Below are 54,300 nucleotides of genomic sequence, written 5' to 3'. Positions count from 1 at the left end.
GGCGAGGTCGACTACGTCCCGCCGACCGAGGTCGACTACATGGACGTCTCGCCGCGCCAGATGGTGTCGGTCGCGACGGCCATGATCCCCTTCCTCGAGCACGACGACGCCAACCGTGCCCTCATGGGCGCGAACATGATGCGTCAGGCGGTGCCGCTGATTAAGTCCGAGGCCCCGCTCGTCGGTACCGGCATGGAGTACCGCTGTGCCACCGACGCCGGTGACGTGCCGAAGGCCGACAAGGACGGTGTCGTCCAGGAGGTCTCGGCCGACTACATCACCGTTGCCAACGACGACGGCACGTACACCACGTACCGGATGGCCAAGTTCTCCCGCTCGAACCAGGGCACCTCGGTCAACCAGAAGGTCGTCGTCTCCGAGGGCGACCGGGTCATCGAGGGCCAGGTCCTCGCCGACGGTCCGGCCACCGAGAACGGTGAGATGGCGCTCGGCAAGAACCTGCTCGTGGCGTTCATGCCGTGGGAGGGTCACAACTACGAGGACGCGATCATCCTGTCGCAGCGCCTCGTGCAGGACGACGTCCTCTCCTCGATCCACATCGAGGAGCACGAGGTCGACGCCCGTGACACCAAGCTCGGCCCGGAGGAGATCACCCGGGACATCCCGAACGTCTCCGAGGAGGTCCTCGCCGACCTCGACGAGCGCGGCATCATCCGTATCGGTGCCGAGGTCGTCGCCGGCGACATCCTCGTCGGCAAGGTCACGCCCAAGGGTGAGACCGAGCTGACCCCCGAGGAGCGTCTGCTCCGCGCGATCTTCGGTGAGAAGGCGCGTGAGGTCCGTGACACCTCGCTGAAGGTGCCGCACGGCGAGACCGGCAAGGTCATCGGCGTCCGCGTCTTCGACCGCGAGGAGGGCGACGAGCTTCCCCCGGGCGTGAACCAGCTGGTCCGCGTCTACGTCGCCCAGAAGCGCAAGATCACCGACGGTGACAAGCTCGCCGGCCGTCACGGCAACAAGGGTGTCATCTCCAAGATCCTTCCGATCGAGGACATGCCGTTCCTCGAGGACGGAACGCCGGTCGACATCATCCTCAACCCGCTGGGTGTCCCGTCCCGAATGAACCCGGGACAGGTCCTGGAGATCCACCTCGGCTGGCTCGCCAGCCGCGGCTGGGACGTCTCCGGCCTCGCGGACGACTGGGCGCAGCGCCTGCAGGCCATCGGCGCCGACCAGGTCGCCCCGGGCACCAACGTCGCCACCCCCGTCTTCGACGGTGCGCGTGAGGACGAGCTCGCGGGTCTGCTGCAGCACACGATCCCGAACCGCGACGGCGAGCGCATGGTGCTCCCCTCCGGCAAGGCGCGTCTGTTCGACGGCCGCTCCGGCGAGCCGTTCCCGGACCCGATCTCGGTCGGGTACATGTACATCCTCAAGCTCCACCACCTGGTCGACGACAAGCTGCACGCCCGGTCGACCGGTCCGTACTCGATGATCACCCAGCAGCCGCTGGGTGGTAAGGCCCAGTTCGGTGGCCAGCGCTTCGGTGAGATGGAGGTGTGGGCGCTGGAGGCGTACGGCGCCGCGTACGCCCTCCAGGAGCTGCTGACGATCAAGTCCGACGACGTGACCGGCCGCGTGAAGGTCTACGAGGCCATCGTCAAGGGCGAGAACATCCCTGAGCCCGGCATCCCCGAGTCCTTCAAGGTGCTCATCAAGGAGATGCAGTCCCTGTGCCTCAACGTGGAGGTGCTGTCCTCGGACGGCATGTCCATCGAGATGCGCGACACCGACGAGGACGTCTTCCGCGCAGCGGAGGAGCTCGGTATCGACCTGTCCCGGCGCGAGCCGAGCAGCGTCGAAGAGGTCTGACGGGAGTCCGGTACGGGGACTCGGTGCAATCCACTGAGTCCCCGGCCGGCCCCAGGACCCCCGTTTCAGACCCCAAGACTTACAACCCTGAGAGGGATTGACGCATAGTGCTCGACGTCAACTTCTTCGATGAGCTCCGGATCGGTCTGGCCACCGCTGACGACATCCGTCAGTGGAGCCACGGCGAGGTCAAGAAGCCTGAGACCATCAACTACCGCACGCTCAAGCCCGAGAAGGACGGACTCTTCTGCGAGAAGATCTTCGGTCCGACCCGGGACTGGGAGTGCTACTGCGGCAAGTACAAGCGTGTCCGCTTCAAGGGCATCATCTGTGAGCGGTGTGGCGTCGAGGTCACCCGCGCCAAGGTGCGCCGTGAGCGGATGGGCCACATCGAGCTCGCCGCCCCCGTCACCCACATCTGGTACTTCAAGGGCGTCCCGTCGCGCCTCGGATACCTGCTGGACCTCGCGCCGAAGGACCTCGAGAAGGTCATCTACTTCGCCGCGTACATGATCACGTTCGTGGACGACGAGCGCCGGACGCGTGACCTGCCCTCGCTGGAGGCGCACGTCTCCGTCGAGCGTCAGCAGATCGAGAACCGTCGCGACTCCGACCTCGAGGCCCGCGCCAAGAAGCTCGAGACCGACCTGGCCGAGCTCGAGGCCGAGGGTGCCAAGGCCGACGTGCGCCGCAAGGTGCGCGAGGGTGCCGAGCGTGAGATGAAGCAGCTGCGCGACCGTGCGCAGCGCGAGATCGACCGTCTCGACGAGGTCTGGAACCGCTTCAAGAACCTCAAGGTCCAGGACCTGGAGGGCGACGAGCTCCTCTACCGCGAGCTGCGTGACCGCTTCGGCACGTACTTCGACGGTTCGATGGGTGCCGCCGCGCTGCAGAAGCGCCTGGAGTCCTTCGACCTGGACGAGGAGGCCGAGCGCCTCCGCGAGATCATCCGTACCGGCAAGGGCCAGAAGAAGACCCGTGCGCTCAAGCGCCTCAAGGTCGTCTCCGCGTTCCTGCAGACCGCGAACAGCCCCAAGGGCATGGTTCTCGACTGCGTGCCGGTGATCCCGCCGGACCTGCGTCCGATGGTGCAGCTGGACGGTGGCCGCTTCGCGACCTCCGACCTGAACGACCTGTACCGCCGTGTGATCAACCGCAACAACCGTCTGAAGCGTCTGCTCGACCTCGGTGCCCCCGAGATCATCGTGAACAACGAGAAGCGGATGCTCCAGGAGGCGGTCGACGCCCTCTTCGACAACGGCCGTCGTGGTCGCCCGGTCACGGGCCCCGGCAACCGTCCGCTGAAGTCCCTCAGCGACATGCTGAAGGGCAAGCAGGGTCGATTCCGTCAGAACCTGCTCGGTAAGCGTGTGGACTACTCCGCGCGTTCCGTCATCGTCGTCGGTCCGCAGCTGAAGCTGCACCAGTGTGGTCTGCCGAAGGCCATGGCGCTGGAGCTCTTCAAGCCGTTCGTGATGAAGCGCCTGGTCGACCTGAACCACGCGCAGAACATCAAGAGCGCCAAGCGGATGGTCGAGCGCGGCCGCACGGTCGTGTACGACGTCCTCGAAGAGGTCATCGCCGAGCACCCGGTTCTGCTGAACCGTGCGCCCACGCTGCACCGCCTCGGCATCCAGGCCTTCGAGCCGCAGCTGGTCGAGGGCAAGGCCATCCAGATCCACCCGCTCGTCTGTACCGCGTTCAACGCGGACTTCGACGGTGACCAGATGGCCGTCCACCTGCCGCTCTCCGCGGAGGCGCAGGCCGAGGCCCGCATCCTGATGCTGTCCTCGAACAACATCCTCAAGCCGGCCGACGGCCGTCCGGTCACGATGCCGACCCAGGACATGGTCCTCGGTCTGTTCTTCCTGACCACCGACGGTGAGCTGCGCGACACCAAGGGCGAGGGCCGCGCGTTCGGCTCCACCGCGGAGGCCACCATGGCCTTCGACGCCGGCGAGCTCGCGCTGCAGTCGTCCGTCGACATCCGCTTCCCGATCGGCACCGTTCCGCCGCGCGGCTGGGTTCCCCCGGTCGCGGAGGAGGGCGAGCCGGAGTGGCAGCAGGGTGACTCGTTCCGTCTGCGGACGTCCCTTGGCCGCGCGCTCTTCAACGAGCTGCTGCCCGAGGACTACCCCTTCGTCGACTACTCGGTCGGCAAGAAGCAGCTCTCCGAGATCGTCAACGACCTCGCCGAGCGCTACCCCAAGGTCATCGTGGCGGCGACGCTCGACAACCTGAAGGCGGCGGGCTTCTACTGGGCGACCCGTTCCGGCGTCACCGTGGCCATCTCCGACGTCGTCGTTCCCGAGGCGAAGAAGGCCATCGTCGCGGGCTACGAGGCGCAGGACGAGAAGGTCCAGAAGCAGTACGAGCGCGGTCTCATCACCAAGGAAGAGCGCACTCAGGAGCTCATCGCGATCTGGACCAAGGCGACCAACGAGGTTGCCGAGGCCATGAACGAGAACTTCCCCAAGACGAACCCCATCTTCATGATGGTTGACTCGGGTGCCCGAGGAAACATGATGCAGATGCGGCAGATCGCCGGTATGCGTGGTCTGGTGTCGAACGCCAAGAACGAGACGATCCCGCGTCCCATCAAGGCGTCCTTCCGTGAGGGCCTCACCGTCCTCGAGTACTTCATCTCGACGCACGGTGCCCGTAAGGGTCTGGCCGACACCGCCCTGCGTACCGCCGACTCGGGTTACCTGACCCGTCGTCTGGTGGACGTCTCGCAGGACGTGATCATCCGCGAGGAGGACTGCGGCACCGAGCGCGGTCTGAAGCTGAAGATCGCCGAGCGGGGCGCCGACGGCGTCCTGCGGAAGACGGACGACGTCGAGACCTCCGTGTACGCGCGGATGCTCGCCGAGGACGTCGTCGTGGACGGCAAGGTCATCGCGCCGGCCAACGTCGACCTGGGTGACGTCCTGATCGACGCCCTCGTGGGCGCCGGTGTGGAGGAGGTCAAGACCCGCTCGGTCCTGACCTGTGAGTCCGCGGTCGGCACCTGTGCCTTCTGCTACGGCCGTTCGCTGGCCACCGGCAAGCTGGTCGACATCGGTGAGGCCGTCGGCATCATCGCGGCCCAGTCCATCGGTGAGCCCGGTACCCAGCTGACGATGCGTACCTTCCACACCGGTGGTGTGGCCGGTGACGACATCACCCAGGGTCTGCCCCGTGTCGTCGAGCTCTTCGAGGCTCGTCAGCCCAAGGGTGTCGCCCCGATCTCGGAGGCGGCCGGCCGCGTCCGTATCGAGGAGACCGAGAAGACCAAGAAGATCGTCGTCACCCCGGACGACGGCAGCGACGAGACGGCGTTCCCGATCTCGAAGCGTGCCCGTCTGCTGGTGGGCGAGGGCGACCACGTCGAGGTGGGCCAGAAGCTCACCGTGGGTGCCACCAACCCGCACGACGTGCTGCGGATCCTCGGTCAGCGCGCGGTCCAGGTCCACCTGGTCGGCGAGGTCCAGAAGGTCTACAACTCGCAGGGTGTGTCGATCCACGACAAGCACATCGAGATCATCATCCGGCAGATGCTGCGCCGCGTGACGATCATCGAGTCCGGCGACGCGGAGCTGCTGCCGGGCGAGCTCGTCGAGCGCTCGAAGTTCGAGACCGAGAACCGTCGTGTGGTCACCGAGGGCGGTCACCCCGCCTCCGGCCGTCCGCAGCTGATGGGTATCACCAAGGCCTCGCTGGCGACGGAGTCCTGGCTGTCGGCCGCCTCCTTCCAGGAGACGACCCGAGTCCTGACGGATGCGGCGATCAACGCCAAGTCCGACAGCCTCATCGGCCTCAAGGAGAACGTCATCATCGGTAAGCTCATCCCGGCCGGTACGGGTCTGTCCCGCTACCGCAACATCCGGGTCGAGCCGACCGAGGAGGCCAAGGCCGCGATGTACTCGGCCGTCGGCTACGACGACATCGACTACTCGCCGTTCGGCACGGGCTCCGGCCAGGCCGTTCCGCTGGAGGACTACGACTACGGTCCGTACAACCAGTAAGCGAGTCGCTTGAAGTACCGCAGGGCGGTCACTCCGTTTCGTACGGGGTGGCCGCCCTGCGGCGTTCCTGGAGGGCGGCGGGCTACCGGCCCGCCAGTTCCCAGACCGCGAGCATCAGGCCGGCGCTCGCGGTGAGCGCGGCGATGCTGGTCAGCGGCCAGCGGGAGCGTTCCAGGGCGTCCAGCCTGGCCTCGTGGTCGGCGAGCTGTTTGTCGGTCTGGTCGCTGCGCTGGACGAGCAGGGCCAGCGAGCCGTCGACGCGGGCGAAGCCGGCCTCCAGCGTGCCGCGCAGCCGTTCCAGTTCGAGTGCCACCGCCACCGGGTCGTTCGGATCAGGCTCGGTCATCGGCCGCCGCCGGGGTGGTGCGCAGCCAGGACGGCAGCATGTTCTGTACGGCGGGCAGCGCCATCACCCGGGTCAGGGCTCCGGCCACGGCCAGCGCGCCGGCGACCCAGGGGAGGGTCGCCGGGAGGCCGGCGGCGTCGACGACCGCGGGGAGTACGACGGCGATGCCGACGGCGGTCTGCAGGACGGTGCGCGCGGTGCGCTTGGCGGCATCGGACATGGGGGTTCTCCTTGCGTGCTGTACGGGACTCAACCGCTGTACGGGACCTTGAGCGCGTTCCAGGACATGACGCCCGGCCAGCCGTCGGCGTCGGAGCCGCCGAAGCCGAGCTTGCGCTGCCACTTCGCGTAGCTGCGCCGGTCCGCCTCGCCCCAGCGGGGGGAGGGGCCGACGGCGTACGCGGAGCAGCCCTCGGCGACCAGCCGGCGGCCCATCGCGGTGACGATCGGGGAGCTGGGGTTGTTCTTGAAGAACGAGGTGCCGGGGAAGGGCTGGTAGCGGGGGGCGGCCGGCTTCGGCTTCTGCGGGGCCGGGGGCTGCTTGGCCGGGGAGGCGGCGAGCCGCTTCTGGACCCGGTCGCGCATGCCCGGCATCGCGAAGCCGCGCGGGTCGCTCTTCCAGTCCGACCATTCGAGGTGGCCGATGACGGACTTGGCGCCCCAGCCGTGGGCGCGGCAGAGCGCGGCGGACGTCCGCTCGATGGCGTCGAGCTGGGCGGCCGGCCAGGGGTCGCCGCCGTTGCCGAGGTTGATGCACTCGAAGCCGTAGAAGCGGGAGTTGCCGTCGACGGCGCCGGGGCTGCCCTGGTGGTGGCGGGGGGTGGGCGGACGGGTTCCGTAGGTCTCGGTGATCACGGCCTGGAGGACCGAGGGGTCGCCGCCGCCCGCGTGGTTGGCGCGGCCGTTGGCGACGAGGTGGACCGTGCCGTCCTTGGCGATTACGCCGTGGCAGAGCGGGCCCGGCAGCCCGGTGTAGCCGTTGTAGCAGAGCTCGACGGACGAGGCGGTGCCGCTGGAGACGGTGTGGTGGATCATCACGCCGACGACCGGCCCCCAGGCGCCGGCCTGGTTGCGGTGGTGGGTGCGCCAGCCGTCGTGCTCGACGACCTTGACGCCTTCGGCGCGGAGCGCGGCGACGAGCCGGTCCGCGGAGAGGGGAGTGGCCATGGTGACCTCCGGGCTTGCGGGCATGAAAAAAGCCCGCGCGGGGGCGGGCGTACAGGTGGGGTGGGGCTTCGGCGCTACGGGGCCGTGGCGGGAGCGGGTTCCGGGGTCGGGGTCGGGATCGGTTCCGGGGTCGGCGCAGGCTCCGGCTCGGGCTCGGGCTCGGGCTGCGGCGTCGGCGCCCAGGTCGCGCAGAGCGCGGCGTAGGCGGCCCGGCGGGACTCGAAGTCGGCGAGGGCCGCGGCGACGGCCTGCTCGACGGAGGTCGGGTCGGGGACCACGGGGACGCCGTCCTCGGCGTGGACGATGGTCAGGCCGGCGCCGCGCAGGACGACGTCGGCCGTGGACTTCTCGGTGAGTTCGGCGGTGACGTACACCGACGGGTACTGCCCGGTGACCGGGTCGATCTCCAGGGTGTAGCTGAGGCTGTTGTCGTAGACGCGGACATTGAGGGTGTGGCCGCCCTCGGTGACGACGGCGCGGCCGGCGTAGTCGATGGCCACGCCCCAGGGCTGGGTGGGGTCGGTGTTCATGGGGTACTCCTCGTACTCGTCGTCCTGCGGGGAGGGCGGGTCAGGTCTGGGCGCCGTGGATGAGGACCGCCTGGGCGTAGACCGTGCCGCCGGCGGCCATGGCCTGGATCTCGATGTTCATCGTCTGGCCGAACCTGGTCTTCATGTCGCCGGGCAGCAGGCCGAGGTGGTCGTAGGTGGTGCCCGCGGTCACCGTGGGACCGAACTGGACGTTGTCGACGAGCACCCGCACCTGCCCGGTGGCGCCCGACGAGGCCGCCGTGTTGACGACGAGTCGCATCTTCGGCTGCCAGACGGGGTTGGAGGAGCGGGCGACGGTCGTGAACGCGGCGGCGGTGGTGGAGGGCCACTTGACCGGATCGGTGGGCAGCGGCGGCATGAGCTGCAGCCAGGGCCGGGCCAGACCGCCGGTCAGGATGTCGTCCGCGAAGATCTCGTGGTTGTAGCCGTCGAAGATCCGGAACAGCGGCCGGGTGATGGTGACGCTGCCGGTCTGCGTGGCGGGGCGGAACTCGTTGACCGGGGGACGCGTGTTGACGGCGGTGGACAGCGCCTTGAGCCGGCGTTCCATCTGGTTGAGCCGGTCGATGATGTCCTCGGGCAGCTGGGGCATCAGGCCTCCTCAAGGTAGAGCTCGGCGGTGTCGGGACGGCCGCGCTCCGGGGGAGTGACCTTGACGCCGATGATGCGGTAGCGGGCGTCCAGGCCCTGCGCGAACCACTCGTCGTGGATCCGGATGCGGGCGATGCGCCCGATGAGGGCCGGCGGGACCATCCCGCCCAGGTGGATGGTGATCGCCGGGATCACCACGGCGCCGCGGGCCTGGGCGAGTTCGGCCGCGGCCAGCGACTCCAGGGTGAGCGTGTCGGTGATCTCGTTGTGGTCCGAGGACAGGTCGATCAGCGGCCAGCCGTCGACGAGGAGCGAGGTGTCGTACTGCTCCTTGCCGTAGAGCGGGCGCGACTCGGCGGCCGCATTGGCGTTCACGGACGCGCCGCGGGCCACCGCGGTGGTGCCGCCTCGGGTCGCGTCGTACGGGAAGGAGTACGACAGGATGACGCCGGGCCGGTCGAAGAGCAGGTCGGTGGCGCCGTTGACGATCTTCGGTTCGCCGAGGCGTAGCTGGCGGACCCGCTGCCCGCTGATCGGGTCGCGGTAGACCAGGATCTGGTGCTCGAAGCCGTCCTGCATGGCGGCGATCTGGTTGAGCGCGTCCAGGTAGACCGTCTCGTCGCCCTTGCGCCACGAGACGGTGCGCATGACCTTGGGCGGCTCGTCGCCGAACGTGATCCCGAGGCGCTTGGGTTCCTGGTTCGCAGGGGCGCCCGGGTAGCTCTGGACGTCGAGCTCGCTCCACAGCCGGCGCGCGATCTCCAGCTGGTAGGCCGGGGTGTCGTACGTGATGTCCGTACGGATGCGCCGGCGGCCCGCGTACGAGTCGAAGGTGGCGGCCTGGATGCCGAGGGTCAGCACGCCGCGGCCGCTGGACTGCAGGGTGGTGGTCCACACGATGCCGCCCCACCACAGGTCGCCGCCGCGCTCCAGATACACCGAGGTGCGGCCCTCCCGTACCTGCTTGACGCGCTCGGCGATGGCCTTGTTGGGGATCGGGATGGTGCCGGAGAGGGAGCCGGCCTTGCCGATGTAGTCGTCGAAGGAGACGTCCCGCAGGGGCAGGATGTCCAGGGTCTGGTCGGTCAGCAGGTCACAGAAGATCGCCCGGTAGGGCGTGTCGAGGCTCATCGGGCTCCCCTCAGAGGACGTAGGTGGCGGAGACGCGGACGTTGCGGCCGGCCATGAGCACGCCGGTGGGGGACCAGGTCCGCAGGTTGACCTGCCCGTTGGTCCAGATGTTGGCGCCGCCGTTGGCGAAGCCGTCGCAGGCGGAGACCTCCATGTCGAAGGCCGGCCGCCAGCCCGCGGGCAGGGTGCACAGCTGCTCGTCGTCGATGTTGCCGGCGCTGTTGGCGGTGATGGTCGCGCCGCTGCGGGTGACGGAGAGGAGCAGCGAGACGATGCCGCGGGTGCGGCGCGCGTTGAAGGAGACCAGGCTCCAGCCGGGCAGCATGGTGACGCCGCCGGTGAGGGTCTCCACCTCGACCGGCGGCTGGTAGTTCGCCCACGCGGTGCCGTTCCAGCGCTGGAGCACCCCGCTGTTCTCCCGGAACTGGCCCGGGTAGCCGCCGGTGGACAGCGTGCCGGCGGGGGCGATGCCGCCGATCTCCTTCGGGTAGGCGACCCAGGCGGTGCCGTTCCAGCGCTGCAGGTAGTGCGAGTCGTCGTTGTCCTGGTACTGGCCCGGGTAGGAGCCGATCACCGTGGCGTTGTTGTGGACGGGCAGGATGCCGCCCGCCGCGACGGTCGAGGTGCGCAGGTCGGTGACGGTGCCGGCCGCCGTCCAGTCGATGCCGCCGGTGCCGGCGGAGGCTCCGGCCTTCACCCTGACGTGGAACAGCGCCAGCGAGCGGGCCGGGGCCGCGGGCGGCGTCGGAGCGGCCTTCGGCTCGCCCTTGACGATCTCGACGACGGCGTCGTACTTGCCCTGGAGGTCGGCGTCGTTGTCGTACACGCGCAGGACGACGAGGTCGATGCGCGGGTTGAGGGCGTCGCCGTCGCCGAAGGTGATGGTCATGTCCTGGTCGAGGGCGACGGGGTAGGCGCCGTCGGAGTTGCCGCCCTGGACGACGGCCCTGCCGTGGTACACGGTGGCCGTCATCGGGCCGGCGCTGCTGATCCAGAGGCCGCCGATCCGGAACTTGCCGTCGTACGTTCCGGGCAGGATGCCCGACCGCACGCCGAGCGGGTTGGTGGGGGTGGTGGCGCCGATGTTGGTGATACGGGTGTTCTGGCGGGTCTGCCCAGTGGGCAGCAGCCAGCCGGAGCGTACGGGCATGGGGTCTCCTGGGGGAGGGAAGGTCGGGCAGCCGGTGACGGGCGGCCGGTCAGTGCTGCGGGACGACCTGGAGGAACGTGTTGTTGAACCACGCCTGCAGGGCGGCGTTGGTCGTCCGGTAGTGGGCGGTGACCGTGTACGTCGCCCCCGCCGTCAGGGTGTGCAGACGCTGGGTCGTGGCGACGGAGATGTTGCCGGGGGACTGGCAGACCACCGCGTACGAGTCGCTGTTGTCGCGGTGGACGGCCGTGCCCTGCATGACCTTCACGCTCATGAAGCCGACGCCGGACCCCGAGCCGACCAGCTGGATCCGCGAGCCGAACGTGAGCATCGCCTGCCGCGAGGCCGGGGCGACGAAGGTGAGGGAGAGCGCGGGCCGGTCGGCGAGCGCGCTCACCCACGCGGTCGAGGTGGTGTAGCTGGCGGTCAGCGTGTCGTTGAAGTACGGACCCGGGACGGCCGGGGCCCACGCCGAGCCGGTCCAGCGTTCGAGCCGTCCGCCCGCACCGTCCCGGTACTGGCCGGTGTAGGTGCCGGGGGCGGAGGCGCTGACCGAGTTCGGGACGACGCCGCCGACGGCCTGCGGGTACGCCACCCACTTGCCGCCGTCCCAGCGCTGGAACTGGGCGTCGGGCGTGTCCTGGTACTGCCCCGGGTAGGCGCCCGGCTGGACCGGGCCCTCGACCGGGAGGATGCCGCCGACGGAGGAGATGGTGGTGCGCAGGTCCTTGAGGCCCGTGGCCCACGGGATGCCGCCGTTGCCCGCGCTGGCGCCGGCCGGGACGGTCACCTCGTACAGCGCCAGGCTCCGCGCCGGTACCGGCCTGGCCTTCGGGGTCTGCTCCGCGAAGCCCTGGATGATCTCGATGACGGCCTCGTTGCGGTCGCCCTCGTAGAGCTTGTCGTGGATCCGCAGGACGACGAGGTCGACCCGGTTGTACAGGGCGTCGCCCGGAGCGAAGGTGATGTTCTCGGAGGCCGGCAGCGTCACCGGGTAGGCGCCCTGGGAGATGTCTCCCTGGATGACCGCCCGGCCCTCGGAGACCGTCGCCGACATGGCGGAGGCGTTCGTCATCCAGAAGCCGGACAGCCGGTACTTGCCGTCGTAGGAGCCGGGCAGGATGCCGGAGCGGACCTGGACGGGGTTGAGCGCGTTGGTGGCGCCGATCTGGGTGAGCCGGGTGTCCTCGCGGGTCTGGCCGGTCTCGGCGACCCAGCTGCTGCGCAGGTTCATGGGGTTCTCCTTCGATGAGGGTCGGTGGGCGGACGAGCGGTCAGGACTTGATCCACTCGGCGGTCAGGGTGCAGGCGTAGCCGGAGCCGCCGAGCGTCTTCACCGCCGCGGTGTGGCTCTGGTAGCCGGCCAGTTGGAGGGTGTTGCCGGCGGTGAGCCTGACCAGCCCCTGGCCGCCGACCGTGATGGCGCTGTTGCCGGCCGGGGTCAGCCATGTCATGCGCTGCACGCCGGTCCCGTTGACCAGGACGCGGGCGCCCCTGGCGCCGGTCTGGGCGTCGTTCTGCCAGACGGCGTGTGCGCCGATGCGCCACCAGCCGGTGCGCGGCACGACGAAGGTGTCGGTCCCGTTCCAGGCGGCGGCGTCGTCGGCGTCGACGGTCGGCAGGCTGAGCACGGTCCAGGTGTTGGACGGGACACTCTGCTGATGGGACGTCAGCGTCTGGGAGGCGCTGAACAGGAGGGACGACCTGCCCTGCACGTACTGCCAGGCCGCGCCGTCCCAGCGCTGCAGGATCCCGCCGTTGTCCCGGTACTGGCCGGTGTAGCCCCCGGTCGAGACCAGGGAGCCCGGGGCGATCCCGCCGATCGCCCTGGGGTACGACAGCCAGGTCGTGCCGTCCCAGCGCTGGAGCATCCCGGAGGCGTCCCGGTACTGGCCGGCGTAGGCGCCCTTGAAGCCGCTGGTCGGCAGGATGCCGCCGAGCGCCACCACCGGCCAGTGCTGCTGGGTGACTCCGCCGGTGGTCCAGGCGATGCCGCCGGTGCCGGCGGAGGTGCCCTTCGGGACGCGGACCGTGTACAGCGGAATGGTGCTGCCCGGGCCGCTCGCCGGGGCCACGGGCGTGGCCTGCGCGGTGCCCTTGACGAGCCGTACGACGGCCTCGGTGGTGCCCGTACGGTCGTAGGTGTCGTCGACGACGGCGAGTTCGACCAGGTCGATCCGGTCGTACTGCGGGTCGCCGTCGGTGATCGTGAGGATCTCCGGGCTGGTGACGGCCACCAGGTAGGAACCCTGGGCGGTGTCGTTGCCCTGGACGACGGCCCTGCCGGTGCCGATCGTGCACTGCATGGGCGCCGTGCCGGTCAGGGGCAGGCCGCCCGGCACGACGCCCGGCCGGGAACGGAGCGGGGTCTCCTCAGGGCTCTGGCCACTGGGGGTGAGCAGGGCGGCGAGGGTGAGACGGGTGTCCTCGCGGGTCTGGCCGGTGGACTGGAGCCAGGCGGCCTTTACGGTCATGGGTGCACCTCTTCGTGGGGAGGAGCGGATCCGTCGGATCCGTCAGGAGCGGAAGGGGGCTGCGGTCACCACTCGGCGCTGCGCCAGCGGACCGTCATGAGTGCCTCGGGGGTCGCCTCGTCGGGGCGGAACGACAGTTCCGTACGGCCCGGTTCGAGCAGGAAGAGCTCCTCCGGGCTGGAGTCCGCCATGGCGGTGTGACGGCGGGACGCGGTGTTGTTGAGCATGACCGTGCCGTTGGCGGTGTCGACGACGAGCTCGTCGCCGGCGGCCAGGTCGATCGCGTACCGGAGCCGGCGCTTGCTGACCCGCTCGGTGACGGTCGGCATGGAGCACGGTCCGCGGAAGGCGATCACCGGGTGGGTGGCGGCGGAGCCGGTGTTCTCGGCGACGGCGTCGCCGGTGCTCGTGGCCTGGCCCCAGTTGAGCGGCCAGGTCAGCGGCCAGGTGAGGCCGGATTCGGGCTGCGGGGCGGTGGTGGTGGCCACCTCCTCCTCGACGGTGTAGCGCCGGGGGTCGGAGGCCAGCCACTGGATCGACATCTTGGAGCTGCCCTGGGTGGCGAAGCCCTGGTCGGCCGGGACGACCCGCTGGGCGATCCGCGCGCGTACGGCGAGCATCTCCCCGTGGAGCCGGACGGTCAGCCAGCGCTCCTCGTCGAGCAGGGCGAGCGCCTGCCGCAGGGCGCGGATGGCGCCGGGTGCCGTGTTGTACTCCGGCATCAGTACGACCGTTCCGCCGACCTTGCGGGGCTTGGCGTACCGGGAGCCCGGCCAGGCGCCGTGCGAGGTGGGGCGTTCGGCGTCGGAGGAGTCGTACTCGGGCAGGTCCTCCCAGCCGGTGAGCCCGGAGCGGTCGACGGCGAACGGTGTGCCGGGGCCGATGAGAAGCCCGGCCCACTGGATCTGCCCGTCCTGGGTGATCAGCGAGCCGGGCGCGACGTCGGCGGTGAGTCCGTTTCCGGAGGCGTATGCGGTTGTGGTCTCGGCCATGGGGGCCGTCACCTCACTTCTGATGGGGTGTCACTGACGGGCGGTCGCGAGGAACAGCAGGTCCTCGGCGGTCGACCGCGGCCCGGCGCCGGGCTGTTCGTAGAAGTCCCGTACGCGGTGCGGCGGTGGGGGCGGCTCGTGGACCGCCGGGACGCGGCGGTTCTCCAGTTGGGAGAGCGAGTCGATGCGGTAGTCGTCGGCCGTGCCGGGCATGACGATGCCGCCGTCGGCGAGCATCGGGATCTTGTCGATCTCGACGCCGAACTTCTTGCCGGTGAGGGGGATCTCGAAGCTGAGCTTGTTGAGCCCGTCGATGAGCCAGTTGGCGAAGGCGATGAGGCCGTTGATCGGCCCCTTGACGACGCCGATGACGGCGCTCAGGGCCCCCTTGACGAAGTCGCCGACGCCGCGCATGGCGCTGCCGACCGCGTCCTTGGCGGTACGGAAGAAGCCGGGGATCTTGTCCGTGACGAAGGACAGGACCGGCTTGACGGCGTTCTTGACGCCGCCCATCGTGCTGGAGGCGATGCCCCGCAGCGCATGGGAGGCGGCGGAGACGGACGAACCGGCCTTCGACAGGCCGCTGATTGCGGAACCGATGACCTTCAGGGCGGTGGTGAAGAGGGTCAGGTACCCCTTGAAGTAGGTTCCGACGGCCTGTCCGAGGAGCTTCATGACCGGCTGCAGGAACTTCCAGACCGCCTGGAAGCCCTTGAGGGCCTGCTGGAAGACCTGCCTCATGATCTTCTGGCCGGTCTCCGAGTTCACCGCGAGCTCGATGAGGTACGCGGCGACGGGTACGAGGATGCCGACGAGGAAGCCGATCGGGTTGGCCCGCATCGCGACGTTGGCGGCGGTCATCGCGATCGAGGCGATGGTCATGACGGTGCCGAAGCGGTCCATCAGCTGGGTGATGACGTCGGTGACGGGGATCAGCGGTACGAGGAGGGCGAGGACGCCTCCGACGGCGGAACCGACCCGGCCGGCGGCGGTTCGCGCCCTGGCCGCGGCGTCGCCGACGCGTTTGATTCCGGCGGCCGCCTTGGACTGCTGCATGCGGCGGACGGAAGAGGAGGCCCCGGAGGCGTTGCCGCCGAGGCCGCGCAGCGTCGACCCGACGGTGCGTCCGGCGGAGCCGAGCGAGCCGATGCCGCCGGCCGCCCGCTGTACGCCCTGCTTGAGCTGCTGCATCGCGTCGCCCGCCTGGGCGGCGCTCTGCCGCAGGGAGTTCATCACCGGGGTGACGCTTCCGAACCGCGGCATGGCGACTGCCGCGGCACTCATCCGCGTGCCTTCGCCAGATACATCAGCGCGTCGGCCGTCGACTGCGGATCACTGCCACGGGACGCGTGGTAGTGCTCGATGTGCAGCCCGGCTCCGGCGGCGCCGCCCGTCTGCGCCTGTGCGGACATCCGGGCGCGCCGGGCCGTGAGGGCGAGCAGCCGGTCCAGCTTGGAGAGCGGGAGGACGGCCTCGGCCTCGCCGGCCTCGGCGATGATCGCCGGGACACCGCCGGCGCGGGGCATGACGACACCACCGGTGGCGAGCATGGGGATGGTCGGGATGTTGACGCCGAACGTCTTGCCGCCGACGACCGGCACCCAGCCGGGGACGCTGACCTTGACCCGGTTCAGGCTGCCGATCATCCGGTTGATCATGCCGATGACGGCGTTGATCGGGCCGGAGACGCCGCTCTTGATGCCGTTGAACGCCCGGGACGCGATGTCCTTGAGGCCGTTCCAGATGGACGACATCTTGTCCTTCACGGCCCGGAAGGCGCTCGGGATCGCCGACTTGATCCAGTTGACCACCGGGGTGATCACGGCCTTGATGCCGTTCCAGACGGTCCGGATGACCGTCCTGATCGCGTTCATGACCGTGGTGATGACCGTCTTCCAGATCTTCACGTAGGTCTTGATGACGGTGGCGACGGCCTTGACGACCGTGGAGACGGCCTTCTTGATGCCGTTCCAGACGGTCTTGATCAGGTCGCCGGCCTTCTTCATGATCGGGCCGATGGCCTTCATGACCGAGCTGATCACGGTCTTGATGGCGTCGAAGGCCTTCTTCATGACCGTCTGCATGGTCTTCGAGCGCATCGCCATCTCGACGATCTTCTCGATGAGCGGCATGAACAGCTCGATCAGACGGGCCAGGAAGTTGCCCTTCATGGACTTGTTGAGCTTGTCCTGACCCTTGGCGGCCTTGCCGGCGCCGGACTCGTACCTGCCGAGGCTCTTGCCGGCGGTCTCGGCGGTCTTGCCGGCCTTGGCCATGGACTTCTCGGCCTGGTCCGAGGCGGTCTTGAGGTTCTTCAGCTGGGTGCTGGAGCCCTGGGCGTTGGTCTTGAGGTTCTTGAGCTGCCCGGCCGCCGACCGCCCGGCGTCACCGACCTTCTTGACCGAGGTGCCGGCGCCGGATGCCTGCGTCTTGAGGCTGCTCAGCGAGGTGGACGCGTTCTTCAGGGAACTGACGAGAGACATGGGTTACCTCCTTTCTGGGGGGTTGTTCAGGTACCGGCGATGGCTCGTTCGGCCCCGGCGGCGGCCAGCTTGAGGGCCTGGAACCGCTCCTGCAGGTTCTGGCCCGCGCGGTCGAGGCCCTCGGCGGCGCGTGTGGCCGCCCGGAGATCGTTCGGGATCTTGTTCGGCGCGAAGTTCGACATGACGTCCTTGAGCGCTTCCGTCTTGGTCGTGACCGACGAGAGCGTTTCGAGGTTGACGTCGTCGACGGCCTTGCCGACCTTCTCCACGGCCGTGGCGGTCTTGGCGAGCGCGCGGGCCGACGGCAGCTTGTTGAACTTGTTGCGGAACGAGGGGGCCTTGCGGTTGAAGACCGTGATCTTGTCGATCAGCTTCTGGAGCTCCTCGCGGATCCCGCGGAGGCTGTCCTCGCTCGGGAGGGTCCCGATTCCGCCACCGTTGAAGACCCGGGTCTCGCGGTCGTTGACGGCTTGGACGTCCTGGCGGCTCCACGTGCCCTGCTCGTTCCGCGCGTACGCCTGTCCGCTGAAGATCTTCGCCTGGAGGGCCCGGGACCAGTCGGTGAACTTGGCTGCCAGCAGGAGGCCGATCGCCGGGATGGCGAGGCCCACGAAGGCCGCCGCGAAGTAGGGCCACCAGGTTCCCAGGGACTTGCCCTCGGCGATCTTCTCGACGCCGGCGGCGATCCCGTCGAGGCCGGCGGCCTCGAGCCACTCCGTCAGAGGGGCCTTCACGGCCTCCTCGTGGATGTCTTCGATCTTCTTGATGAAGGGTGCTGCGGATTCCTGCGTGAGGATCTTCGGGCTCACCTCGATGAGGGAGTTCTTGAGCTGGGAGATCTCCGCGGTCTTGTCGACCGTCTTGTCGGGGTCCTTCTCGTCGGGGACCTTGTACTTGATGGTGATGGTGCCCTTGAGGAGGTCGTCCTTCAGTCTGGCGATCTCCTGGGAGAGCCCCTCGATGGTGTCTGCCATGAACAACTCCGCTTCCGGCCGGTGACGGCCAAGCGCCGAAAAGCCCCCGCCGGCGGGAAGCGTCGGCAGGGGCTCGGCTTGAGGGGGCGGCCGGGCGGCTAGGCGTCGTGATCCCGGCGGGCGTCGCGCCGCGTCGTCGCGAGGGCGTCGTTCCAGCCGGCCGCGTACGCGAGGGTCTCGTACCGGCTGACCTCGGCGTACAGCGTGCCGAGCAACGCTCTCTTGTCGAGGGCGACGGGTCCGTCGAGGAGCTGGCGGAGGCGGTCCTGGAGCGGGATGTGCGGTCGCGATGCCTCGGCCTGCTGAGTCATGGACGCCTGCCTTCCGTTTGCTTGCCCGTGCGTGCGTGGCGGCGCCGCGGAGTGAGGAGCGGGGGCACCACGTTTTCGAACTACTGTGCGAACAGAGTGTGGAACATCTGTTCGATGTTTGTCGAGTGGAAAGCTCTGACGGCGTGTCTTCTTGGCGCGATCCAGGTGGGGTTGGCGCCGGATCGGACGGCCGGGAGCGGCCGGGTAACCTGGACGGGCGCATTCTCGGATCCGGACCACTTCGGGGCGCGCAGGGGGGCGCGAGGGGCGCGCAGGGGACCCCAGGGGGCTGGAAGGCAGTACGAGAACTGATGGACAGGGAGCCGAGCACCGGTCGCAGGGATCAGGGTGTGGACTGGCTCGATACCAGCCCCGACCTTCCCCACCTGTTCGCGCGCCTCTCCGAACTGGTCCACCTGCACGGCTACGCCCCCGAGGACCTCGTGGTGATCCCCCGGGCCGAGGTCGACCGGCGTGAGACCGCCGCGTTCACCTCGGGCTGGATCGAGGCCGTCTCGGAGGAACTCCCCCGCATACGCAGGGAGTACGAGAAGCGCGTCGCCGACGCCTACGCCCAGGGCCAGCAGGACGGACGCGGCATCCGCCGGCCCCAGCGGCGCATGGACGACGGGGCGGACGGCGCCCGCGTCATCCCGCTCCCGTTCGCCCGCCTGCTCGAACCCCCCGCCGTCGTGGTGGAGGCCGAGGAGCGCGTACGCCGGGACCGGGAGCGGGAGCGGGAACGGTTCGACGGGCACCCGGAACAGGAGCGGAACCCCGAGGTCGAACACGCGACCGCACCGCAGAGCGAGGAGGAGCCGCGCCCGCACGCCGAGGAGCCGGCCACCGACGGCGATCCCCCGCCGAGCACCCGGGAGACGAGCGCCCAGGAGGCGGGCCCTCAGGAGACGGGCCCTCAGGAGACGGACACCCGGGAGGCGAGGACCCGCCGGGCGGCGCAGACACAGCGGGTCCGCAAGGTCGTACGAGGCAAAGGCGGGCGACCGATAGTGCCGCCGCTCACCGGCACGCCCGGCCACTCCGGATCGGGCACCGACCGTCGCGGCCCCGAGAACGCCGAGGCGGACACCCGTCCACGCAAGGGCCGACGGCTCTCGGAACGGGCCAGGGCCCTGGAGGGCGAACTCGCGGAGCGAGCACAGGAAGCGCCCCCGGAGTCCACTCCCTGACGGGAACGGGCTCCGGGGGCCGCGGGGGCGCCGGACGGCGCGGGTTCAGCCGAAGAACCGTGCGAGCTCTCCGGGAGACACCACCTCGGCGGCGCCGTCCTCCGTGGACCGCTCGCCCCGCTCCTCCCCCTCCTCGCCCGCGACACCCGGACGGGGAACGGGCTTCGGAGGATCGGGCTGGTCGTCGTCCTCGCCGGAGTTGACACACATGAACATCCAGTTGGCGACGGCCAGATGGTCCACCGCGGCCGCGAGGAGGTGGTCGGAGATCGACCACTCCGCCGCCTCCCCGTGGATCTGGCGCTGGACGGCGCCGTCCGCGGGCAGGTGCTTGATCAGTGTGAAGAGGCGGCGGCTGGAGAGCTCGCCGCGGTACCAGTCGAGGAGATCGGTGGCGTAGTAGCGGAGGAGATCCGCCTCAAGGGCCTCGGCGTGTTCGTCGACGAACTCGACGAGGCTCAGTCTTCCCCCAGGCCGAGCCCGGTCTCCTTGCCGTAGGCCTCCAGGATGGCGGCGATGTCCTGCATGGTGATGTCGTGCTGCTCGAACCGGGCGAACTGCTTCTCACCCATCAGGAGCGCGAGCAGGCCGTCCACGTCGTTGTCGTCGAGCTTGCGCAGCGCCTTGGCGGTCGCGCGGCTGAGTTCGGTCGGAAGGGTGTAGCTCTCGCCGTCCAGCTCGAAGGACCAGCTGCGGCCGGAGACCTCCAGGCGCTGGGCGCGGGCGGCGTTGACGTCGAAACGGGCCATGGTGATGCGTACTCCTTGTTCGAGTGAGTGAAGAGGAGAGGGGTGGGGCGGGACGGCGGTCGGCCGTCCCGCCCCGGGTGGGGAAGGGTCAGACCGCCGTGCCGTACTGGCTGTCCTTCATGAGGAAGGAGGCCAGCGGCTTGCCGTTGCCGTTCGACATGGCCGTGAAGGTCACGCCCAGCTGGGACGCGGCCTTGCGGGCCAGCTTGATGTCGTCGGACGCGGTGACCTGGCCGCGCGGGATGATGAAGCGGTACGTCACCGCGGTCGTGCCACCGGCCTTGACGTCGGTGAACTCCAGGCCGAGGGCGCGCACGTCCGCGTACGGACGCTCGGCGATGTCGTACTTGTAGGTCTCGTTCTGCGCCGCCGGCTCCGGCTCGACCTTGCCGCCGCCCATGAAGAACGGCAGCGTGTCCTCGTTGAACTGGAGCATGGAGAACTTCAGCGAGAGGTCACGGGCCGAGTAGATGTAGTGCACCGGGGAGACCGACTGCCACGAGTCGATGGCCTCCAGCTTGTCCTTCTTCGAGAAGGTGACGCCGTCGCCGGTGGTGAAGCCGAGGTCCGTCCAGCCCGTCCAGTCGGCGGCGGAGTCGCCGGCACCGAAGGACGGGACGGCGGTGTCGACCTTGGCGACGTAGAGCTTGCCGACGCCTGCGACGCGGATCTCGGCAGAGTTGTTTCCAGCCATGGTGAGGATCTCCTTGTGTTGAGAGGGGTGCCGGCCCGGGCGCGTGCCCGGGTACGGCAAAGGCCCCGCCGGACGGCGGGGCCTGGTCTGTGGGGAGCGCCCGCGGGGCGCTCGGTGGGGAGGGGCCGGAGCGGAGGGCTCCGGCGGCGAAGCCGGGGCGCGAGGGCTCCGGCGGCGTCTAGAAGACGCTCAGGGAGAGCTGGATGACGCAGAGGTAGCGGTTGGCGCCCCGGTAGACGTAGTCGGGCAGCCAGCGCGGCCCGTCCATCTCCTCCACGTCCTGGACGAGGTTGACGCCGATCCGCTTGCCCATCGTGGCGAGCAGTGCGCGTCGGGCCGCGTTGGCGAGGACGTGGGCCCCGTTCTTGGTCGGGCCGTACACCTCGAACTCGATGAGCGGCTTGTCGATGTGCAGGTCACCGATCCAGGCGCCGCCGCGGCGGTTGACCAGGACGGCGCTCTGCGTGCCGTCGAAGCCGGCCGGTGCCTGGACGGCGATCGTGGCGCCGGCCAGGGCCGGGTCTGCCTTGAGGACGTCGACGACCAGCTTCTCGACGTCCGGGAACGCACTCGGGGGAGTGGTCATGACGGTTCTCCTCGATGGAAGGGGAGGGGTGGCGTGGGCCGTGTTGCGTGGGCCGGGTGCCGTCCGGGGCGCTCGACGCGGGGAAGGGGGCGGGGGCGCGGAGCGCTCCCGGACGGCGAACGGCGGAGCCTGTGGCCCGTTGCCGGGCACAGCTCCGCCGCTGCACCAACTGTGACAGAGAGCGTGCGCGCACGCAACTAATTCGGGAGGCGGTCGGGACTTCTTCGCCGACGGGCCTGTGGACCCGTCGTCTTCGACCGGAGCGGCCGTGCCGGGTTCACGCGGGCATCGCGGCCGTGCCGGGTTCACGCGCATAGCGGCCGTGCCGGGTTCACGCGGGCATGACGAAGCGCCCCGTGTCTCTCGGGGAGACACGGGGCGCTTCGTCGTTCGACCCGCCCGCCTACGCGCTACGAGGGCGGCGGCGGGCCGCTCGTTCCGCGGCGAAGACGTCCTCCAGGCGGAAGAGCTGGGCCCGGCCGGCCTTGCCGGCGGCCCTCAGGTGGCCCAGCTGGACCCACTTGCGGATGGTCGCCGGCGCGACCCCCGCCTCCTCGGCCGCGAGGGGCCCGGGGATCAGGGCGGGCAGCGTCGGCAGGGTCAGGGACGTCAGCACGGGGTCTCCTCCATCGCGGCTTCGAGTTCCTCGGTACGGCAGCCGGCCGCGTCGGCCAGCTCGTGCCACTCCGCCTCCGGCCACAGGTGCCGGTACGCGGGATCGTCCTGGCAGCCGCAGTCCTCCACCGTGCACGTGCAGGCGGGGTTCACGCACAGCACCGCCCGGCGGTCGGGAAACGCCCGGAGCGACACCGAGTCGCACCACGGGCAGCGCCCCGACACCCGGACCACCGTCTCCGTGTCGCCCAGCGTCCGCGCGCACCGCCGCGCCATCCGCCGCAGCTCGTCGCGTACGTGCCGGGCCAGGTCGGGGTGGGCCGCGATCTCGTCGAGCAGCGCGGCCGTTCGCCGCAGTCGCTCCACGACGGCCGCGCGGCCCGGGCGGGGGAGCCTGAGCCGGGCGCGTACCGCCTCCTCCAGCTCCACCACGCCGTCCGTGATGTCGCGGATCGCGTCGGAGACGTGCAGCCGGATCGGCGCGGCGCCGTGGCCGGGCACGGCGAGGCCGTGCCGCTGCTGGAGCAGCAGCGCCTCGCGGCGCTCCTCGCGGATGAGCTCGTCGCGGCCCGGGTGCGGAGCGGTGGGCGGGGCGCCGGTGGGGGAGCGGCGCCCGGGCGCGAGCTCTTCGGCGAGCTCGGGGAACTGGCGGGCGAGCGTGGCGGTCCACAGCGCGATGTCGGTGAGGATCCGTTCGGCGGCGGGCTCAGCCACGGACGCCTCCGGCGGTGAGCGGTCCCATGACCTTGGCCGTACGCGACGCGGGTACGGCACGGCCGTTGCGCCACAGGCGGCCGGCGCAGACGCCGTCGAAGTAGCTCTCCGCCGGGGCGACCGTTTCCTCGCACTCGCGGCGTACGGGGCAGTGCCCGCAGGCGCGGAGCGCCGGGGCCGCCTGCTGGACGCGGCGGGCGAAGACGACGGCCGGGGAGAGGGCGGCACACGCGGCGGCGGCCTGCCAGGAAGGGGAATCGGGGAGGAGCAAGGTGTTCTCCAGTCTCCGGGCCAACGGGCGACCCGTGGGGCCAGTGAGGTCCCGGGGGCTCAGGAGGCCGATGAGGTCGGCGGCGAGCCAGCGTTACATGTTGCGTGCGGGCGCGCAACAAGTTTGTGGAGCGAATCGGGGCAGGCCTTCACCGATTCGACACGATTGCGCGCTCAAAAGCACGTAATTCTGTGCGCGCAAGCACGCTAGAGTGGGGCGCCCGGAGGGTGGGGAGCGAGGGAGCGGTAGACATGAGCACTCAAGGGCTCGACGAGTTCGCAGGCTGGGTGGAAGGCCTGATGAGAGCGCGCGGCTACGACATCGACAGTCCGCGCGGCGGAGGAAAGTCGCGGATCGCGGACGAGGCCGGCGTGCACCGCGCCGCCGTGACGCGGCTGCTGCAGCGGCAGAGCATGCCCGACCTGGAGACCATGCGCAGGATCGCCCCGCTTCTCGGGGTCTCCGTCCGCGACATGCTGATCCGCTCGGGCCGGGTCACCCCCGACGAGCTCCCCCTGGCGGCGGACCTGCTGCCGCCGGGGGACTGGCAGCCCACCCTGGAGGACTTCGCCCGCTGGCTCGGCGTCCCCGACGAGCGGATGGGCGTGTTCGTCAAGGTCGTCAACCAGTTCCTGGAGCCCGGCGAGGACGAGGCGGAGCCGCGGACCCCCGGCGAACCCCGCCGCGCCGCCCGGGACTGACCGCCCGGTCCGCCCTCCCCGCGCCGCTCGCCGGAGCGCAAGGAGGGGGTCTCTTCGCGCCGCCCGTCATGCCGGGCCCGGCGGCCTCTCGGTGCCGCCCGCCGGGGCCCGGTTCGCGGCGGGCGGCGCGCTCTCCGTCACGGGCGGGGCACCGACCGTTCCGGTGTTCGTTCTCCCACGTCCGCCCGCCCCCGCGCGCGTGGGCATTTGTTTTGACCGGAGTCCATGCGATAGGTACGCTCAGACCTTGTGCCTGGGGTGTGCCTGGGCTCGTGTGCGTGTCCTCAACCGCATGGCGAGTTCATCAACGGCCACCGCAATCTGCGCCTTTTCCGCCCTCGGCGGAGGTCCGCAGTATTCGACACACCCGACCGCGTGGGTCGGTGCGGTGTTCCAGGTTAGTTTTACGACGGCACACAGAAACCGGAGAAGTAGTGCCTACGATCCAGCAGCTGGTCCGGAAGGGCCGGCAGGACAAGGTCGAGAAGAACAAGACGCCCGCACTCGAGGGTTCCCCTCAGCGTCGCGGCGTCTGCACGCGTGTGTTCACGACCACCCCGAAGAAGCCGAACTCGGCCCTCCGTAAGGTCGCGCGTGTGCGTCTTACCTCGGGCATCGAGGTCACGGCCTACATCCCGGGTGAGGGTCACAACCTGCAGGAGCACTCCATCGTGCTCGTGCGTGGTGGCCGTGTGAAGGACCTGCCGGGTGTTCGTTACAAGATCATCCGCGGTTCCCTCGACACGCAGGGCGTCAAGAACCGTAAGCAGGCTCGCAGCCGCTACGGCGCCAAGAAGGAGAAGTAAGAATGCCTCGTAAGGGCCCCGCCCCGAAGCGCCCGGTCATCATCGACCCGGTCTACAGCTCTCCTCTTGTCACCTCGCTGATCAACAAGATCCTGCTGGACGGCAAGCGTTCCACCGCCGAGCGCATCGTCTACGGTGCCATGGAAGGCCTCCGCGAGAAGACCGGCAACGACCCGGTCATCACGCTGAAGCGCGCCCTCGAGAACGTGAAGCCGTCCCTCGAGGTCAAGTCCCGCCGTGTCGGTGGCGCCACCTACCAGGTGCCGATCGAGGTCAAGCCCGGTCGCGCCTCCACCCTGGCTCTGCGCTGGCTCGTGGGTTACTCCCGCGCCCGTCGCGAGAAGACCATGACCGAGCGCCTCATGAACGAGCTCCTCGACGCCTCCAACGGCCTCGGTGCTTCGGTCAAGAAGCGCGAGGACACGCACAAGATGGCCGAGTCCAACAAGGCCTTCGCGCACTACCGCTGGTAGTCGCAACCCACATCGAGACCGAGAGAAGACTGAGCCGATATGGCTACCACTTCGCTTGACCTTGCCAAGGTGCGCAACATCGGCATCATGGCTCACATCGACGCGGGCAAGACGACCACCACCGAGCGGATCCTGTTCTACACCGGCGTCTCGTACAAGATCGGTGAAGTCCACGACGGCGCTGCCACGATGGACTGGATGGAGCAGGAGCAGGAGCGCGGCATCACGATCACGTCCGCCGCGACGACCTGCCACTGGCCGCTCGAGGACGTCGACCACACCATCAACATCATCGACACCCCGGGCCACGTCGACTTCACCGTCGAGGTGGAGCGTTCGCTCCGCGTGCTCGACGGTGCCGTGACGGTGTTCGACGGCGTCGCCGGTGTCGAGCCCCAGTCCGAGACTGTCTGGCGTCAGGCGGACCGCTACGGCGTTCCGCGTATCTGCTTCGTCAACAAGCTCGACCGTACGGGCGCCGAGTTCCACCGTTGCGTCGACATGATCGTGGACCGCCTCGGCGCCGTCCCGATCGTCATGCAGCTCCCCATCGGTTCCGAGATGGACTTCCAGGGTGTTGTGGACCTCGTCCGCATGAAGGCTCTGGTCTGGTCCGCCGAGGCGACCAAGGGCGAGATGTACGACGTCGTCGACATCCCGGCCACGCACACCGAGGCCGCTGAAGAGTGGCGCGGCAAGCTGGTCGAGACCGTCGCCGAGAACGACGAAGAGATCATGGAGCTCTTCCTCGAGGGCCAGGAGCCCACCGAGGAGCAGCTCTACGCCGCGATCCGTCGTATCACCATTGCCTCCGGCAAGGGTGGCGGCGAGAAGACGATCACCCCCGTCTTCTGTGGCACCGCGTTCAAGAACAAGGGTGTTCAGCCCCTGCTCGACGCGGTCGTGCGCTACCTCCCCTCCCCCCTGGACGTCGAGGCCATCGAGGGCCACGACGTCAAGGACGCGGAGACGGTCGTCAAGCGCAAGCCGTCCGACGAGGAGCCGCTGTCGGCGCTCGCGTTCAAGATCGCGAGCGACCCGCACCTCGGTAAGCTCACCTTCGTCCGGATCTACTCCGGTCGCCTGGAGGCCGGCACCTCGGTGCTGAACTCCGTCAAGGGCAAGAAGGAGCGCATCGGAAAGATCTACCGCATGCACGCGAACAAGCGTGAGGAGATCGACTCGGTGGGCGCCGGCGACATCGTCGCCGTCATGGGCCTGAAGCAGACCACCACCGGTGAGACGCTGTGCGACGAGAAGAACCCGGTCATCCTGGAGTCCATGGACTTCCCGGCGCCGGTCATTCAGGTCGCGATCGAGCCCAAGTCCAAGGGTGACCAGGAGAAGCTGGGTGTTGCCATCCAGCGTCTCGCGGAGGAGGACCCCTCCTTCCAGGTGCACTCGGACGAGGAGACCGGCCAGACCATCATCGGTGGTATGGGCGAGCTTCACCTCGACATCCTCGTCGACCGTATGCGTCGCGAGTTCAAGGTCGAGGCGAACGTCGGCAAGCCGCAGGTCGCGTACCGCGAGACGATCCGCAAGGCCGTCGAGCGCGTGGACTTCACCCACAAGAAGCAGACCGGTGGTACCGGTCAGTTCGCCAAGGTGCAGATCGCGATCGAGCCCATCGAGGGCGGCGACGCCTCGTACGAGTTCGTGAACAAGGTCACCGGTGGCCGCATCCCGAAGGAGTACATCCCTTCGGTCGACGCGGGTGCGCAGGAGGCCATGCAGTTCGGCATCCTGGCCGGCTACGAGATGACTGGCGTCCGCGTCATCCTTCTCGACGGTGCCTACCACGAGGTCGACTCCTCCGAGCTCGCCTTCAAGATCGCCGGTTCGCAGGCCTTCAAGGAGGCCGCGCGCAAGGCTTCCCCCGTCATCCTTGAGCCGATGATGGCCGTTGAGGTCGTCACGCCCGAGGACTACATGGGTGAGGTCATCGGCGACATCAACTCCCGCCGTGGCCAGATCCAGGCCATGGAGGAGCGCAGCGGCGCTCGCGTCGTGAAGGGCCTCGTGCCCCTCTCGGAGATGTTCGGCTACGTCGGAGACCTCCGCAGCAAGACCTCGGGTCGCGCAAGCTACTCGATGCAGTTCGACTCCTACGCCGAGGTTCCCCGGAACGTCGCCGAGGAGATCATCGCGAAGGCCAAGGGCGAGTAACTCTCCCGAGTTCACGCTTTAGGCTTGACACCAGTCGCCGGGGCTCAGCCCCCGAAACCCGAGGGATCGGGTCCCGGCGCCTGGCATCCCAGCAAAGATCACCTGGCGCCGATGAAGCAAGGCGTTCAGAACCACTCCAGGAGGACCCCAGTGGCGAAGGCGAAGTTCGAGCGGACTAAGCCGCACGTCAACATCGGCACCATCGGTCACATTGACCACGGTAAGACGACCCTCACGGCCGCCATTACCAAGGTGCTGCACGACGCGTACCCGGACCTGAACGAGGCCTCGGCCTTCGACCAGATCGACAAGGCTCCCGAGGAGCGCCAGCGCGGTATCACCATCTCGATCGCGCACGTCGAGTACCAGACCGAGTCGCGTCACTACGCCCACGTCGACTGCCCCGGTCACGCGGACTACATCAAGAACATGATCACGGGTGCCGCGCAGATGGACGGCGCCATCCTCGTGGTCGCCGCCACCGACGGCCCGATGCCGCAGACCAAGGAGCACGTGCTCCTGGCCCGCCAGGTCGGCGTTCCGTACATCGTCGTCGCCCTGAACAAGGCCGACATGGTGGACGACGAGGAGATCCTGGAGCTCGTCGAGCTCGAGGTTCGTGAGCTCCTCTCCGAGTACGAGTTCCCGGGCGACGACCTGCCGGTCGTCAAGGTCTCGGCGCTCAAGGCGCTCGAGGGCGACAAGGAGTGGGGCCAGTCGGTCCTGAACCTGATGGCCGCCGTCGACGAGGCGATCCCGCAGCCCGAGCGTGACGTCGACAAGCCGTTCCTGATGCCGATCGAGGACGTCTTCACGATCACCGGTCGTGGCACCGTCGTCACCGGTCGTATCGAGCGTGGTGTCCTCAAGGTCAACGAGACCGTCGACATCGTCGGTATCAAGACCGAGAAGGTCACCACCACGGTCACCGGCATCGAGATGTTCCGCAAGCTGCTCGACGAGGGCCAGGCGGGCGAGAACGTCGGTCTGCTCCTCCGTGGCATCAAGCGCGAGGACGTCGAGCGCGGCCAGGTCATCATCAAGCCGGGTTCGGTTACGCCGCACACCAGCTTCGAGGCCCAGGCCTACATCCTGTCGAAGGACGAGGGTGGCCGTCACACCCCGTTCTTCAACAACTACCGCCCGCAGTTCTACTTCCGTACCACGGACGTGACCGGCGTCGTGACCCTCCCCGAGGGCACCGAGATGGTCATGCCGGGCGACAACACCTCCATGACCGTCGAGCTGATCCAGCCCGTCGCCATGGAGGAGGGCCTGAAGTTCGCCATCCGTGAGGGTGGCCGGACCGTGGGCGCCGGCCAGGTCGTCAAGATCAACAAGTAATTGTCGATCGCTTGACCTGTGCCGCTCCTGACGGAGCGTCATGAAAGGGCCCCCGGCCCGCCGTTCGCGGCGGGGCGGGGGCCCTTTTCGTTGTGGGGCGAGCTCGGTGCCGCGGTGGCGACCCGTGCTATTCGCTCTCGGCGAGTGCGGGCCGCGTCGTCGGCCGCCACGCCCACGGGTGGGCGTCCGCGCCCAGGCCGACGGCGACCGGTCCGCCGGGGAGGAGCCGCAGGGCGGGCGCCTGGACGGCCGCCGTTCCGCTCGTACGGGTGAAGAGCTGGTCACCCTGGCGCAGCTGGATCCGGCCGCGCAGGTTCCGGCCGAGCAGCACCGGTCCCTGCGCGTCGGCCGCCGCGGCCACGGAGCCGTACCCGTCGAAGGACACGTTCCCCCGCCCCGGCGACAGCAGCTGCCTGGCGGCGGGCCCGCGAAAGTACACGTCGACACCGGAGCGGCCCCGGGACGGTACGGCGGCGACCGGGTCGCCCGAGACGGGGAGCGGGGCGGCCGGGGCGGAGTCGACCCAGTGCAGGACGGACTCCCGCCCGGCGGCGAGGACGTGGACGTGTCCGCCGGCGTCGACCACGGCGTCCAGACCGTCCTGGATCTCCTCGGAGCCGGGCAGTGCCCGCCACGGGGACCAGGTGCCGTCCGCGGCGCGGACGCGCGTCGACACACCCTTGTCCGCGTTCCGTACGAAGAGGTGGACCCGGCCGTCGGGGGCGGTCACGGCGACCGGCACACCGATCCGCCGTCCGCGGTCGTCGCTCCGCTCCGGATTGCCGAGGCCCCGCCAGGCGAGGAACGGACCGCCGGGGGAGCGCTGCTCCAGCACGACGACCTCCCGCCTGTTGGGCCCGCCGCGGCCGCCGAACGCGGCGAACCGCACGCCGAGGAGCAGGGTCCTGCCGTCGGGCAGGGTGGCGGAGCCCAGCGCCGGCGCGAGCGGACCGCCACCGAGGTCCTCCGGCTCGCCCCACAGGCCCGAGTCCTTCTCCGTCTCCCGCCAGCGGACGGCCCGCAGCCCGAGCACCCCGAACGCGTCGAGCCGTCCGTCGGGCCGCGTGACGACCGCGGGGCCGGTGCCCGGCCAGCGGTGGTGCGTGGCCCTGACCCAGCCCTTGCGGTTGGTGAGGGGGCGGTCGCCGCCCACGCCGTAGTCGCCGCAGCCGGACGGGTTGCCGCACTCCCAGTCCGGGTCGCCGCCGTACTGGAAGAGGTGGCCGGCCTTCTCCTTGAGGAGTTGCGGCGGGAGGTTCTTGGGCCAGTGACGGTTGTAGTAGCCGCGGAACGAGGTCACGACGAACGCGGGTATCGCCCCCGGCCCCTTCTGCGCCTCCGCGACCCAGCGGATCAGCGCGGCCCAGGTGAAGCAGGCGGCGGCGGTGTGGTCGCCGTGGTCGGAGTAGCCGGGCTGTTCGCTGTCGCGCCGGCGGGTCGCCTCGTTGCTGACCTGGATGTCGGGGTCCGGGTCGAGGGTGTGCACGACGGTCGGCCGGTAGCGGTCGAGGAGCCCGACGAGGACGTCGACCAGCTGGTCGTGGTCGTAGGGGTCGGACCGGTCGACGGGGGAGCCGGTGGAGAGGTGCGTACGGAGTTCGAGCGCGCGGTCGTGCCAGAGGGCGGGCAGGGCGGTGAAGCGCCGGGGGGCGTGCTCGGGCAGGTTGAGGAAGATCAGCTCGACCCGGCGGGCGCCGTGCACGAGCGTGTTGATCTCGGCGTGGCGCCCGCCGCGGAGGGTGACGACGCCCTTCTGCCACGGGGTGAACCTGTCGAGCCCGAGGAGCGTCGCGTACGCCTGGCGCAGGCCCTGATGGCGTGAGGAGGAGTACGCGGCCCGGTCCGGCGGGGCCTCCGGCATGCCGTCGATGCGGTTGACGCCCTTGTGCTCCCCGGCGGTGACGTAGACGGAGACCAGCGGGACACCGGCGTCGAGCAGTCGCTGGGTGTCGGGGTTCATGAAGAACAGGTCGTCGTCCGGGTGCGCGGCGAACTGCATGAGCTGCGCGTGCCGCGTACTGGCGATCGGGACCCCGGGCGCGGGGTCGGCGGCGGTCTCGCCACGGCGCGGGGCGGGCACGGAACAGCCGGCGAGCGCGGTGGCGCCGACGGCGGCGGCGGTCGTGAGCACGGCCCGCCGCCCGGGCGCGCCGAAGAGCCCGGGTCTGGATATGTCGTCCACTGCAACGTCCCCTGTACCGCGCACCGGTCCACGCCGGTGCCTGACCACCCCTGTGACGACGGAGGGCCTGGTCGGAGCCGAATCCGCGACTGGCTAGACGGAGTTTCGGCGACGCGGGTTGCGCGGACGTACGGACTTCGTACGGGGGTACGTGCGGGGTCCGTGGGGCTGGGGACGCGGGCCGGACGCGGCGGGGCGGGCGCGGTTGCGGGTCGTCGCGCAGCGACCCGCTTCGTCACGCGTCCTGCTCCGCCCTCGCCTCGCCCGTTCCCAGTGTCACCGTCGTCCTGACCCGCATCGGGCCGTCCTCGCGGCGCGAGAGCATGACCAGTTCGGCGACCCGGGCCGTGGTGGAGCCGAGCAGGGCCTCGGACGTGGTGGCGAGGGTGTGGGGGTCGTGGCTGCGGCCCAGGGAGAGGTGCGGGGTGAAGCCCCTGGCCTGCCCGCCGCACAGGGGGAACCGGGCCTCCAGGGCATCCCGCAGCCGGGCCCACGGTGCCTCACCGGCCGCGCAGGGGTCGAGCCAGACGGTGGCGTCCTCGCGGTGGCCGAACCAGTGGACCCCTTCCAGGCGGGCCCGGAAGGGCGGTGTCTCGCTCAGCGCCTCCGCCACCAGCGGCACCGCCCGCTCGAAGTCGGCCTCCGGGACGAAGCCGAAGAGGACGTTGACGTGCGGCGGCCAGCGGTGGATCTGGCGGTCGTGCGCGCGGCGGATGTGCTGGATCGCCGGCCAGAGCCTGCGGGGCGGGATCCAGGCCACGGCGGTCCGGTTCGTCGAGGGCACGGCGAGGACCTCCCGGGGCCGGGCGAGGGGCTCCTCGGCCGCCACGGTCTCGTCGAGCCGGTCCACGCCCGTCGCGCGGTCCCAGACCAGCTCCCCGTCCGCCTCGAAGAAGATCACGCGGTGCCAGGGGATCTCCCCACCCGGTACGAAGTCGGGCAGGGCGATCCGCGCCGGTCCGGCCCCGCGCTCCGCGACACCCATGACGAACCGCTCGGGATCGAACCGGGGATCCCACAGCACGCGGTGGTAGATCTCGTCACTGGTGTGCACGCCCGGCGACTGCCCCCGCAGCGGGATCCCAGTCGGTCGTGCCGCCTGCTGTTCGGCCGCACCTCACCCCGCCCGCCCTCGACGCCGCGCGGAGGCGCGGAGGGTCGGCGTTTGACTTGGGTCACGTCCGGGGTATTCTCTCCGGCTCGATTGGCCAGGCCCGTGTCCCGTATGGCAGACTGTCGGGGTTGCTCGGTTGAGTGCCGATGCTGCACGCCTCCCGTCGGGAGGACCGGAAGCGAGTCCCACAGTACTCGTCGCCCCTTTTCAGGAGCGGACGTACGGGAATCTTCCGGGAAGTGTCAGCGGGGTGCCGGCCAGGCACTCGGTGGGTGTTCCGCCCCCGGCTCGCGGTCATGGTGACCGCACCCCCTTGGTTGGGAAATTCTTCGGGATTTCTGCGTAGAGGGAGTGCGACACGCCCGACCGCGTGGGTCGGAGGCGGAGTCATGAGAGCCCCCGAGTTCCAGAGCGTTACTACGAGACAGGACTACTGAGTAGCCATGGCGGGACAGAAGATCCGCATCCGGCTCAAGGCCTACGACCACGAGGTCATCGACTCCTCGGCGAAGAAGATCGTCGAGACGGTGACCCGCACTGGTGCGTCGGTCGCGGGCCCGGTGCCGCTGCCCACTGAGAAGAACGTGTACTGCGTCATCAAGTCGCCGCACAAGTACAAGGACTCGCGCGAGCACTTCGAGATGCGCACGCACAAGCGCCTCATCGACATCCTCGACCCCACGCCGAAGACGGTTGACTCGCTGATGCGTCTCGACCTGCCGGCGGGCGTCGACATCGAGATCAAGCTCTGAGGTGACGCGCGAGATGGCTAAGAACATCAAGGGCATCCTGGGCGAGAAGCTCGGCATGACGCAGGTCTGGGACGAGAACAACCGGGTTGTCCCGGTGACCGTCGTCAAGGCCGGCCCCAATGTCGTGACCCAGGTGCGTACGAACGACGTCGACGGCTACGAGTCGGTCCAGATCGCCTTCGGCGAGATCGACCCGCGCAAGGTGAACAAGCCCCTCAAGGGCCACTTCGCCAAGGCCGACGTCACCCCGCGCCGTCACCTTGTGGAGCTCCGCACCGCTGACGCCTCCGAGTACACGCTCGGCCAGGAGATCACCGCCGAGCTCTTCGAGGCCGGCGTGAAGGTCGACGTCACCGGTAAGAGCAAGGGCAAGGGCTTCGCCGGTGTCATGAAGCGCCACAACTTCCGTGGTGGCAAGGCCTCCCACGGTGCCCACCGCGTGCACCGCAAGCCCGGTTCGATCGGTGGCTGCGCCACCCCGGGCCGTGTCTTCAAGGGCATGCGCATGGCCGGCCGCATGGGTAACGAGCGCGTGACCACCCAGAACCTGACCGTTCACGCCGTTGACGCGGAGAAGGGCCTGCTCCTGATCAAGGGTGCGGTTCCTGGTCCGAACGGCGGCCTCGTCCTGGTCCGCACCGCGGCCAAGGGGGCCTGAGGATATGAGCACCATTGACATTCTGTCGCCCTCCGGCGACAAGACCGGGACCGTCGAGCTCCCGGCCGAGATCTTCGAGGCCAAGGTCAGCATCCCGCTGATCCACCAGGTCGTCGTCGCGCAGCTGGCCGCCGCCCGTCAGGGTACGCACAAGGTCAAGACGCGTGGCGAGGTCCGCGGTGGTGGCAAGAAGCCGTACCGCCAGAAGGGCACCGGCCGCGCCCGTCAGGGTTCGACCCGCGCCCCGCAGTTCGCCGGTGGTGGCGTCGTGCACGGTCCCGTGCCGCGTGACTACTCGCAGCGGACCCCCAAGAAGATGAAGGCCGCCGCCCTCCGCGGTGCCCTCTCCGACCGGGCGACCCACTCCCGCATCCACGTCGTCTCCGGCGTGGTCGAGGGTGGCATCTCCACCAAGGCCGCCAAGACGCTGTTCGGCAAGATCTCGGAGCGCAAGAACCTGCTCCTGGTCGTCGAGCGCTCCGACGAGGCCGCGTGGCTGTCCGCCCGCAACCTGCCCCAGGTGCACATCCTGGAGCCGGGCCAGCTGAACACGTACGACGTGATGCGATCCGACGACGTGGTCTTCACCCAGGCCGCCCTCGAGTCCTTCGTGTCTGGCCCCAAGGCCGCTGACAACGAAGGGAGCGAGGCCTGATGTCCGAGGCCACGATCACCAGCAAGACCTTCACGGACCCGCGTGACATCCTCGTCAAGCCGGTTGTTTCCGAGAAGAGCTACGCGCTGCTCGACGAGAACAAGTACACGTTCATCGTTGCGCCCGGCGCCAACAAGACTCAGATCAAGCAGGCCGTCGAGGCGGTCTTCTCGGTCAAGGTCACCGGGGTCAACACGATCAACCGTCAGGGCAAGCGCAAGCGCACCCGCACCGGTTTCGGCAAGCGCGCCAACACCAAGCGCGCCATCGTGACCCTTGCCGAGGGCAACCGTATCGACATCTTCGGCGGCCCGACCGCCTGACGGCGGTCGAGTCGTCCGGAATCGGACGAGGACTGAGAAATGGGAATCCGCAAGTACAAGCCGACTACGCCGGGCCGCCGTGGCTCCTCCGTAGCCGACTTCGTCGAGATCACGCGGTCCACGCCGGAGAAGTCGCTGGTCCGCCCCCTGCACAGCAAGGGCGGCCGTAACAACACCGGTCGGATCACGGTTCGACACCAGGGTGGCGGCCACAAGCGCGCCTACCGCGTGATCGACTTCCGTCGTCACGACAAGGACGGCGTGCCGGCCAAGGTCGCTCACATCGAGTACGACCCGAACCGCACCGCTCGCATCGCGCTGCTCCACTACGCGGACGGCGAGAAGCGCTACATCATCGCCCCGCGTGGTCTCGCGCAGGGTGACCGGGTTGAGAACGGCCCCACGGCCGACATCAAGCCCGGCAACAACCTGGCCCTCCGCAACATCCCGGTCGGTACCACGATCCACGCGATCGAGCTCCGTCCCGGTGGCGGCGCCAAGTTCGCGCGTTCCGCCGGTGCCTCCGTGCAGCTGCTGGCGAAGGAGGGCACGATGGCCCACCTTCGTATGCCGTCCGGTGAGATCCGTCTCGTCGACGCCCGCTGCCGCGCCACCATCGGCGAGGTCGGCAACGCCGAGCAGTCGAACATCAACTGGGGCAAGGCCGGCCGTAAGCGCTGGCTGGGCGTTCGCCCGACCGTTCGCGGTGTGGCGATGAACCCGGTGGACCACCCGCACGGTGGTGGTGAGGGCAAGACCTCCGGTGGTCGCCACCCGGTCTCCCCGTGGGGTCAGAAGGAGGGTCGTACTCGCTCGCCGAAGAAGGCTTCGAGCAAGTACATCGTCCGCCGCCGCAAGACGAACAAGAAGCGCTAGGAGCGGGTTTAGATGCCGCGCAGTCTCAAGAAGGGACCCTTCGTTGACGGCCACCTCGTAAAGAAGGTGGACGCTCAGAACGAAGCCGGTACCAAGAACGTCATCAAGACCTGGTCCCGTCGCTCGATGATCATCCCGGCCATGCTCGGCCACACGATCGCGGTGCACAACGGCAAGACCCACATTCCGGTGTTTGTCACCGAGTCGATGGTCGGCCACAAGCTCGGCGAGTTCTCGCCGACGCGCACCTTCCGGGGTCACGTGAAGGACGACCGGAAGTCGAAGCGCCGCTAGTAGCGGGGTGGAATGACCATGACAGACACTGGAAGGACAACCATGGAAGCCAGGGCCCAGGCGCGGTACATCCGCGTTACGCCCATGAAGGCCCGCCGTGTGGTGGACCTTATCCGTGGCATGGATGCCACGGAGGCTCAGGCGGTCCTGCGTTTCGCCCCGCAGGCCGCGAGCGTGCCGGTCGGCAAGGTGCTGGACAGCGCCATCGCCAACGCCGCGCACAACTACGACCACAGTGACGCCTCTTCGCTGTACATCAGCGAGGCGTTCGTGGATGAGGGCCCGACCCTGAAGCGGTTCCGTCCGCGTGCCCAGGGCCGTGCCTACCGGATCCGTAAGCGGACCAGCCACATCACCGTGGTCGTCAGCAGCAAGGAAGGAACCCGGTAATGGGCCAGAAGGTTAACCCGCATGGGTTCCGACTCGGCATCACCACGGACTTCAAGTCCCGCTGGTACGCCGACAAGCTGTACAAGGACTACGTCAAGGAAGACGTCGCCATCCGTCGGATGATGACGTCCGGCATGGAGCGCGCCGGCATCTCGAAGGTTGAGATCGAGCGCACCCGTGACCGCGTGCGTGTGGACATCCACACCGCTCGTCCCGGCATCGTCATCGGCCGCCGTGGCGCCGAGGCCGACCGCATCCGCGGCGACCTCGAGAAGCTCACGGGCAAGCAGGTCCAGCTGAACATCCTCGAGGTCAAGAACCCCGAGATGGACGCTCAGCTGGTTGCTCAGGCCGTTGCCGAGCAGCTCTCCTCCCGCGTCTCCTTCCGTCGCGCCATGCGTAAGAGCATGCAGGGCACGATGAAGGCCGGCGCCAAGGGCATCAAGATCCAGTGCGGCGGTCGCCTCGGCGGCGCCGAGATGTCCCGCTCGGAGTTCTACCGCGAGGGCCGCGTGCCCCTGCACACGCTCCGCGCGAACGTCGACTACGGCTTCTTCGAGGCCAAGACGACCTTCGGCCGCATCGGCGTGAAGGTCTGGATCTACAAGGGCGACGTCAAGAACATCGCCGAGGTCCGCGCCGAGAACGCCGCTGCCCGCGCCGGCAACCGTCCGGCCCGCGGTGGCGCTGAGCGCCCCGCCGGCCGTGGTGGCCGTGGTGGCGAGCGTGGCGGTCGCGGTCGCAAGCCGCAGCAGGCTCAGGCTGCCGAGGCCCCCAAGGCCGACGCTCCCGCCGCCGCTCCGGCTGCTGAGAGCACCGGAACGGAGGCCTGACCGAAATGCTGATCCCCCGTAGGGTCAAGCACCGCAAGCAGCACCACCCGAAGCGCAGCGGTATGTCCAAGGGTGGTACGCAGGTTGCGTTCGGCGAGTACGGCATTCAGGCCCTCACTCCGGCGTACGTGACCAACCGCCAGATCGAGGCGGCTCGTATCGCGATGACCCGCCACATCAAGCGTGGCGGCAAGGTCTGGATCAACATCTACCCGGACCGCCCGCTGACGAAGAAGCCTGCCGAGACCCGCATGGGTTCCGGTAAGGGTTCGCCGGAGTGGTGGATCGCGAACGTCAAGCCCGGTCGGGTGATGTTCGAGCTGTCCTACCCGAACGAGAAGATCGCGCGCGAGGCCCTGACCCGTGCGGCCCACAAGCTGCCGATGAAGTGCAAGATCGTTAAGCGCGAAGCAGGTGAGCTGTGATGACCGCCGGTACCAAGGCGTCCGAGCTGCGCGAGCTGGGCAGCGAGGAGCTTGTCGCCAAGCTCCGCGAGGCCAAGGAAGAGCTGTTCAACCTCCGCTTCCAGGCGGCGACGGGCCAGCTCGAGAACCACGGTCGGCTCAAGTCCGTCCGTAAGGACATCGCCCGGATCTACACCCTGATGCGAGAGCGCGAGCTGGGCATCGAGACGGTGGAGAACGCCTGATGAGCGAGAGCAATGTGACTGAGAAGACCGAGCGCAACGCTCGCAAGGTCCGCGAGGGCCTGGTCGTCAGCGACAAGATGGACAAGACCGTCGTCGTCGCCGTCGAGGACCGCGTCAAGCACGCGCTGTACGGCAAGGTCATCCGCCGTACGAACAAGCTCAAGGCTCACGACGAGCAGAACGCTGCCGGCGTCGGCGACCGCGTCCTCCTGATGGAGACCCGGAAGCTGTCGTCGACGAAGCACTGGCGCGTCGTCGAGATCCTCGAGAAGGCCAAGTAATCACCTGAGGGGTTTCCCTCAGGTCAGTTCCGCCAGGCTCGGTGGGGGCTCCGTTCCGTAAGGGACGGACCCCCGCCGGGAACCGGCAGACAATCAGGAGATAGACGTGATCCAGCAGGAGTCGCGACTGCGTGTCGCCGACAACACTGGTGCCAAGGAGATCCTTTGCATCCGTGTTCTCGGTGGTTCCGGTCGCCGCTACGCGGGCATCGGTGACGTCATCGTCGCCACCGTCAAGGACGCGATCCCCGGTGGCAACGTGAAGAAGGGTGACGTCGTCAAGGCGGTCATCGTTCGCACCGTCAAGGAGCGCCGCCGCCAGGACGGCTCGTACATCCGCTTCGACGAGAACGCCGCTGTCATTCTCAAGAACGACGGCGACCCTCGTGGCACCCGTATCTTCGGCCCGGTGGGCCGTGAGCTGCGCGAGAAGAAGTTCATGAAGATCATCTCGCTCGCGCCGGAGGTGCTGTAAGCATGAAGATCAAGAAGGGCGACCTGGTCCAGGTCATCACCGGTAAGGACAAGGGCAAGCAGGGCAAGGTCATCACGGCCTTCCCCCGCGAGAACCGCGTCCTCGTCGAGGGTGTCAACCGGGTCAAGAAGCACACCAAGGCCGGCCCGTCGCAGGCCGGTGGCATCGTCACGACCGAGGCGCCGGTCCACGTCTCCAACGTCCAGCTGGTCGTTGAGAAGGACGGCAAGAAGGTCGTCACGCGCGTCGGTTACCGCTTCGACGACGAGGGCAACAAGATCCGCGTTGCCAAGCGGACGGGTGAGGACATCTGATGGCTACCACCACCACTCCGCGTCTCAAGACGAAGTACCGCGAGGAGATCGCGGGCAAGCTGCGTGAGGAGTTCTCCTACGAGAACGTCATGCAGATCCCCGGCCTCGTCAAGGTCGTGGTCAACATGGGTGTGGGCGACGCCGCCCGCGACTCCAAGCTGATCGAGGGCGCCATCCGCGACCTCACCACGATCACCGGTCAGAAGCCGGCCGTCACCAAGGCCCGTAAGTCCATCGCGCAGTTCAAGCTGCGTGAGGGCCAGCCGATCGGTGCGCACGTCACCCTCCGTGGCGACCGCATGTGGGAGTTCCTGGACCGCACCCTGTCGCTCGCGCTTCCGCGCATCCGCGACTTCCGTGGTCTGTCCCCCAAGCAGTTCGACGGGCGTGGCAACTACACCTTCGGTCTCACGGAGCAGGTCATGTTCCACGAGATCGACCAGGACAAGATCGACCGTGTCCGGGGTATGGACATCACCGTGGTCACCACGGCGACCAACGACGCTGAGGGCCGCGCCCTTCTCCGTCACCTCGGCTTCCCGTTCAAGGAGGCGTAAGCGAGATGGCGAAGAAGGCTCTCATCGCGAAGGCTGCCCGCAAGCCCAAGTTCGGCGTGCGTGGCTACACGCGCTGCCAGCGCTGTGGTCGTCCCCACTCCGTGTACCGCAAGTTCGGCCTGTGCCGCGTGTGCCTTCGTGAGATGGCTCACCGTGGCGAGCTGCCGGGCGTGACCAAGAGCTCCTGGTAATCCCTTCGTTGGGATGACCGGAGTCTCTCGGTAAGCAGAGGGTTGGCGGAGGCCCACCCCTCCATGGCTTAGGCTAGGAGGGTTGGGCGTCCGTCGCCCGTACGACTTACTACGCCGTAGGTCCCCGCGCCGCACCCGTCCCGCCCCTGTGTGGGGAGAGGGATGGCGCATACAGGAAACCCCGGCGAGAGAGGCCGAAGGCCAATTCATGACCATGACTGATCCCATCGCAGACATGCTCACGCGTCTGCGTAACGCGAACTCGGCGTACCACGACTCCGTGTCAATGCCGCACAGCAAGATCAAGTCTCACATCGCGGAAATCCTCCAGCAGGAGGGCTTCATCACGGGCTGGAAGGTCGAGGACGCCGAGGTCGGCAAGAACCTCGTCCTCGAGCTCAAGTTCGGTCCGAACCGTGAGCGCTCCATCGCGGGCATCAAGCGGATCTCGAAGCCGGGCCTCCGGGTTTACGCGAAGTCCACCAACCTGCCGAAGGTTCTCGGCGGCCTGGGCGTGGCGATCATCTCCACGTCCCACGGTCTCCTGACCGGCCAGCAGGCAGGCAAGAAGGGCGTAGGTGGGGAAGTCCTCGCCTACGTCTGGTAGTCGGGAACGGAGGAATAGCTAATGTCGCGTATTGGCAAGCTGCCTATCCAGGTTCCCGCCGGCGTGGACGTCACCATCGAGGGCCGCACGGTCACGGTGAAGGGTTCCAAGGGCACCCTGAGCCACACCGTCGCCGCGCCGATCGACATCGCTAAGGGCGAGGACGGCGTTCTGAACGTCACCCGTCCGAACGACGAGCGTCAGAACAAGGCCCTTCACGGCCTGTCCCGCACGCTGGTGGCCAACATGATCACCGGTGTGACCCAGGGTTACGTGAAGGCGCTCGAGATCAGCGGTGTCGGTTACCGCGTGGCCGCGAAGGGCTCCAACCTGGAGTTCCAGCTCGGTTACAGCCACCCGATCCTGGTCGAGGCGCCCGAGGGCATCTCGTTCAAGGTCGAGTCGCCGACCAAGTTCTCGGTCGAGGGCATCGACAAGCAGAAGGTCGGCGAGGTCGCGGCGAACATCCGCAAGCTGCGGAAGCCCGACCCGTACAAGGCCAAGGGCGTCAAGTACGCCGGCGAGGTCATCCGCCGCAAGGTCGGAAAGGCTGGTAAGTAAGCCATGGCATACGGTGTGAAGATCGCCAAGGGCGACGCTTACAAGCGTGCTGCTAAGGCCCGCCGTCACATCCGCATCCGCAAGAACGTGTCGGGTACGGCGGAGCGTCCGCGCCTCGTCGTGACGCGTTCCAACCGCGGTATCACCGCTCAGGTCATCGACGACCTCAAGGGTCACACCCTTGCGTCCGCGTCGAACCTGGACGCGTCGATCCGTGGTGGCGAGGGTGACAAGTCGTCGCAGGCCAAGCAGGTCGGCGCTCTCGTCGCCGAGCGCGCCAAGGCCGCGGGTGTCGAGGCTGTCGTGTTCGACCGTGGTGGCAACAGGTACGCCGGGCGCATTGCCGCTCTGGCTGACGCCGCCCGCGAAGCCGGGCTGAAGTTCTAAGCCCCGGTTCCGGGACTAACGGACGTAACAGAGAGAGGTAAATCCAATGGCTGGACCCCAGCGCCGCGGAAGCGGTGCCGGTGGCGGCGAGCGGCGGGACCGGAAGGGCCGTGACGGCGGCGCTGCCGCCGAGAAGACCGCGTACGTTGAGCGCGTTGTCGCGATCAACCGCGTCGCCAAGGTTGTCAAGGGTGGTCGTCGCTTCAGCTTCACCGCGCTGGTCGTGGTGGGCGACGGTGACGGCACCGTAGGTGTCGGTTACGGCAAGGCCAAGGAAGTTCCCGCGGCCATCGCCAAGGGTGTCGAGGAAGCCAAGAAGAACTTCTTCAAGGTTCCCCGCATCCAGGGCACCATCCCTCACCCGATCCAGGGCGAGAAGGCCGCGGGCGTCGTCCTGCTCAAGCCGGCTTCCCCCGGTACCGGCGTTATCGCCGGTGGCCCGGTGCGTGCCGTGCTCGAGTGCGCCGGCGTTCACGACATCCTGTCGAAGTCGCTCGGCTCCGACAACGCGATCAACATCGTGCACGCGACCGTGGAGGCCCTGAAGGGTCTGCAGCGCCCCGAGGAGATCGCGGCTCGCCGTGGTCTGCCCCTCGAGGACGTCGCCCCCGCGGCTCTGCTTCGTGCGCGTGCGGGAGCGGGTGCGTAATGGCTCGCCTCAAGATCACGCAGACGAAGTCGTACATCGGCAGCAAGCAGAACCACCGCGACACCCTGCGTTCGCTCGGGCTCAAGCGCCTGAACGACGTGGTCGTCAAGGAGGACCGCCCCGAGTTCCGCGGAATGGTGCACACCGTCCGCCACCTCGTGACGGTCGAGGAGGTCGACTGACATGGCGGAGAACAACCCGCTGAAGGTCCACAACCTCCGTCCCGCCCCGGGCGCCAAGACCGCCAAGACCCGTGTGGGTCGTGGTGAGGCGTCGAAGGGTAAGACGGCCGGTCGTGGTACGAAGGGCACGAAGGCCCGCTACCAGGTTCCGGAGCGCTTCGAGGGTGGGCAGATGCCCCTCCACATGCGTCTCCCGAAGCTCAAGGGCTTCAAGAACCCGTTCCGCACCGAGTACCAGGTTGTCAACCTGGACAAGCTGGCCGCGCTCTACCCGCAGGGTGGCGAGGTCACGGTGGCCGATCTGGTCGCCAAGGGTGCGGTTCGTAAGAACCAGCTCGTCAAGGTGCTCGGCGCCGGCGAGGTCTCCGTGGCGCTGCAGGTGACGGTCGACGCCGTCTCCGGCTCCGCCAAGGAGAAGATCGCCGCCGCGGGCGGCACCGTCACCGAGCTCGTCTGAGACGACTCGATGGCTTGAACATCCAACCGGGGATGCCTCCCAAAAGGGGCATCCCCGGTTGGTCGTTCCTAGGGGGGCATGGTCGCCGGTAAGGTGGCGTGCACTGTCTAGGCTCCGTGCGGTATGCCCACACGGATTTCACGACCGTTACCTATTCGTCGAACCTCAAGACCGTCACCTCATGCGCATGGCGCGGGGGTCGCAGGAGGCACCGTGCTCACCGCGTTCGCCCGGGCGTTCAAGACGCCCGACCTGCGCAAGAAGCTGCTCTTCACACTCGGCATCATCGTGCTGTACCGGCTCGGGGCACACATCCCCGTCCCCGGTGTCAGCTACCAGGCCGTACAGCAGTGTGTGGACCAGGCGAGCCAGGGCAACAACTCCCTGTTCGGCCTGGTGAACATGTTCAGTGGCGGGGCGCTGCTGCAGATCACCATCTTCGCGCTCGGCATCATGCCGTACATCACGGCGAGCATCATCCTGCAGCTGCTGACCGTCGTGATCCCGCGCCTCGAGGCCCTCAAGAAGGAGGGTCAGTCGGGCACGGCCAAGATCACGCAGTACACGCGTTATCTGACGATCGCGCTCGCCATCCTCCAGGGCACCGGTCTCGTGGCCACGGCACGCACCGGCGCGCTCTTCAGCGGCTGCACGGTGGCCAACCAGGTCGTCCCCGACCAGTCGATCTTCGTCACCGCCACCATGGTCATCACGATGACCGCCGGCACCGCCGTCGTCATGTGGCTCGGCGAGCTCATCACCGACCGCGGCATCGGCAACGGCATGTCGATCCTGATGTTCATCTCGATCGCCGCCGGCTTCCCGGGCGCCCTGTGGGCCATCAAGGAGAGCGGCAAGCTCGCCAAGGGCTGGATCGAGTTCGGCACCGTCATCCTGATCGGCTTCGTGATGGTGGCCCTGGTCGTCTTCGTCGAGCAGGCCCAGCGACGCATCCCGGTGCAGTACGCGAAGCGGATGATCGGCCGCAGGTCCTACGGCGGAACGTCCACTTATATCCCTCTCAAGGTGAACCAGGCAGGTGTGATTCCTGTCATCTTCGCCTCGTCGCTGCTCTACATCCCGGCCTTGATCGCGCAGTTCTCGAACTCCTCCGCGGGGTGGAAGACCTGGATCGAAGCCCACTTCGTCAAGGGTGACCACCCCTACTACATCGCTACGTACTTCCTCCTGATCGTGTTCTTCGCCTTCTTCTACGTGGCGATCTCGTTCAACCCCGAGGAAGTCGCGGACAACATGAAGAAGTATGGTGGCTTCATCCCGGGTATCCGGGCTGGTCGACCTACTGCCGAGTATCTGAGCTACGTGCTCAACCGGATCACTTGGCCGGGCTCGCTGTATCTGGGTCTGATCGCTCTTGTGCCGACGATGGCGTTGGCAGGCTTCGGCGGTGCCAATGCCAACTTCCCCTTCGGTGGGACGAGCATCCTCATCATCGTGGGTGTGGGGCTGGAGACCGTGAAGCAGATCGAGAGCCAGCTCCAGCAGCGCAATTACGAAGGGTTCCTCCGCTGATGCGAATCGTCCTCGTCGGACCGCCCGGGGCCGGCAAGGGTACGCAGGCTGCGTTCCTTGCCAAGAACCTGGACATTCCGCACATCTCAACGGGTGACCTGTTCCGTGCCAACATCTCGCAGGGCACGGAGCTGGGCGTGAAGGCCAAGGCGTACATGGACGCCGGCGACCTCGTGCCCGACGAGGTGACCATCGGGATGGCCAAGGACCGCATGGAGCAGGCCGACGCCGCCAACGGCTTCCTGCTCGACGGCTTCCCGCGGAACGTGGCCCAGGCCGAGGCGCTGGATGTGGTCCTCAAGGCCGAGGACATGCAGCTGGACGCGGTCCTGGACCTGGAGGTCCCCGAGGACGAGGTCGTGAAGCGGATCGCGGGTCGCCGCATCTGCCGCAACGACAGCGCGCACGTCTTCCACGTGACGTACAACGCTCCGAAGACCGCGGGCGTCTGCGACGTCTGTGGCGGTGAGCTCTTCCAGCGCGACGACGACTCCGAGGAGACCGTCCGCCGGCGCCTGGAGGTCTACCACACGCAGACCGAGCCGATCATCGACTACTACCGGGCGCAGAACCTGGTCGTGACGATCTCGGCGCTCGGCAAGGTGGACGAGGTCACCGCGAAGGCGATGGCCGCGCTCAAGAAGTAACCCCGGTTCGTTCGACACGGCCGCGGTGCCCCTCGGGGGCGCCGCGGCCGTATCGTTGTTCTGTCCGTGTACTCGTAGGAAAGGCCCCCGTCACGATGGTGCAGATCAAGACCCCCGAGCAGATCGCGAAGATGCGCGAGGCGGGGCTGGTCGTCGCCGCCATCCACGCGGCCACGCGTGAGGCGGCCGTGCCGGGCGCCACGACGAAGGACCTGGACGAGGTCGCGCGGAAGGTGATCGCGGACCACGGGGCGAAGTCGAACTTCCTCGGGTACGGCGGCTTCCCCGCGACCATCTGCACCTCGGTGAACGAGGTCGTGGTCCACGGCATCCCGGACGAGAAGACCGTCCTCAAGGACGGCGACATCATCTCGATCGACGCGGGCGCGATCGTCGACGGCTGGCACGGCGACGCGGCGTACACGGCGTTCGTGGGCTCGGGCCACGCTCCGGAGCTGATCGAGCTCTCGCGGGTGACCGAGGAGTCGATGTGGGCCGGCATCGCCGCGATGAAGAACGGCAACCGGCTGGTGGACGTGTCGCGCGCGATCGAGACGTACATCCGCCGCCAGCCGAAGCCGGGCGGCGGCAAGTACGGCATCGTCGAGGACTACGGGGGCCACGGCATCGGCACCGAGATGCACATGGACCCGCACCTGCTGAACTACGTCTCGCGCAAGCGCGGCAAGGGCCCGAAGCTGGTGCCCGGCTTCTGCCTGGCGATCGAGCCGATGGTCTCGCTCGGCACGCCCCGCACGGAGGTCCTGAAGGACGACTGGACGGTCGTCTCCACGGACGGCACCTGGTCCTCCCACTGGGAGCACTCGGTGGCCCTGACGGAGGAGGGCCCCCTGGTCCTGACGTCCCCGGACGGCGGCAGGGCGAAGCTGGCGGAGCTGGGCGTCACGGCGGCCCCGGACCCGCTGGCGTAGCCGCTTGCGTAAGGATCTTCTTCCGTGGGCAAACTTCCCGGATTCGTCTTTTCCAGGGCCCTGACGTAGACTGATGCGTCGGCTCTCGTGTACCCGTGTGTCCGCACGCGGATCGAGAGTCGATCAAGGTAGCCGATTCGAAAGGCGAAGCGTGGCCAAGAAGCAAGGTGCCATCGAAATCGAGGGCACCGTGATCGAGTCCCTCCCGAACGCCATGTTCAAGGTGGAGCTCCAGAACGGTCACAAGGTCCTCGCGCACATCTCCGGCAAGATGCGGATGCACTACATCCGAATCCTTCCGGACGACCGGGTCGTCGTGGAGCTCTCTCCGTACGACCTGACGCGTGGCCGGATCGTCTACCGGTACAAGTAGATCTTGCCCGCACCCCGGCTCCGCCGCGGGTGGTGGCACTGACCCGGAGAACCTCACATCCCATGAAGGTCAAGCCGAGCGTCAAGAAGATCTGCGACAAGTGCAAGGTGATCCGCCGTCACGGCCGGGTCATGGTCATCTGCGACAACCTGCGCCACAAGCAGCGCCAGGGCTGACGCACGCCGACCGACCTGCACCCCGCAGTTCTTCGCGCGACGCAAGCAATACGTACATACGCAGAGCCCGCCCAGCCCGCAAGGGTCGGCGGCACCTCCGGCGGGGGCCGGGGACCCGATTCGTACCTCATACGGCGGTCGGGAGCGGCTTTGCGGAAGACCCCCGAACACACAGGAGCCATTGAATGGCACGCGTTTCCGGTGTTGACATCCCGCGCGAAAAGCGTGTGGAGATCGCACTCACCTACGTCTTCGGTATCGGGCGCACCCGGTCCAAGGAGATCCTCGCCTCCACCGGCGTGAACCCGAACACCCGCGTTCGTGACCTGGCCGAAGAGGACCTGGTCAAGATCCGCGAGTACGTGGACGCCAACCTCCAGACCGAGGGTGACCTCCGCCGCGAGATCCAGGGCGACATCCGCCGCAAGATCGAGATCCAGTGCTACCAGGGCATCCGCCACCGTCGTGGTCTGCCCGTGCACGGTCAGCGCACCAGCACGAACGCCCGTACCCGTAAGGGCCCGCGTCGCGCCATCGCCGGTAAGAAGAAGCCGGGCAAGAAGTAGTCCTCAGCGGACGCTTGACCAAGCGGTCTTCGCTGTAGGACCGACCACCTCCCGTAGGAGTTATAGATGCCCCCCAAGGGTCGTCAGGGCGCTGCCAAGAAGGTGCGCCGCAAGGAAAAGAAGAACGTCGCTCACGGCCACGCGCACATCAAGAGCACGTTCAACAACACGATCGTCTCGATCACCGACCCCTCGGGCAACGTGATCTCCTGGGCCTCCGCCGGCCACGTCGGCTTCAAGGGCTCGCGCAAGTCCACCCCGTTCGCCGCGCAGATGGCCGCCGAGTCGGCCGCTCGCCGCGCGCAGGAGCACGGCATGCGCAAGGTCGACGTCTTCGTCAAGGGTCCCGGCTCCGGCCGTGAGACCGCGATCCGCTCCCTCCAGGCCACGGGCCTCGAGGTCGGTTCGATCCAGGACGTCACCCCCACGCCGCACAACGGCTGCCGTCCGCCGAAGCGTCGTCGCGTCTGACGCACGACCGGCAACGGTTGTTCTGAGGGTTGGGCGGTACACCTCTTCGGAGGGGTGCCGCCCGTACCCTTGGTAGTACCTCTCTGTCGGACGTCAAATAGTGGGCGTCCACAACCGAAGGATTCACACCATGCTGATCGCTCAGCGTCCCTCGCTGACCGAAGAGGTCGTCGACGAATTCCGCTCGCGGTTCGTCATCGAGCCCCTGGAGCCGGGCTTCGGCTACACGCTCGGCAACAGCCTCCGTCGTACGCTCCTCTCCTCGATCCCGGGTGCGGCGGTCACGTCCATCCGCATCGACGGTGTCCTGCACGAGTTCACCACCGTGCCGGGCGTCAAGGAGGACGTCACCGACCTCATCCTGAACATCAAGCAGCTGGTCGTCTCCTCGGAGCACGACGAGCCGGTCGTGATGTACCTGCGCAAGCAGGGTCCCGGCCTGGTCACCGCTGCTGACATCGCCCCGCCGGCCGGTGTCGAGGTGCACAACCCCGACCTGGTGCTCGCCACGCTCAACGGCAAGGGCAAGCTGGAGATGGAGCTGACCGTCGAGCGCGGTCGCGGCTACGTCTCCGCCGTGCAGAACAAGCAGGTGGGCCAGGAGATCGGCCGTATCCCGGTCGACTCCATCTACTCGCCGGTGCTCAAGGTCACGTACAAGGTCGAGGCGACCCGTGTCGAGCAGCGCACCGACTTCGACAAGCTGATCGTCGACGTCGAGACCAAGCAGGCCATGCGCCCGCGTGACGCCATGGCGTCCGCCGGCAAGACCCTGGTCGAGCTGTTCGGTCTGGCGCGCGAGCTCAACATCGACGCCGAGGGCATCGACATGGGCCCGTCCCCGACGGACGCCGCCCTCGCCGCCGACCTGGCGCTGCCGATCGAGGAGCTCGAGCTCACCGTTCGTTCGTACAACTGCCTCAAGCGTGAGGGCATCCACTCCGTGGGTGAGCTCGTGGCGCGCTCCGAGGCCGACCTGCTCGACATCCGCAACTTCGGTGCGAAGTCGATCGACGAGGTCAAGGCGAAGCTGGCCGGCATGGGCCTGGCCCTCAAGGACAGCCCGCCCGGATTCGACCCGACCGCCGCCGCCGACGCCTTCGGCGCCGACGACGACGCGGACGCGGGCTTCGTCGAGACCGAGCAGTACTGACAGCTCGGGACCGACAGGTCTCGTTCTTGCTGCGGGCCGGTTCCGGCCGGCCGCGCAGTTCCCCGCGCCCCTCTGGGGGCGCGGGTCTCCGACGGGTAACCGCCCGCTCGGACACTGACACCGGTACCTCACACGGCCGGTGCAGATCACAAGGAGAAACACCATGCCGCGTCCCGCCAAGGGTGCCCGCCTCGGTGGCAGTGCCGCTCACGAGCGTCTGCTGCTCGCCAACCTGGCGAAGTCCCTCTTCGAGCACGGCCGCATCACCACGACCGAGGCCAAGGCCCGCCGCCTGCGTCCGGTCGCCGAGCGCCTGATCACCAAGGCGAAGAAGGGCGACATCCACAACCGTCGCCTGGTGCTGCAGACGATCACGGACAAGGGCGTCGTCCACACGCTCTTCACCGAGATCGCCCCGCGCTACTCCGAGCGCCCGGGTGGCTACACCCGTATCACCAAGATCGGCAACCGTCGTGGCGACAACGCCCCGATGGCTGTGATCGAGCTGGTCGAGGGCGAGATCGCCAAGAAGGCGACCGTCGCCGAGGCCGAGGCCGCCGCCAAGCGTGCCGTCAAGGAGGCCGACGAGGCCGCCAAGGTCGAGGACACCAAGGCCGAGGACGCCGCTGAGGCCCCGGCCGAGGAGTCGAAGGACGCGTAAGCGTTCCGACGATCCTGTGTGCGGGCCCGTACCCCTAGGGGTACGGGCCCGTTCCCGTGATGTTGAGAGGATTGATCGCGTGAGCGACGACGTGCAGGACGGCTTCGTACGGGTACGGCTCGACCTTTCGTACGACGGCAAGGACTTCTCCGGCTGGGCCAAGCAGGCGCAGGGACAGCGGACCGTCCAGGGCGACATCGAGGACGCCCTGAAGACCGTCACCCGTTCCAAGGAGACGTACGAGCTGACCGTCGCCGGCCGCACCGACGCCGGTGTGCACGCGCGCGGGCAGGTCGCCCACGTCGATCTGCCCGTCGAGCTGTGGGCCGAGCACCGGGACAAGCTGCTCAGGCGGCTCGCCGGGCGGCTCTCCCACGATGTACGGGTCTGGCGGCTCACCGAGGCGCCCGCCGGGTTCAACGCGCGCTTCTCCGCGATCTGGCGCCGCTACGCCTACCGCGTCACGGACAACCCCGGCGGTGTCGACCCCCTCCTGCGCGGTCACGTCCTGTGGCACGACTGGACCCTCGACATGGACGCGATGAACGCGGCCGCCGAGCGGCTCGTCGGCGAGCACGACTTCGCCGCGTACTGCAAGAGGCGCGAGGGCGCGACCACCATCCGTACGCTCCAGGAGCTGCGGTGGGAGCGGCGGCCCGGAGGCGTCCTCGAAGCGACCGTGAAGGCGGACGCCTTCTGCCACAACATGGTCCGCTCGCTCGTCGGCGCGCTGCTCTTCGTCGGCGACGGACACCGCCCGGTGGAGTGGCCCGCGAAGGTCCTGGCGGCGGGTGTGCGGGATTCGGCCGTGCACGTGGTCAGGCCGCACGGCCTCACCCTCGAAGAGGTCGGCTACCCGGCCGACGAGCTCCTGGCCGCCCGTAACCTCGAGGCCAGGAACAAGCGCACCCTGCCGGGCGCCGGCTGCTGCTGATCCGGCGCTCCCGCGGGTGTACGGCCGTCTCGGCGGGGTGCCCGCCGAGGCGGCCTCCGCTCAGCCCAGCTGGTTGTAGGAGCCGCCGCGGAAGAGCCCGGAGCTGACGCGCTGCAGGTTGAACGGGGTGTAGCGCTTGCCCGTGCCCTGGAAGTAGTAGGCGGACCTGGTGGCGGCCTCGTAGGCGATGAGGTCGTTCTTGCCGTCGCCGTCGTAGTCTCCGGAACCGATCAGCTCGCTGTAGCGGTTCCAGCCGCCGCCGATGCGGGTGCGGCCGGTGAAGGTGCCGTCGCCCTTGCCGAGGTAGAACCAGAGGACGCCGTCCTTGTCGCGGGCGACGAGGTCTCCGGGGGCTGCTCCGGCGATGTTGCCGACGGCGGTGAGCTGGTTGTAGACGCCCCAGCCGGTGCCGATCTTCTTGCGGGCGGAGAAGGGGGCGTTGGTGTTTCCGGTGGAGGCGTAGAGGTAGAGGGTGCCGGTCCTGTCGGCGGCGAGGAGGTCGGGCCGGCCGTCGCCGGTGTAGTCGCTGCCGCCGGTGAGCTTGTCGTAGGTCTGCCAGCCACCGCCGACCTTCACGCGGGGGGTGAAGCCGCCGTTTCCGTCGCCCTGGTAGAGCCAGAGGACGCCGTCCTTGTCGCGGGCGACGAGATCGGTGGCGGGGGAGCCGGCGATGTCGCCGGTGGTCTCGATCCGGTCGTAGATCTGCCAGCCACCGCCGATCCTGGCCTCCGCCACGTTCTTCTCGTCCGTGTAGCGGTCGTTACGGTAGGTGGTGTCGGACCACAGGGTGCCGGAGGCGTCCCGGGCGAGCAGGTCGGTCGAGCCGTTGTCGTCGAAGTCGTGCATCTTGGGGGAACGGGCGAGGGTGAAGGTGCCCGACCGCTTCAGGGCGGGTCCGACACCGATGGAGGACGAGGCGGTCATCTCCCAGGTGTACTCGCCGTTGTAGGCGGAGATGCGCGCGGCCGAACCGTCGGGGTTCGTGATGTCGAACCGGTCCCCGGACCACGTCCGGAAGGGGAAGCCGCCGGGGTGCCAGCCGTCCCAGCCGCCGGACTCGTCGAAGAGGTCGGTGGTGCGGTGCTGGGTCACTCCGGTCCGGACGTGCCGCAGCGTGAAGTCCACCGTCGTGTTGCGGTGGTTGAAGTACCAGGTGAAGTAGGGGCCCCAGTCGTTGGCGTCCAGGTCGACCGTTCCTGAGGGCACCTCGGCCGGGCTCATCTCGGCCGTCTCGGTCGGGGCCCCGGTGCTCGCGACGAATGTGGCGGCGGGCTTGCCGTCCTGGCCCTGCGCGATGCGGTAGGCGCCGTCGCCCGAGCCGAGCAGGCCGCCGCTGACCAGCAGGCTGCCGGCGGCAGCTTCGGTGGCCATGGTCTGGAAGTGGTCGAGGAGCGTGACCGGCTCGCCGGTCCCGCTCGCCAGGTTCAGCGCGCGCAGGGAGTGGATCGGCGACGGCTTGGTCGCCCAGGTGCCGTTCAGTCCGTAGACGAGCCAGTCGCCGACCAGGCCGACCGACGGACGGGACTTCGCCGGGCCGAGATCGACGGCCCTCTCCTCGCCGGTGGCGCGGTCCCGGACGATCGCGCGCGCGTGTCCGGTCGCCGCGTCGTGCTCGCTCCAGGCGAGGCGGGTCGCGGAGACGGAGACGCGCACGCCGTCCAGGCTGTACGGGCGCTTCGGCAGGCTCGGGGTCGCGAAGGTTCCGGTGGCCTCGGCCGTGGCGAAGTCGACGAGTGCGTGGCGCTCGGTCTCGTCGGCGCCGGTGAAGCTGACCAGGCCGTGCGTACGGTCCCCGGCCCAGACGCCGAAGTTCTTGGCACCGGTGGGCAGGCCGGTGACCTGGCGGCTGCCCTCGGCGGTGTGCATCCACAGGGTGGTGCCGTCCGTCGTGGTCTTGGCCGTGAAGACGGCCCCGCCCGCGAGGCCCACCTCCTCCCTGTTGTCGGCGGGCAGGACGAACGTGGCGCCCGTCGCCATGTTCACCGCCGCGTGCTCGAGGTAGTCGAAGTAGAGGTCGCCGCCGAACGACTCCGTCTGTCCCCCGACCGGCGAGGTCTTGCCGTCGGCGTAGCGCGTCCAGGAGAACCCGTCGCGCGTGGCCTCGTTCGCGGAGAAGAAGCCGGCGGCTCCGGCGCTCAGGACCTGGGCGTTGAAGGGAATCCGGGCGACGCCGTCCCGGGTCTCCGCCGCGGCGAAGACCGCGCCGGGCGCGGCCACGGCCGCCGGGACGCTCAGGACACCGGCGCCGAGGGTGACGGCGAGGACCGTGGCCACGGAGCCGGCGATGCCGCGTCGGGGAGCGCGTACGGAAAGCAATCTTCCTCCTGGGGAGCACCTGGGTCGGTACGCACGGGAGTGCGTATCACCAGGGTCGACACGCCATCAGGGGGGAAAGTTGTACGAGCCGTACGATCACGAGGCGACGGCCTCAGGCCCGCACGGGCGGCGCCCGCCTACTCCTGGGGAGCGCCCGCCGCCGCGGAGGCCTGGGACTTGCCGCGGGCGTAGATCTGGTTGAAGGCGAAGGTGCCCAGGTCGTCGCTGGCCTGGAAGACGCCCTTGTCGGACGTGGTGACCTTCTTGCCGTCGGTGAAGCCCGCCTGGGTGAAGTACGCGTACCGGCCGATCGAGTTCGCCCGGCGCAGACAGACCGTGGCGCGGCAGAAGTCCTTGACGCCCGCCCCGGCGAGTGGCGCGATGCCGCCGCTGGCCTGGTTCTTCGCCTTCAGGGCGGCCGCCTCGGTGGGGAACACGGCGACGCCGACGGTGATGGCCACCCCGTCCTTCACGTACGTGGCGCGGATCACCCGGTCGCAGCCGTTCTTCTTCAGGACCGCGCCCAGACCCCCCTGCGTGACGCTCGCGCAGTCGGCCGTCGAGGAGGTCGCGCCCTTCGTGTAGGCGCGGCCGCTCATGGTCAGCTTCTTGCCCGGGAAGAGGCCCTCGGCGCTCAGCGGCGCCTTGTCCTTCTTCTCGTCCGAGATGTAGTCCTTGGGGTTGGGCGGGGGCGGCGGCGCGACGGAGGAGAACGACGGGCCGGGCGTGGGGGAGCCGCTGGGGGCGGCCGAGCCGGTCGGGGTCACCGTGCCGTTCTTCGCCGTGCCGTTGCCCTTGTTGCTGTTCACCACGGCCGTGGCGACGACCGCGCCGACCACGAGGGCCGCGAGCACGCCACCGCCGACCACCAGCCAGCGCTTACGGCGCCGTCCGGCCGCGGAGGCGTCGGCGAGGGCGCCCCAGTCGGGTGTCCCGCCGTCCGTGGCGCCCGGGAAGGGGCTCGGCTGTCCCCCTGGGCCCTGCGGCCCGTACTGGTTCCCGTACTGCTGTCCGTACTGCTGCTGTCCCGGCTGCTGCGGCTGCTGCCCGTACGGCTGCTGCGGCTCCTGCGGCCACTGGGGTCCCCCAAAGCTCATGCCGCGCATCCTAAACCGGTTGGGCGCAGGCGGTGCGGGCGGCGACAATGCCCCCATGGGACATGTCGAGGCCGCGCATCTGGAGTACTACCTTCCCGACGGGAGGGTCCTGCTCGCGGATGCCTCCTTCCGGGTCGGGGAGGGCGCGGTCGTCGCCCTGGTCGGGGCCAACGGCGCCGGGAAGACCACGCTGCTCCGCATGATCGCCGGGGAGCTCCAGCCGCACGGCGGCTCGGTGACCGTGAGCGGCGGGCTCGGTGTGATGCCGCAGTTCGTCGGCTCGGTCCGGGACGACCGTACGGTTCGTGACCTGCTGGTCTCCGTGGCCCAGCCGCGCATCCGCGAGGCGGCGAAGGCGGTGGACGCGGCCGAGCACCTGATCATGACGGTCGACGACGAGGCCGCGCAGATGACGTACGCGCAGGCCCTCAGCGACTGGGCGGAGGTCCAGGGGTACGAGGCCGAGACCGTCTGGGACATGTGCACCATGGCGGCGCTGGGCGTCCCGTACGAGAAGGCGCAGTTCCGGGAGGTCCGCACGCTCAGCGGCGGCGAGCAGAAGCGGCTGGTCCTGGAGTCGCTGCTGCGCGGCACCGACGAGGTGCTGCTCCTCGACGAGCCGGACAACTACCTGGACGTCCCCGGCAAGCGGTGGCTGGAGGAGCGGCTGCGGGAGACCCGTAAGACCGTGCTCTTCATCTCCCACGACCGGGAGCTGCTCGCCCGGGCCGCGCAGAAGATCATCGCGGTCGAGCCGGGCCCGACCGGGTCGGACGTCTGGGTGCACGGCGGCGGCTTCGAGACCTTCCACGACGCCCGGCGCGAGCGGTTCGCCCGCTTCGAGGAGCTGAAGCGGCGCTGGGAGGAGAAGCACGCGCAGCTGAAGAAGCTGGTGATCAACCTGCGGCAGGCGGCGGCGGTCAGCCATGAGATGGCGTCCCGGTACGCGGCGGCGCAGACCCGGCTGAGGAAGTTCGAGGAGGCAGGCCCGCCGCCGGAGCCGCCGCGCGAGCAGGACATCCGGATGCGGCTGCGCGGCGGCCGGACCGGTGTGCGGGCGGTGACCTGCGAGAACCTCGAGCTGACCGGTCTGATGAAGCCGTTCTCGCTGGAGATCTTCTACGGGGAGCGGGTCGCCGTCCTCGGCTCGAACGGGTCCGGCAAGTCGCACTTCCTGCGTCTGCTGGCCGGGGACCCGTCCGTGGCCCACACCGGCGAGTGGAAGCTCGGCGCGCGGGTCGTGCCGGGTCACTTCGCGCAGACCCACGCCCACCCGGAGCTCCTGGGCCGCTCGCTCGTCGACATCCTCTGGTCGGAGCACGCGAAGGACCGGGGCGCGGCGATGTCGGTCCTGCGGCGGTACGAGCTGGAGGGGCAGGGCGACCAGCCCTTCGAGAAGCTCTCGGGCGGCCAGCAGGCCCGCTTCCAGATCCTGCTCCTGGAGCTGTCCGGCACGACGGCGCTGCTCCTGGACGAGCCGACGGACAACCTGGACCTGGAGTCCGCGGAGGCGCTCCAGGACGGCCTGGAGTCGTACGACGGCACGGTGCTGGCCGTCACGCACGACCGCTGGTTCGCGAAGACCTTCGACCGGTATCTCGTCTTCGGCTCGGACGGGATCGTCCGGGAGACCTCCGAGCCGGTGTGGGACGAGCGACGGGTCGAGCGGGTGCGCTGACGGCGGATGCCGCCGGGTCCTCAGGGCTTCTGCGGGAGCAGGACCAGGCGGCCC

General features: G+C 68.8%; 66 protein-coding genes (2 of these 66 cut by a window edge). 40 read left to right on the top strand and 26 right to left on the bottom strand.

Translation table 11 applies throughout. The features are described 5' to 3' along the window. Both rpoB and ACFVGW_RS26340 read left to right on the top strand, forming a co-directional pair. Positions 1-1,833 carry the 3' portion of a DNA-directed RNA polymerase subunit beta gene (gene rpoB, locus ACFVGW_RS26345; RefSeq protein WP_352188358.1) on the top strand. The gene continues 1,650 nt to the left of window position 1, outside the view, so only the last 1,833 of its 3,483 coding nucleotides appear in the window; its start codon lies off the left edge, out of view; it ends in the stop codon at positions 1,831-1,833. Between the two features lie 107 nt (positions 1,834-1,940). Then, on the top strand, positions 1,941-5,840 hold the full coding sequence (locus tag ACFVGW_RS26340; protein ID WP_385853685.1) for a DNA-directed RNA polymerase subunit beta': 3,900 nt from the start codon (positions 1,941-1,943) through the stop codon (positions 5,838-5,840). Between the two features lie 82 nt (positions 5,841-5,922). Here the strand turns inward: ACFVGW_RS26340 and ACFVGW_RS26335 are convergent, their stop codons facing one another. From ACFVGW_RS26335 to ACFVGW_RS26270, 14 genes are all read right to left on the bottom strand, one after another. Beyond that, complete coding sequence (locus ACFVGW_RS26335; RefSeq protein WP_383223063.1) at positions 5,923-6,186, bottom strand: hypothetical protein; 264 nt, start codon at positions 6,184-6,186, stop codon at positions 5,923-5,925. Further along, a complete protein-coding gene (locus ACFVGW_RS26330; protein ID WP_385853684.1) occupies positions 6,173-6,406 on the bottom strand; it encodes a hypothetical protein in 234 nt (77 codons plus the stop codon). Before ACFVGW_RS26330 ends, ACFVGW_RS26335 begins: the two co-directional genes overlap by 14 nt. A 29-nt stretch (positions 6,407-6,435) precedes the next feature. Further along, positions 6,436-7,353, bottom strand: a complete 918-nt coding sequence (locus ACFVGW_RS26325; RefSeq protein WP_383223068.1) for a peptidoglycan-binding protein — start codon at positions 7,351-7,353, stop codon at positions 6,436-6,438. 74 nt (positions 7,354-7,427) lie between these two features. Beyond that, complete coding sequence (locus ACFVGW_RS26320) at positions 7,428-7,883, bottom strand: ATP-binding protein (protein ID WP_385853683.1); 456 nt, start codon at positions 7,881-7,883, stop codon at positions 7,428-7,430. Positions 7,884-7,923: 40 nt separating this feature from the next. Beyond that, complete coding sequence (locus tag ACFVGW_RS26315; RefSeq protein WP_385853682.1) at positions 7,924-8,496, bottom strand: hypothetical protein; 573 nt, start codon at positions 8,494-8,496, stop codon at positions 7,924-7,926. Further along, positions 8,496-9,626, bottom strand: coding sequence for a hypothetical protein (locus ACFVGW_RS26310; protein WP_383223076.1), 1,131 nt, complete (start codon positions 9,624-9,626; stop codon positions 8,496-8,498). The genes ACFVGW_RS26315 and ACFVGW_RS26310 overlap by 1 nt, the downstream gene beginning before the upstream one ends. Before the next feature lie 10 nt (positions 9,627-9,636). Beyond that, entirely contained in the window at positions 9,637-10,776 is a 1,140-nt protein-coding gene (locus ACFVGW_RS26305; protein ID WP_385853681.1) for a hypothetical protein, read from the bottom strand. A 49-nt stretch (positions 10,777-10,825) separates the two neighbouring features. Then, complete coding sequence (locus tag ACFVGW_RS26300; RefSeq protein ID WP_383223079.1) at positions 10,826-12,010, bottom strand: hypothetical protein; 1,185 nt, start codon at positions 12,008-12,010, stop codon at positions 10,826-10,828. A gap of 40 nt (positions 12,011-12,050) precedes the next feature. After that, positions 12,051-13,250, bottom strand: a complete 1,200-nt coding sequence (locus tag ACFVGW_RS26295; protein ID WP_385853680.1) for a hypothetical protein — start codon at positions 13,248-13,250, stop codon at positions 12,051-12,053. Positions 13,251-13,315: 65 nt separating this feature from the next. After that, positions 13,316-14,242, bottom strand: coding sequence for a phage distal tail protein (locus tag ACFVGW_RS26290; RefSeq protein ID WP_352188368.1), 927 nt, complete (start codon positions 14,240-14,242; stop codon positions 13,316-13,318). A 30-nt stretch (positions 14,243-14,272) separates the two neighbouring features. After that, complete coding sequence (locus ACFVGW_RS26285; RefSeq protein WP_385853679.1) at positions 14,273-15,526, bottom strand: tape-measure protein; 1,254 nt, start codon at positions 15,524-15,526, stop codon at positions 14,273-14,275. Continuing rightward, positions 15,523-16,725 (bottom strand): phage tail protein, encoded by a 1,203-nt coding sequence (locus ACFVGW_RS26280; RefSeq protein WP_385853678.1) that lies wholly within the window; start codon positions 16,723-16,725, stop codon positions 15,523-15,525. The genes ACFVGW_RS26285 and ACFVGW_RS26280 overlap by 4 nt, the downstream gene beginning before the upstream one ends. A gap of 26 nt (positions 16,726-16,751) precedes the next feature. Further along, a complete protein-coding gene (locus tag ACFVGW_RS26275) occupies positions 16,752-17,699 on the bottom strand; it encodes a hypothetical protein (protein WP_385853677.1) in 948 nt (315 codons plus the stop codon). A gap of 98 nt (positions 17,700-17,797) precedes the next feature. After that, the gene (locus ACFVGW_RS26270; protein WP_352188372.1) at positions 17,798-18,010 is read right to left on the bottom strand and encodes a hypothetical protein; all 213 of its coding nucleotides are present in this window, start codon (positions 18,008-18,010) and stop codon (positions 17,798-17,800) included. Between the two features lie 350 nt (positions 18,011-18,360). Between ACFVGW_RS26270 and ACFVGW_RS26265 the strand changes: the two genes are divergently transcribed. After that, positions 18,361-19,200 (top strand): hypothetical protein, encoded by an 840-nt coding sequence (locus tag ACFVGW_RS26265; protein WP_385853676.1) that lies wholly within the window; start codon positions 18,361-18,363, stop codon positions 19,198-19,200. Positions 19,201-19,245: 45 nt separating this feature from the next. Here ACFVGW_RS26265 and ACFVGW_RS26260 read toward each other — a convergent pair whose 3' ends face one another. The 7 genes from ACFVGW_RS26260 to ACFVGW_RS26230 form a co-directional block, all read right to left on the bottom strand. Further along, positions 19,246-19,443 (bottom strand): hypothetical protein, encoded by a 198-nt coding sequence (locus ACFVGW_RS26260; RefSeq protein ID WP_383223090.1) that lies wholly within the window; start codon positions 19,441-19,443, stop codon positions 19,246-19,248. 215 nt (positions 19,444-19,658) lie between these two features. Further along, on the bottom strand, positions 19,659-19,949 hold the full coding sequence (locus tag ACFVGW_RS26255; protein ID WP_352188374.1) for a hypothetical protein: 291 nt from the start codon (positions 19,947-19,949) through the stop codon (positions 19,659-19,661). Positions 19,950-20,037: 88 nt separating this feature from the next. After that, positions 20,038-20,643, bottom strand: coding sequence for a phage tail protein (locus tag ACFVGW_RS26250; RefSeq protein ID WP_352188375.1), 606 nt, complete (start codon positions 20,641-20,643; stop codon positions 20,038-20,040). Positions 20,644-20,821: 178 nt separating this feature from the next. Continuing rightward, complete coding sequence (locus tag ACFVGW_RS26245; RefSeq protein ID WP_352188376.1) at positions 20,822-21,229, bottom strand: hypothetical protein; 408 nt, start codon at positions 21,227-21,229, stop codon at positions 20,822-20,824. A 403-nt stretch (positions 21,230-21,632) separates the two neighbouring features. Continuing rightward, complete coding sequence (locus tag ACFVGW_RS26240) at positions 21,633-21,845, bottom strand: hypothetical protein (RefSeq protein ID WP_385853675.1); 213 nt, start codon at positions 21,843-21,845, stop codon at positions 21,633-21,635. After that, entirely contained in the window at positions 21,839-22,558 is a 720-nt protein-coding gene (locus ACFVGW_RS26235; protein ID WP_385853674.1) for a hypothetical protein, read from the bottom strand. Before ACFVGW_RS26235 ends, ACFVGW_RS26240 begins: the two co-directional genes overlap by 7 nt. Further along, the gene (locus ACFVGW_RS26230) at positions 22,551-22,829 is read right to left on the bottom strand and encodes a WhiB family transcriptional regulator (protein WP_383311215.1); all 279 of its coding nucleotides are present in this window, start codon (positions 22,827-22,829) and stop codon (positions 22,551-22,553) included. Before ACFVGW_RS26230 ends, ACFVGW_RS26235 begins: the two co-directional genes overlap by 8 nt. A gap of 251 nt (positions 22,830-23,080) precedes the next feature. Here ACFVGW_RS26230 and ACFVGW_RS26225 point away from each other — a divergent pair, with 251 nt between their 5' ends. From ACFVGW_RS26225 to tuf, 5 genes are all read left to right on the top strand, one after another. Next, complete coding sequence (locus ACFVGW_RS26225) at positions 23,081-23,530, top strand: helix-turn-helix transcriptional regulator (protein WP_352188380.1); 450 nt, start codon at positions 23,081-23,083, stop codon at positions 23,528-23,530. 434 nt (positions 23,531-23,964) lie between these two features. Beyond that, entirely contained in the window at positions 23,965-24,336 is a 372-nt protein-coding gene (rpsL, locus tag ACFVGW_RS26220) for a 30S ribosomal protein S12 (protein WP_003948652.1), read from the top strand. A gap of 2 nt (positions 24,337-24,338) precedes the next feature. Continuing rightward, a complete protein-coding gene (gene rpsG / locus ACFVGW_RS26215; RefSeq protein WP_003966970.1) occupies positions 24,339-24,809 on the top strand; it encodes a 30S ribosomal protein S7 in 471 nt (156 codons plus the stop codon). A 39-nt stretch (positions 24,810-24,848) separates the two neighbouring features. Next, the gene (fusA, locus tag ACFVGW_RS26210; protein ID WP_352188381.1) at positions 24,849-26,978 is read left to right on the top strand and encodes an elongation factor G; all 2,130 of its coding nucleotides are present in this window, start codon (positions 24,849-24,851) and stop codon (positions 26,976-26,978) included. 150 nt (positions 26,979-27,128) lie between these two features. Continuing rightward, the gene (tuf, locus tag ACFVGW_RS26205) at positions 27,129-28,322 is read left to right on the top strand and encodes an elongation factor Tu (protein WP_147980746.1); all 1,194 of its coding nucleotides are present in this window, start codon (positions 27,129-27,131) and stop codon (positions 28,320-28,322) included. Positions 28,323-28,449: 127 nt separating this feature from the next. On the opposite strand, the gene ACFVGW_RS26200 is transcribed toward tuf, so the two are convergent. Both ACFVGW_RS26200 and ACFVGW_RS26195 read right to left on the bottom strand, forming a co-directional pair. Further along, the gene (locus ACFVGW_RS26200; RefSeq protein WP_385853673.1) at positions 28,450-30,504 is read right to left on the bottom strand and encodes a PIG-L family deacetylase; all 2,055 of its coding nucleotides are present in this window, start codon (positions 30,502-30,504) and stop codon (positions 28,450-28,452) included. A gap of 235 nt (positions 30,505-30,739) precedes the next feature. After that, positions 30,740-31,558, bottom strand: a complete 819-nt coding sequence (locus ACFVGW_RS26195; protein ID WP_385853672.1) for an RNA repair domain-containing protein — start codon at positions 31,556-31,558, stop codon at positions 30,740-30,742. Positions 31,559-32,061: 503 nt separating this feature from the next. Between ACFVGW_RS26195 and rpsJ the strand changes: the two genes are divergently transcribed. The 31 genes from rpsJ (at position 32,062) to truA (ending at position 49,155) form a co-directional block, all read left to right on the top strand. After that, the gene (rpsJ, locus tag ACFVGW_RS26190; protein WP_003948644.1) at positions 32,062-32,370 is read left to right on the top strand and encodes a 30S ribosomal protein S10; all 309 of its coding nucleotides are present in this window, start codon (positions 32,062-32,064) and stop codon (positions 32,368-32,370) included. 13 nt (positions 32,371-32,383) lie between these two features. Next, positions 32,384-33,028 carry a 50S ribosomal protein L3 gene (gene rplC, locus ACFVGW_RS26185; protein ID WP_352188383.1) on the top strand — a complete coding sequence of 215 codons (645 nt, stop codon included), beginning with the start codon at positions 32,384-32,386 and terminating at the stop codon, positions 33,026-33,028. A gap of 4 nt (positions 33,029-33,032) precedes the next feature. Then, a complete protein-coding gene (rplD, locus tag ACFVGW_RS26180; RefSeq protein ID WP_352188384.1) occupies positions 33,033-33,683 on the top strand; it encodes a 50S ribosomal protein L4 in 651 nt (216 codons plus the stop codon). After that, the gene (gene rplW / locus ACFVGW_RS26175; protein WP_352188385.1) at positions 33,683-34,006 is read left to right on the top strand and encodes a 50S ribosomal protein L23; all 324 of its coding nucleotides are present in this window, start codon (positions 33,683-33,685) and stop codon (positions 34,004-34,006) included. Before rplD ends, rplW begins: the two co-directional genes overlap by 1 nt. Before the next feature lie 39 nt (positions 34,007-34,045). After that, entirely contained in the window at positions 34,046-34,882 is an 837-nt protein-coding gene (gene rplB, locus ACFVGW_RS26170; protein WP_383223104.1) for a 50S ribosomal protein L2, read from the top strand. 12 nt (positions 34,883-34,894) lie between these two features. Further along, positions 34,895-35,176, top strand: coding sequence for a 30S ribosomal protein S19 (gene rpsS, locus ACFVGW_RS26165; RefSeq protein ID WP_015035577.1), 282 nt, complete (start codon positions 34,895-34,897; stop codon positions 35,174-35,176). A gap of 42 nt (positions 35,177-35,218) precedes the next feature. Next, the gene (rplV, locus tag ACFVGW_RS26160) at positions 35,219-35,566 is read left to right on the top strand and encodes a 50S ribosomal protein L22 (protein WP_041662774.1); all 348 of its coding nucleotides are present in this window, start codon (positions 35,219-35,221) and stop codon (positions 35,564-35,566) included. Next, positions 35,566-36,399 carry a 30S ribosomal protein S3 gene (gene rpsC, locus ACFVGW_RS26155; protein ID WP_352188387.1) on the top strand — a complete coding sequence of 278 codons (834 nt, stop codon included), beginning with the start codon at positions 35,566-35,568 and terminating at the stop codon, positions 36,397-36,399. Before rplV ends, rpsC begins: the two co-directional genes overlap by 1 nt. A gap of 5 nt (positions 36,400-36,404) precedes the next feature. Continuing rightward, positions 36,405-36,824 (top strand): 50S ribosomal protein L16, encoded by a 420-nt coding sequence (gene rplP, locus ACFVGW_RS26150; RefSeq protein WP_015035580.1) that lies wholly within the window; start codon positions 36,405-36,407, stop codon positions 36,822-36,824. Then, positions 36,824-37,048, top strand: a complete 225-nt coding sequence (gene rpmC, locus ACFVGW_RS26145; protein WP_352188388.1) for a 50S ribosomal protein L29 — start codon at positions 36,824-36,826, stop codon at positions 37,046-37,048. The genes rplP and rpmC overlap by 1 nt, the downstream gene beginning before the upstream one ends. Continuing rightward, a complete protein-coding gene (rpsQ, locus tag ACFVGW_RS26140) occupies positions 37,048-37,329 on the top strand; it encodes a 30S ribosomal protein S17 (protein ID WP_352188389.1) in 282 nt (93 codons plus the stop codon). The genes rpmC and rpsQ overlap by 1 nt, the downstream gene beginning before the upstream one ends. Before the next feature lie 106 nt (positions 37,330-37,435). After that, positions 37,436-37,804 (top strand): 50S ribosomal protein L14, encoded by a 369-nt coding sequence (gene rplN, locus ACFVGW_RS26135; protein ID WP_003956455.1) that lies wholly within the window; start codon positions 37,436-37,438, stop codon positions 37,802-37,804. A 2-nt stretch (positions 37,805-37,806) separates the two neighbouring features. After that, positions 37,807-38,118, top strand: a complete 312-nt coding sequence (gene rplX / locus ACFVGW_RS26130; RefSeq protein ID WP_015035583.1) for a 50S ribosomal protein L24 — start codon at positions 37,807-37,809, stop codon at positions 38,116-38,118. After that, on the top strand, positions 38,118-38,675 hold the full coding sequence (gene rplE, locus ACFVGW_RS26125) for a 50S ribosomal protein L5 (protein WP_260229393.1): 558 nt from the start codon (positions 38,118-38,120) through the stop codon (positions 38,673-38,675). The genes rplX and rplE overlap by 1 nt, the downstream gene beginning before the upstream one ends. 5 nt (positions 38,676-38,680) lie before the next feature. Beyond that, the gene (locus ACFVGW_RS26120) at positions 38,681-38,866 is read left to right on the top strand and encodes a type Z 30S ribosomal protein S14 (protein ID WP_003948630.1); all 186 of its coding nucleotides are present in this window, start codon (positions 38,681-38,683) and stop codon (positions 38,864-38,866) included. 208 nt (positions 38,867-39,074) lie between these two features. Beyond that, complete coding sequence (gene rpsH, locus ACFVGW_RS26115; protein ID WP_158989430.1) at positions 39,075-39,473, top strand: 30S ribosomal protein S8; 399 nt, start codon at positions 39,075-39,077, stop codon at positions 39,471-39,473. A gap of 21 nt (positions 39,474-39,494) precedes the next feature. Beyond that, positions 39,495-40,034: a 50S ribosomal protein L6 gene (gene rplF, locus ACFVGW_RS26110; RefSeq protein ID WP_352188390.1), complete on the top strand. Its 540-nt coding sequence runs from the start codon at positions 39,495-39,497 to the stop codon at positions 40,032-40,034. Positions 40,035-40,037: 3 nt separating this feature from the next. Continuing rightward, on the top strand, positions 40,038-40,421 hold the full coding sequence (gene rplR, locus ACFVGW_RS26105; protein WP_352188391.1) for a 50S ribosomal protein L18: 384 nt from the start codon (positions 40,038-40,040) through the stop codon (positions 40,419-40,421). Positions 40,422-40,467: 46 nt separating this feature from the next. Continuing rightward, positions 40,468-41,070 carry a 30S ribosomal protein S5 gene (rpsE, locus tag ACFVGW_RS26100; RefSeq protein WP_015035588.1) on the top strand — a complete coding sequence of 201 codons (603 nt, stop codon included), beginning with the start codon at positions 40,468-40,470 and terminating at the stop codon, positions 41,068-41,070. Next, entirely contained in the window at positions 41,070-41,252 is a 183-nt protein-coding gene (gene rpmD, locus ACFVGW_RS26095) for a 50S ribosomal protein L30 (protein WP_005313525.1), read from the top strand. Before rpsE ends, rpmD begins: the two co-directional genes overlap by 1 nt. A gap of 1 nt (position 41,253) precedes the next feature. Then, complete coding sequence (rplO, locus tag ACFVGW_RS26090; RefSeq protein ID WP_361445400.1) at positions 41,254-41,709, top strand: 50S ribosomal protein L15; 456 nt, start codon at positions 41,254-41,256, stop codon at positions 41,707-41,709. A gap of 213 nt (positions 41,710-41,922) precedes the next feature. After that, on the top strand, positions 41,923-43,242 hold the full coding sequence (gene secY / locus ACFVGW_RS26085) for a preprotein translocase subunit SecY (RefSeq protein WP_385853671.1): 1,320 nt from the start codon (positions 41,923-41,925) through the stop codon (positions 43,240-43,242). Beyond that, positions 43,242-43,889 carry an adenylate kinase gene (locus tag ACFVGW_RS26080; protein WP_383223110.1) on the top strand — a complete coding sequence of 216 codons (648 nt, stop codon included), beginning with the start codon at positions 43,242-43,244 and terminating at the stop codon, positions 43,887-43,889. The genes secY and ACFVGW_RS26080 overlap by 1 nt, the downstream gene beginning before the upstream one ends. 95 nt (positions 43,890-43,984) lie before the next feature. After that, positions 43,985-44,821, top strand: a complete 837-nt coding sequence (map, locus tag ACFVGW_RS26075) for a type I methionyl aminopeptidase (protein ID WP_352188395.1) — start codon at positions 43,985-43,987, stop codon at positions 44,819-44,821. A 151-nt stretch (positions 44,822-44,972) separates the two neighbouring features. Then, positions 44,973-45,194, top strand: coding sequence for a translation initiation factor IF-1 (infA, locus tag ACFVGW_RS26070; RefSeq protein ID WP_003956442.1), 222 nt, complete (start codon positions 44,973-44,975; stop codon positions 45,192-45,194). 62 nt (positions 45,195-45,256) lie between these two features. Then, positions 45,257-45,370 (top strand): 50S ribosomal protein L36, encoded by a 114-nt coding sequence (gene rpmJ / locus ACFVGW_RS26065; protein WP_003956441.1) that lies wholly within the window; start codon positions 45,257-45,259, stop codon positions 45,368-45,370. Positions 45,371-45,555: 185 nt separating this feature from the next. Further along, the gene (gene rpsM, locus ACFVGW_RS26060) at positions 45,556-45,936 is read left to right on the top strand and encodes a 30S ribosomal protein S13 (protein ID WP_005313488.1); all 381 of its coding nucleotides are present in this window, start codon (positions 45,556-45,558) and stop codon (positions 45,934-45,936) included. Between the two features lie 66 nt (positions 45,937-46,002). Then, complete coding sequence (rpsK, locus tag ACFVGW_RS26055; protein WP_003956432.1) at positions 46,003-46,407, top strand: 30S ribosomal protein S11; 405 nt, start codon at positions 46,003-46,005, stop codon at positions 46,405-46,407. Between the two features lie 130 nt (positions 46,408-46,537). Continuing rightward, positions 46,538-47,560 (top strand): DNA-directed RNA polymerase subunit alpha, encoded by a 1,023-nt coding sequence (locus ACFVGW_RS26050; protein ID WP_003966937.1) that lies wholly within the window; start codon positions 46,538-46,540, stop codon positions 47,558-47,560. Between the two features lie 163 nt (positions 47,561-47,723). After that, entirely contained in the window at positions 47,724-48,221 is a 498-nt protein-coding gene (gene rplQ, locus ACFVGW_RS26045; protein WP_352188396.1) for a 50S ribosomal protein L17, read from the top strand. Positions 48,222-48,300: 79 nt separating this feature from the next. Then, entirely contained in the window at positions 48,301-49,155 is an 855-nt protein-coding gene (truA, locus tag ACFVGW_RS26040; RefSeq protein ID WP_385853670.1) for a tRNA pseudouridine(38-40) synthase TruA, read from the top strand. Between the two features lie 60 nt (positions 49,156-49,215). Here the strand turns inward: truA and ACFVGW_RS26035 are convergent, their stop codons facing one another. Continuing rightward, positions 49,216-51,471, bottom strand: a complete 2,256-nt coding sequence (locus ACFVGW_RS26035; protein ID WP_385853669.1) for an FG-GAP repeat domain-containing protein — start codon at positions 51,469-51,471, stop codon at positions 49,216-49,218. Between the two features lie 137 nt (positions 51,472-51,608). Beyond that, entirely contained in the window at positions 51,609-52,568 is a 960-nt protein-coding gene (locus tag ACFVGW_RS26030; protein ID WP_383573092.1) for a hypothetical protein, read from the bottom strand. A 55-nt stretch (positions 52,569-52,623) separates the two neighbouring features. Between ACFVGW_RS26030 and ACFVGW_RS26025 the strand changes: the two genes are divergently transcribed. Next, positions 52,624-54,246, top strand: coding sequence for an ABC-F family ATP-binding cassette domain-containing protein (locus tag ACFVGW_RS26025; protein ID WP_383223119.1), 1,623 nt, complete (start codon positions 52,624-52,626; stop codon positions 54,244-54,246). A 20-nt stretch (positions 54,247-54,266) separates the two neighbouring features. On the opposite strand, the gene ACFVGW_RS26020 is transcribed toward ACFVGW_RS26025, so the two are convergent. Next, positions 54,267-54,300, bottom strand: the 3' end of a protein-coding gene (locus tag ACFVGW_RS26020) for an NADP-dependent oxidoreductase (protein WP_385853668.1). The gene runs 917 nt beyond the window's last position; the window shows 34 of its 951 coding nt (coding positions 918-951); its start codon lies beyond the right edge, outside the window; the stop codon is at positions 54,267-54,269.

It is taken from the genome of Streptomyces sp. NPDC127129 (assembly GCF_042671585.1).
Classification (GTDB): domain Bacteria; phylum Actinomycetota; class Actinomycetes; order Streptomycetales; family Streptomycetaceae; genus Streptomyces.
The sequence above is the reverse complement of the archived record's forward strand: the minus strand, read 5'-3'. Positions and strand labels throughout refer to the sequence as shown.

Bases quoted from the DNA above. Each gene is read 5' to 3' on its own strand.
- ACFVGW_RS26270 (WP_352188372.1), bottom strand. From the start codon at position 18,010: ATGACTCAGCAGGCCGAGGCATCGCGACCGCACATCCCGCTCCAGGAC.
- ACFVGW_RS26290 (WP_352188368.1), bottom strand. From the start codon at position 14,242: ATGGCCGAGACCACAACCGCATACGCCTCCGGAAACGGACTCACCGCC.
- ACFVGW_RS26050 (WP_003966937.1), top strand. From the start codon at position 46,538: ATGCTGATCGCTCAGCGTCCCTCGCTGACCGAAGAGGTCGTCGACGAA.
- fusA (WP_352188381.1), top strand. From the start codon at position 24,849: ATGGCTACCACTTCGCTTGACCTTGCCAAGGTGCGCAACATCGGCATC.
- rpmD (WP_005313525.1), top strand. From the start codon at position 41,070: ATGGCTCGCCTCAAGATCACGCAGACGAAGTCGTACATCGGCAGCAAG.
- ACFVGW_RS26120 (WP_003948630.1), top strand. From the start codon at position 38,681: ATGGCGAAGAAGGCTCTCATCGCGAAGGCTGCCCGCAAGCCCAAGTTC.
- rpsH (WP_158989430.1), top strand. From the start codon at position 39,075: ATGACCATGACTGATCCCATCGCAGACATGCTCACGCGTCTGCGTAAC.
- ACFVGW_RS26080 (WP_383223110.1), top strand. From the start codon at position 43,242: ATGCGAATCGTCCTCGTCGGACCGCCCGGGGCCGGCAAGGGTACGCAG.
- ACFVGW_RS26025 (WP_383223119.1), top strand. From the start codon at position 52,624: ATGGGACATGTCGAGGCCGCGCATCTGGAGTACTACCTTCCCGACGGG.
- ACFVGW_RS26320 (WP_385853683.1), bottom strand. From the start codon at position 7,883: ATGAACACCGACCCCACCCAGCCCTGGGGCGTGGCCATCGACTACGCC.
- rplR (WP_352188391.1), top strand. From the start codon at position 40,038: ATGGCATACGGTGTGAAGATCGCCAAGGGCGACGCTTACAAGCGTGCT.
- ACFVGW_RS26225 (WP_352188380.1), top strand. From the start codon at position 23,081: ATGAGCACTCAAGGGCTCGACGAGTTCGCAGGCTGGGTGGAAGGCCTG.
- rpsK (WP_003956432.1), top strand. From the start codon at position 46,003: ATGCCCCCCAAGGGTCGTCAGGGCGCTGCCAAGAAGGTGCGCCGCAAG.
- ACFVGW_RS26255 (WP_352188374.1), bottom strand. From the start codon at position 19,949: ATGGCCCGTTTCGACGTCAACGCCGCCCGCGCCCAGCGCCTGGAGGTC.
- rplP (WP_015035580.1), top strand. From the start codon at position 36,405: ATGCTGATCCCCCGTAGGGTCAAGCACCGCAAGCAGCACCACCCGAAG.
- ACFVGW_RS26285 (WP_385853679.1), bottom strand. From the start codon at position 15,526: ATGAGTGCCGCGGCAGTCGCCATGCCGCGGTTCGGAAGCGTCACCCCG.
- ACFVGW_RS26295 (WP_385853680.1), bottom strand. From the start codon at position 13,250: ATGACCGTAAAGGCCGCCTGGCTCCAGTCCACCGGCCAGACCCGCGAG.
- rplE (WP_260229393.1), top strand. From the start codon at position 38,118: ATGGCTACCACCACCACTCCGCGTCTCAAGACGAAGTACCGCGAGGAG.
- ACFVGW_RS26305 (WP_385853681.1), bottom strand. From the start codon at position 10,776: ATGCCCGTACGCTCCGGCTGGCTGCTGCCCACTGGGCAGACCCGCCAG.
- rpsE (WP_015035588.1), top strand. From the start codon at position 40,468: ATGGCTGGACCCCAGCGCCGCGGAAGCGGTGCCGGTGGCGGCGAGCGG.
- ACFVGW_RS26245 (WP_352188376.1), bottom strand. From the start codon at position 21,229: ATGACCACTCCCCCGAGTGCGTTCCCGGACGTCGAGAAGCTGGTCGTC.
- rplW (WP_352188385.1), top strand. From the start codon at position 33,683: ATGTCCGAGGCCACGATCACCAGCAAGACCTTCACGGACCCGCGTGAC.
- rpsG (WP_003966970.1), top strand. From the start codon at position 24,339: ATGCCTCGTAAGGGCCCCGCCCCGAAGCGCCCGGTCATCATCGACCCG.
- rplC (WP_352188383.1), top strand. From the start codon at position 32,384: ATGGCTAAGAACATCAAGGGCATCCTGGGCGAGAAGCTCGGCATGACG.
- rplD (WP_352188384.1), top strand. From the start codon at position 33,033: ATGAGCACCATTGACATTCTGTCGCCCTCCGGCGACAAGACCGGGACC.
- ACFVGW_RS26310 (WP_383223076.1), bottom strand. From the start codon at position 9,626: ATGAGCCTCGACACGCCCTACCGGGCGATCTTCTGTGACCTGCTGACC.
- map (WP_352188395.1), top strand. From the start codon at position 43,985: ATGGTGCAGATCAAGACCCCCGAGCAGATCGCGAAGATGCGCGAGGCG.
- rplB (WP_383223104.1), top strand. From the start codon at position 34,046: ATGGGAATCCGCAAGTACAAGCCGACTACGCCGGGCCGCCGTGGCTCC.
- ACFVGW_RS26335 (WP_383223063.1), bottom strand. From the start codon at position 6,186: ATGACCGAGCCTGATCCGAACGACCCGGTGGCGGTGGCACTCGAACTG.
- ACFVGW_RS26325 (WP_383223068.1), bottom strand. From the start codon at position 7,353: ATGGCCACTCCCCTCTCCGCGGACCGGCTCGTCGCCGCGCTCCGCGCC.
- rplF (WP_352188390.1), top strand. From the start codon at position 39,495: ATGTCGCGTATTGGCAAGCTGCCTATCCAGGTTCCCGCCGGCGTGGAC.
- rplO (WP_361445400.1), top strand. From the start codon at position 41,254: ATGGCGGAGAACAACCCGCTGAAGGTCCACAACCTCCGTCCCGCCCCG.
- ACFVGW_RS26280 (WP_385853678.1), bottom strand. From the start codon at position 16,725: ATGTCTCTCGTCAGTTCCCTGAAGAACGCGTCCACCTCGCTGAGCAGC.
- rpsM (WP_005313488.1), top strand. From the start codon at position 45,556: ATGGCACGCGTTTCCGGTGTTGACATCCCGCGCGAAAAGCGTGTGGAG.
- rplX (WP_015035583.1), top strand. From the start codon at position 37,807: ATGAAGATCAAGAAGGGCGACCTGGTCCAGGTCATCACCGGTAAGGAC.
- rpmC (WP_352188388.1), top strand. From the start codon at position 36,824: ATGACCGCCGGTACCAAGGCGTCCGAGCTGCGCGAGCTGGGCAGCGAG.
- rpsQ (WP_352188389.1), top strand. From the start codon at position 37,048: ATGAGCGAGAGCAATGTGACTGAGAAGACCGAGCGCAACGCTCGCAAG.
- ACFVGW_RS26250 (WP_352188375.1), bottom strand. From the start codon at position 20,643: ATGGCTGGAAACAACTCTGCCGAGATCCGCGTCGCAGGCGTCGGCAAG.
- ACFVGW_RS26330 (WP_385853684.1), bottom strand. From the start codon at position 6,406: ATGTCCGATGCCGCCAAGCGCACCGCGCGCACCGTCCTGCAGACCGCC.
- ACFVGW_RS26300 (WP_383223079.1), bottom strand. From the start codon at position 12,010: ATGAACCTGCGCAGCAGCTGGGTCGCCGAGACCGGCCAGACCCGCGAG.
- rplV (WP_041662774.1), top strand. From the start codon at position 35,219: ATGGAAGCCAGGGCCCAGGCGCGGTACATCCGCGTTACGCCCATGAAG.
- rpsJ (WP_003948644.1), top strand. From the start codon at position 32,062: ATGGCGGGACAGAAGATCCGCATCCGGCTCAAGGCCTACGACCACGAG.
- ACFVGW_RS26275 (WP_385853677.1), bottom strand. From the start codon at position 17,699: ATGGCAGACACCATCGAGGGGCTCTCCCAGGAGATCGCCAGACTGAAG.
- rpsS (WP_015035577.1), top strand. From the start codon at position 34,895: ATGCCGCGCAGTCTCAAGAAGGGACCCTTCGTTGACGGCCACCTCGTA.
- ACFVGW_RS26030 (WP_383573092.1), bottom strand. From the start codon at position 52,568: ATGAGCTTTGGGGGACCCCAGTGGCCGCAGGAGCCGCAGCAGCCGTAC.
- ACFVGW_RS26315 (WP_385853682.1), bottom strand. From the start codon at position 8,496: ATGCCCCAGCTGCCCGAGGACATCATCGACCGGCTCAACCAGATGGAA.
- rpsC (WP_352188387.1), top strand. From the start codon at position 35,566: ATGGGCCAGAAGGTTAACCCGCATGGGTTCCGACTCGGCATCACCACG.
- rplQ (WP_352188396.1), top strand. From the start codon at position 47,724: ATGCCGCGTCCCGCCAAGGGTGCCCGCCTCGGTGGCAGTGCCGCTCAC.
- rpmJ (WP_003956441.1), top strand. From the start codon at position 45,257: ATGAAGGTCAAGCCGAGCGTCAAGAAGATCTGCGACAAGTGCAAGGTG.